Below are 49173 nucleotides of genomic sequence, written 5' to 3' on the forward strand. Positions count from 1 at the left end.
TCGGCCCAGCCGATGATCTGCGGTTCCAGGTTCAGCGCGTGCTGCACGCTGCCGGGCAAGTGACGCAGCGCATCGACGAACTCGGCTTCCTGTTCCGCGTTCAACTTGCCGCCGAGCTTGGCCAAGGTCGCGGTCAGCGTGAACAACGCGACCAGCTGCGTGGTGAACGCCTTGGTCGAGGCCACGCCGATTTCGGCGCCGGCGCGGGTGTAATACACCAGCTTGCTCGCGCGCGGGATCGCGCTCTCGGGCACATTGCAGATCGACAGGGTCTTGTCGTGGCCCAGCGACTTGGCGTACTTCAGCGCCTCCATCGTGTCCAGGGTTTCGCCCGACTGCGAAATCGTCACGATCAGCTGCTTCGGATTCGCCACCGCGGCGCGGTAGCGGTATTCGCTCGCGATCTCGACCTGGCACGGCAGGCCGGCGATGGCTTCGATCCAGTAGCGCGCGGTCAGGCCGGCGTAATAACTGGTGCCGCAGGCCAGGATCTGCACGCCTTCGACCCCGGCGAACACCGACTCGGCCTGCGCACCGAACAACTCCGCCGAGAACCCGCCGTTGTCCATCACCGCTTCGATGGTGTCGGCGATGGCGCGCGGCTGCTCGTGGATTTCCTTCTGCATGAAGTGGCGGTACGGGCCCAGCTCCAGCGAGGCCAGCGACACGTCGGAGACATGCACGTCGCGTTCGATCGCCGCGCCGGTCTGGTCGAACACGCGCACTTGCGCGCGGCTGACTTCGGCGGTATCGCCTTCTTCCAGGAAAATGACGCGGCGCGTGGCCTGCAGGATCGCCGACACGTCGCTGGCGACGAAGTTCTCGCCCTCGCCCAAGCCGATCAGCAGCGGGCAGCCCATGCGCGCGGCGATCAAGCGGCCGGGCTCGTGCTTGCTCACCACCGCGATCGCATAGGCGCCGACCAGTTCGCTGACCGCCGCCTGCACCGCCGCGAGCAGGTCCAATCCCTGCTTCTGGTGGAAGTGCACCAGATGCGCGATGACCTCGGTGTCGGTCTGCGATTCGAAGGTGTAACCGGCCGCGCGCAGACGCTCGCGCTGCTCGTCGTGGTTTTCGATGATGCCGTTATGCACCACCGCCAGTTCGCCGAAGCTGATGTGCGGGTGGGCATTGGCTTCGGTGACGCCGCCGTGCGTAGCCCAACGGGTGTGGCCGATGCCGATCTGAGCGTGGAAGCCTTCCGCCTGCGCGGCGTTCTCCATCTCGCTGACGCGGCCGGTGCGGCGCACGCGGCGCAGTTGCGCGCCGTCGAACACGGCGATGCCGGCCGAGTCGTAGCCGCGGTATTCCAAACGCTTGAGCCCATCGATCAGGACCGGTACTACATCGCGATCCGCAATCGCGCCGACGATTCCGCACATGCTGGGGGCAACTCCTTCGATGGACCGCGCCATTGTATCCGCCGGCCCTCCCGGCCATGTCCGCGCGGACACGGTGTCCGTCCGAACGGACACCCGGACGCCTGTGTCCGCCCTTTAAATTCAATAACTTGCAGTTGGCACGGGTTGTGCTTGGGTTAAGGGCAAAGTCCCTTCACCGAGTTCGAGCCGATGAGCATCCGCGACACCTCCGCGCAAGACCACCGCCTCGCCGATGCCAGCGTGCACGGCCGCCGCCGCCGGCAATGGGCGCTCGGCGCCGGCGCCGGCGTGCTGGCCCTGGGCGCCGGCGCGTGGTTGCTGTCCGGCTGGAGCGCCAGCGGTGTGTCGGTTTCGGCCGAGCGTCTGCGCATCGCCGAGGTCAAGCGCGGCGACCTGATCCGCGACATCGCCGCCGACGGCCGCGTCATCGCCGCCAACAGCCCGGTGCTGTACGCCATCGCCGGCGGCTCGGTCGATCTGAAGGTCGTCGCCGGCGACGTGGTGCGCAAGGGCCAGGTGCTGGCCGAGATCGACAGCCCGGAACTGCGCAGCAAGCTGGCGCAGGAACAGGCCACTCTCGCCAGCCTGGAAGCCGAAGCCAGCCGCGCCGAACTCGACGGCGAACTGGCCCGCTCCACCGCGCAGAAGGAACTGGATCAGGCGCAGATCGACCGCGTCGCCGCGCAGCGCGATCTGGAACGCTATCAGCGCGCCTTCGAAGGCGGCGCAGTGGCCAAGGTCGATGTCGCCAAGGCCCAGGACGATCTGCAGAAGGCCGACATCGGCCTGAGCCACGCGCGCGAGGACATCGGCCGCCAGGGCCGCAGCGCCAACCTGGACGCGCGCAACAAGCGCCTGCTGGCCGATCGCCAGCGCGCGATCGCCACCGAAGCGCAGCGCCAGGTCGAAGCGCTGACCCTGCGCGCGCCGTTCGACGGCCAGGTCGGTCAGGTGCAGGTCGCGCAGCGCGCCAACGTCGCGATCAACGACCCGGTGCTGAGCGTGGTCGATCTGAGCGTGTTCGAAGTCGAGATCAAGGTGCCGGAGAGTTTCGCCCGCGATCTGGCCATCGGCATTCCGGCGCAGATCACCAACGGCAACGGCGAGCCCTTCGCCGCGCAGATCTCGGCGGTGTCGCCGGAAGTGGTCAACGGCGAAGTGGTCAGCCGCCTGCGCTTCAAGGACAAGCAGCCGCCGGGCCTGCGCCAGAGCCAGCGCCTGAGCGCGCGCATCGTGCTCGACACCCGCCGCAACACGCTGATCGTCGAACGCGGACCGTTCCTGGAACAGTCCGGCGGCACCAGCGCTTACGTCGTCAACAACGGCATCGCCACGCGCCGCCCGATCCGCACCGGCGCCAGCAGCCTGAGCAATGTGCAAATCCTCGAAGGCCTGCAGCCGGGAGACCGCATCGTCGTCTCCGGCAGCGACCAGTTCGCCAACGCCCAAACCGCCCGTATCTCTGGAGAATGATCATGAACGCCGCCAACAACGCCTACGACTTCGCCCCGCAGTGGAACGCCCAGCAACTGGCCGACGCGGTCCCGCTGCGCCTGCATCAGCTGATCGATTTCGATCAGGCCCGCGATGCCGGCAACGCCCGCAGCGCCAACGCCGAAACCGCCGCGCGGCGCAATTCGCGCCTGGGCCGTTACCTGACCGCTTGCGCGCTGCCGATGTTCGCGGTTCGCTGAGTGATCGGCGCGACACGCGGGCCCGCTGTCGCCTGAGCTCGTCATTCCCGCGCAAACGGGTTCCGCTTTCGCGGGAATGACGAGCCAGGCGCAGAACTGGCCCCACCCACATTCGAACTGCCCTTATCTACCGAGAACGATCATGAACGCAGCCAACAACGCCTACGACTTCGCCCCGCAGTGCAACGCCCAGCAACTGGCCGACGCGGTCCCGCTGCGCCTGCATCAGCTGATCGATTTCGATCAGGCCCGCGATGCCGGCAACACCCGCAGCGCCAACGCCGAAACCGCCGCGCGGCGCAGCTCGCGCCTGGGCCGTTACCTGACCGCTTGCGCGCTGCCGATGTTTGCGGTTCGCTGAGTGATCCGCGCCGGAATGTTCGCCGACTCGCACACGCTTTCGTTCGTCATCCCCGCGAAGGCGGGATCCAGGGCTTTATCCAGGCATTACGCTGAAGTCTCTGGATCCCCGCCTTCGCGGGGATGACGGCAAAAGCCGGGCAACGAAGCGAACGATCAGAAGTACACATCCAATAACGAATCAAGCAAGGACTACCTCATGCTCGACATGCGCCAGGTCACCAAGGTCTATCGCACCGAACTCGTCGAAACCCATGCACTGCGCTCGCTGGATCTGCACGTGCGCACCGGCGAGTTCGTCGCGGTGACCGGGCCGTCGGGCTCGGGCAAGACCACCTTCCTCAACATCGCCGGCCTGCTGGAAACCTTCAGCGGCGGCGAATACAAGCTCGATGGCGAAGATGTGAGCGGCCTGTCCGACGACGCCCGCTCGCGCCTGCGCAACCAGAAGATCGGCTTCATCTTCCAAAGCTTCAACCTGATTCCCGACCTCAACCTGTTCGACAACTGCGACGTGCCGCTGCGCTACCGGCGCATGCCCGCGGCCGAACGCAAGCAGCGCATCGAACAGGCGCTGACCCAGGTCGGCCTGGGCTCGCGCATGCGCCACTACCCGACCGAGTTGTCCGGCGGCCAACAGCAGCGCGCCGCGATCGCGCGCGCCCTGGCCGGTTCGCCTCGCCTGTTGCTGGCCGACGAACCCACCGGCAACCTCGACTCGCAGATGGCGCGCGGGGTGATGGAACTGCTCGAAGAGATCAACGGCCAGGGCACCACCATCATCATGGTCACCCACGATCCGGAACTGGCCGCGCGCGCGCAGCGCAACGTGCACATCGTCGATGGCATGGCCACCGACTTGAGCGCCGTGCCCAGCCTGATCCGCGCGCCGATGTCGGCCGAGCCCGCGGCCGCCGACACCGGCGCCGACACCACCACCGTCTGAGGTCGCGAGCATGCCCGGCAACAGCCAGTTCGCCTATTACTTCCAGCTCGCCTTGCGCAGCTTCAAGCGCAACATGGTGCTGACCGCGTTGATGGTGCTGGCCATCGCGCTCGGCATCGGCGCGGCGATGACCACCTTGACCGTGTTCCACGTGCTGTCCGGCGATCCTCTGCCGAACAAGAGCGGGCAGATCTTCCATCCGCGCATCGATCCGCGCCCGATGGACGATTACAGCCCCGGCGACGAGCCGCACGACGATTTCACCCGCTTCGACGCCGAAGCCCTGCTGCGCGAGAAGCGCGGCGACCGTCAGGCGCTGATGTCCAGCGGCGCCGTCGCCATCGAGCCGCGCAGCAACGGCATGCCGCCGGTCCGTCAGGACTCGCGTTTCACCTCGGCGGATTTCTTCACCATGTTCGAAGCGCCGTTCGAGTACGGCGCGCCCTGGACCGCGCAAGACGACGCCGGACGCGCACGCGTGGCGGTGATCGGATCGGAGCTCAACAGGAAACTGTTCGGCGGCGGCAACAGCGTGGGCAAGTCGCTGTGGCTGGACAAGCACGAGTTCCGCGTGATCGGCGTGATCAAGCAATGGCATCCGCAGCCCAATTTCTACGACCTCAGCGTCGAACGCGGTTTCGGCGAGCCCGAAGAGTTGTTCCTGCCGTTCAGCACCTCCCGCGATCTGCGCATGGACGCGCAAGGCAATGTCGATTGCTGGGGCGAGAACAATAAGGACGAGGAAGGCAACCGGAGCCTCAGCGCCAAGTGCGCCTGGGTGCAGTACTGGGTCGAGCTGCGCACGCCGCAGAAAGTCGATGAATACCGCCGCTATCTGAGCAACTACGTCGCCCAGCAGCGCAGCGCCGGCCGCTTCGAACGTCCCACCGCGCCCAAGCTGGACAGCATCATGCAATGGCTGGACTTCAAGCGCGTGGTGCCCGGCGACGTGCGCCTGCAGGTGTGGCTGGCGTTCGGCTTCCTGCTGGTGTGCCTGCTCAACACGGTCGGCCTGTTGCTGGCCAAGTTCCTGCGCCGCTCCGGTGAAATCGGCGTGCGTCGCGCGCTAGGCGCGACCCGCCGCGCGATCTTCGCCCAGTGTCTGGTCGAAGCCGGCACCATCGGTCTGGCCGGTGGTCTGCTCGGTCTGCTGCTCGCCCAGCTCGGCCTGTGGGCCGTGCGTCAACAGCCGGTGGCCTACGCCGCACTGGCCCGGCTGGACATGAGCATGTTGTTCACCACCTTCCTGCTGGCCATCGCCGCCAGCGTGCTGGCCGGGCTGCTGCCCGCCTGGCGCGCTTGCCAGGTCACGCCCGCCATCCAGCTCAAGAGCCAGTGAGGCCACGCATGGACATCCGCCCCATCCTGACCACGTTGCGCCGGCACAAGACCGCCGCCGCGCTGATCGTGTTCGAAGTCGCGCTGACCTGCGCGATCATCTGCAACGCCGTGTTCCTGATCGAAAACCGCATCCAGCGCATGCAGCGCCCCAGCGGCATGGTCGAGAACGAACTGGTGCGCGTGGCGATCCGCGGCATCAACGCCAAGGGCGACAAACAGGCGCAGACACATGCGGATCTGGCGCTGCTGCGCTCGCTGCCGGGCGTGAAGGCCGCGACCGTCGTCAATCAGGTGCGCTACGGCGATTCGTCCTGGAACAGCGGCATCAATCTGAGTTCCGATCAGAAGGTTCCGACCACCAGCATCTCGACCTATCTGAGCGACCCGCAGTTCATCGAGACCATGGGCCTGAAGCTGATCGCCGGGCGTAACTTCAACCCGGAAGAAATGATCAACTACGCGAAGGCCCGCGAACCCGGCGCCAACTATCCGGTGCCCTCGGCGATCATCACCCGCGCGCTGGCCGAGAAGCTGTTCCCCGGCCAGGACCCTCTCGGCAAATCGTTCTACTCCTGGGGCGATGCGCCTACCCATGTGGTCGGCGTGGTCGAACACCTGATGCGCCCGAACGATGGCTTCGGCCTGGGCTCGGCGGAGTATTCGGTCATCTTCCCGATCGAGATGAGCTTTGATGACGGCATCTATCTGCTGCGGGTCGACCCTTCGCAACGCCAGCAGATCCTCAAGTCCGCGGGCGAGGCGCTGGCCAAGAACGGGCCGTTGCGCATCCTCAGCGACAAGAACGCTCTCGTCGAAAGCATGGCCGACAAGTACCTGCAGACCGATCGCTCGATGGTCTGGCTGCTCAGCGCGGTGTGCATCGCCCTGCTGATCGTGACCGCGCTGGGCATCGTCGGCCTGGCCAGCTTCTGGGTCCAGCAGCGCACCAAGCAGATCGGCGTGCGGCGCGCGCTCGGCGCGACCCGCGGACAGATCCTGCGCTACTTCCAGACCGAGAACTTCCTGTTGACCAGCATCGGCATCGTCCTGGGCATGGCGCTGGCGTTCGCGATCAATCTGGCGCTGATGAAGTACTACGAACTGCCGCGGCTGCCGGCGGTGTACCTGCCGATGGGCGCGCTGTGCCTGTGGCTGCTGGGCCAGTTCGCGGTGTACGGACCGGCGCGCCGCGCGGCGATGGTGCCGCCGGCGCTGGCGACGCGTTCGGCCTGACCGGTCGCGCTCGCGGCCGGGCTCCGGCCCGGTCGCGGGCGGCGATCGCCGCGGCCGCATCGCGGTTACATCTCACAACGCCGCTCGCGCGCCTGTCCCAAAAGTCAGCTGCTGGCGCCGCGCGGATTCAGGCAAGCTGCGCCACCGATGCCGCCTTCGCCGTATCTGTTTACTTGCCCCCTGTCCGGCCGCCCGGGCGGGATCGGGACGACGCGACCGGCTTCGTCCCCGACCGACACCACGGAGATCACCATGAGCCCTTCGTTCCCGCATCGCGCCTCTGCCCGCATCACCGTCCTGTCCGCGGCGCTGATCGGCGCGGCCTGTTTGTCGGCCGCGCACGCGGCGAAGCCGTCCGCCGCCGCGCCCGCCGCCGTCGCGGTCAGCGCCACCGATGTCGCCTCGCGCCTGAAAGCCTTCAACGCGCTGATGGACGAGCAGTGGGAAGGCATGATGCGCGAGCTGCCCGAGCAGGCCAGCTTCTTCGGCGACTACCGTTACAACGATGCCTGGAGCGATTTCTCGCTGGCCGGCGCGCAGCGCCATAACCAGGCCACGCGCGCGCTGCTGGCGCGCTTCAAGGCCGTGGACACGCGCGGCTTCCCGGAAAGCGATCTGCTCAACCACCGGCTGATGGTGCGCTGGCTGGAGAACGATCTGCAGGGCTACGCGCTCAAGACCCATGAAATGCCGCTGGACCAGTTCAACGGCACGCACCTGATCCTGACCATCATGGTCAAGGCCTTCCCGTTCAACGACACCCAGCAGTACGACGATTACCTCAAGCGTCTGCGCGAGATTCCGCGCATTCTCGACCAGGTCACGCAAGTCGCGCGGCAGGGCGCCAAGGACGGGCTGATGCAGCCGCGCTACCTGCTCGACAAGGTCGCCGCGCAGTGCAACGGCATCGCCGACGCCGCCGGCGAGGACAACGTCTTCGCCGCCTCGCTGAAGAAATTCCCCGACAGCGTGCCGGCGGCCGAACGCGAACGCCTGCGCAAGCAGATCCTGGAAGCGGTCGATCAGCAGGTGCGTCCGGCCTATCGCCAGCTGGCCGAGTTCGTCAGCAAGGAATACGCGCCGCAGGGCCGCGAGCAGTACGGCGTGTGGTCGCTGCCCGGCGGCGACGGCCTGTACCGCTATGCGATCGAGCAGTTCACCACCTCTTCGACCCCGCCCGAAAAGATTCACCAGCTGGGCCTGAGCGAAGTGGCCCGGATCGAGAAAGAGCAGACCCGCATCGCGAAGACGCTGGGCTACGCCGATCTGAAGACCATGCGCGAGGCCGTCGCCGCCGATCCCAAGCGCCATGCCACCTCGCGCGAGCAGATTCTGGATCTGTATCGCGAATATCTGGCGAAGATGGAAACCAAGCTGCCGGAACTGTTCGCCACCCTGCCGACCACCCAGGTGCAGGTGCAGTCGGTGGAAGCCTGGCGCGAGAAGGAAGCCTCGGCCGCGCAGTACATGGCCGGCACGCCGGACGGCAAGCGGCCGGGCCTGATCACGGTCAACACCGGCGAACCGGAAAAGCGCCTGCTTACCACCATCGAAGCGGTCGCCTACCACGAAGGCGTGCCCGGCCATCATCTGCAATTGTCGATGTCGCGCGCGCTGCCGGAGCTGCCGAAGTTCCGCACCCTGCTCGGCCAGACCGCTTTCATCGAAGGCTGGGGCCTGTATTCGGAAGACCTGGGCAAGGAAGTCGGGTTCTACCAGGACCCGTACAGCGACTTCGGCCGGCTCTCGCAGGAACTCATCCGCGCCAATCGCCTGGTGCTCGACACCGGCGTCCACTACAAGCGCTGGACCCGCGAGCAGATGGTGCAGTGGATGCGCGATCACTCGGACATGGAAGAACCCAATATCCAGGCCGAGGCCGATCGCTACATCGCCTGGCCCGGTCAGGCCCTGGCCTACAAGATGGGTCAGCTGAAAATCCGCGAGCTGCGCGCGCGCGCGCAGGCCAAGCTGGGCAAGCGCTTCGACCGCCGCGTCTTCCACGACCAGATCCTCGGCGGCGGCGCTTTGCCGCTGCGCGAGCTGGAAACGCGGATCGATGCGTGGATCGCGGCGACCCAGCGCGGCGCCGCGGTCAAGGCCGCGAAGTAAGCGCATCGTGAGCGCGCGAGGCCTGTTCGCCCACCGCGACAGGCCTCGCCGCCGCGCGGGCGATTCGCCGCCCCGCTTCGCCGCTGGCATACTCGGCACGGCCGAATCGCGGGCATTCGGCTCTTTCATCACAACGGAACTCTGATGCGCACGGTCCTGGTCATCGACGACAACCCGGCGGTCGGCACCGCGCTGGATCTTCTGTTCGGTTTGCGCGAGATCCAGGTGGTCACCGCGCAATCGCCCGAGGAAGGCCTGGAGCGGCTCGCCCGCGAGGATATCGGCCTGGTGCTGCAGGACATGAACTTCACCGCCGACACCACCTCCGGCGAAGAAGGCGTGGCGCTGTTCCGCGCGATCCGCGCGCGCTATCCGGACCTGCCGATCATCTTGCTGACCGCGTGGACGCACCTGGACATCGCGGTGGATCTGGCCAAGGCCGGCGCCGCCGATTACCTGGCCAAGCCCTGGGACGATCAGAAACTGCTCGCCAGCGTCGAGAACCTGCTCGAACTGAGCAACAGCACGCGCGAGGTCTCGCGCCTGCACGAACAACGCCGCCGCGCTCATCGCGAACTGGAAGCGCGCTACGACCTGCGCGGGCTGGTGTTCGGCTCCGAGCCGCTGGCGCGGGTGATCGAGCTGGCCTGCCATGTCGCCCGCGCCGACGTGCCGGTGCTGATCACCGGGCCTAACGGCGCCGGCAAGGAAAAGATCGCCGAGATCGTCCAGGCCAACTCCGCGGTCAAGTCCGGCCCGTTCGTGACCTTGAACTGCGGCGCGCTGCCCACCGAACTGATCGAAGCGGAACTGTTCGGCGCGGATGCCGGCGCCTACACCGGCGCCAACAAGATGCGCGAGGGCAAGTTCGAAGCCGCCGACGGCGGCACCTTGTTCCTGGACGAAATCGGCAACCTGCCGCCGGCCGGGCAGATGAAATTGCTGCGCGTGCTGGAAACCGGCCGTTTCGAGCGCCTGGGCTCCAATCGCGAGCGTCAGGTCAAGGTGCGGGTGATCAGCGCGACCAATGCCGACCTGCCGGCGATGATCCGCGACGGCCGCTTCCGCGAAGACCTTTATTACCGCCTCAACACCATCCAGATCGACCTGCCGCCGCTGGCCGACCGCCGCGACGACGTGTTGCCGCTGGCGCGCTTCTTCCTGCGCGACAACCCGCTGGCCGCCGGCAAACGCCTGGGCGAAGACGCCGAACGCGCACTGCTGGCCCATCACTGGCCCGGCAATGTGCGCGAGTTGCGCAACACCTTGCAGCGCGCGGCGCTGCTGGCGCGCGGCGACAGCATCGGCGCGGCCGATCTCGGCCTGCCGGCGGCGCCGGCGCCGACCGCTGCGGCGGTCAACGGCGGCGACGAACTCGACCGCGCCAGCATCGAAGCCGCGCTCGAACGCGCCGGCGGCGTGCTGGCCCAGGCCGCGAGCGAGTTGGGGCTGTCGCGCCAGGCGCTGTACCGTCGCCTGGAACGGCTCGGCATCAAGCGCGACTGAGGAGCGATCATGCGCCGGCTACCCTTGAGTCTGGTGTTCAGTGCGATCGCGCTGGCCTATCTCGCGGTCGGCGCGGCGGCGACCTTGTGGCTGTCGCAGTATCTGGCGCGGCCGTGGCTGGCGCTGGCGATCGTGCTGGCGGTGCTGACGCCGCTGCTGGTCTATCAGGTGCGGCGCGCGTTCGCGCCGATGAATTCGCTGTTCCGCGCCCTGGCCGGCTCGGTCGCCAGTTACCGCGACGGCGATTATTCGATCAGTTTCAACTGGCCCGGCAAGGGCGATCTGGGCGATCTGGTCGCCAGCCACAACAGTCTGGGCGACGCCCTGCGCGAACAACGTTTGAGTCTGGTGCAGCGCGAACTGCTGCTCGACACGATGGTGCAGAACACGCCGGTGGCGATGATGCTGGTCGATCCGTCGCGGCGCATCGTCCACGGCAATCTGGCCGCGCGCAAGATGCTCGGCGAAGGCCGGCGCCTGGAGGGCCAGGACTTCCAGGAATTGTTGTCGCGCGCGCCGGTGCCGATGCAGGAAGCCATCGAGCGCGGCGGCGACGGCATGTTCAGCGTCGGCGATATCGAGAACGAAGAGATCTACCACCTGTCGCGGCGCATCTTCCGTCTCAACGGCCGCGCTCACGAACTGGTGTTGCTGCGCCAGCTCACCGCGGAACTGCGCCGGCAGGAAGTGCAGACCTGGAAGAAGGTGATCCGGGTGATCAGCCACGAGCTCAACAATTCGCTGGCACCGATCGCCTCGCTCGCCCATTCCGGTGCCGAGCTGGTGCGGCGCGGCCAGTACGAACGGCTGCCGACCGCTCTGAAGACCATCGAAGAACGCGCGCGCCATCTGGAAGGTTTCATCCGCGATTACGCCCGTTTCGCCAAGCTGCCCTCGCCGCGGCTGGAGCCGATCGAATGGTCGCGCTTCGTCGAGCAACTGCGCAGTCAGGTGGATTTCGCCTACGACGGCGTGCAGGGCGACGCGATCGCGCGGGTGGACGTGGCCCAGCTCGAGCAATGCCTGATCAATCTGCTCAAGAACGCGCACGAATCCGGATCGCCGGCCGATGAAGTGCGGCTGCAGTTGCGGCGGGTGCAGGATGCCTGGCGCATCGACATTCTCGATCGCGGCACCGGCATGAACGATGCGGTGCTATCCAACGCGCTGCTGCCGTTCTATTCGACCAAGCGCAACGGCACCGGCCTGGGACTGGCGCTGGCGCGCGAGATCGCCGAGGCGCACGGCGGCCGCATCGCCCTGCTCAATCGCGACGGCGGCGGCCTGTGCGTGTCGATGGTGTTGCCGGATTGATCGCGAGGCGGGGCGGATCGCTCCGCAGCGCTCAACCTGTGGCCTGATCAGCCGGTTTTTTTCGCTGCGGCTTGCCGGCGCTTGGCCGCGCGCACCCGTTCGGCCGATTGCGCCGCGTGCGCCTGCAGGATCGCCGGCAGCAATCCGGGGAAGCGCTGTTCGATATCGGCGCAGCGCGTGGTGTTGTGCATCTCCACGCCGCGGCGCTCGCTGCGGATCAGCCCGGCCTCGCGCAGGGCGCGAAAATGCAGGGACAGCGTGGACTTGGGGATGTCGCGGTCGCTGATCTGCAGGAAGTTCGAGCAGTTCATGGCGCAGGCCGACCCGGCGATCTGGGCATAGATCGCCGCGCGCACGGGGTCGGACAGTGCGTGGAGAACCCCCTCCACGGTGATGTCCTCGATCGAGGGGTGCACCAGCGGTTTCATGGCGCCATCTTATCGGCCCTTGATTTCTAGTTCAATAGTTCATATGTTTTGAACTATTGGAATTTAACCCCGCTTCACCCACCCCCAAAGGAATCAAACCGTCATGAGCAACAAACTCGCAGGCAAGGTCGCCCTGGTCACCGGCGCATCCAAGGGCATCGGCGCGGCCATCGCCAAATCGCTGGCCGCGCAGGGCGCGTCGGTCGCGGTCAACTACGCCTCCAGCAAGGCCGGCGCCGACGCCGTGGTCGCGGCCATCGAAGCGGCCGGCGGCAAGGCCATCGCCGTGCAGGGCGACGTATCCAAGGCCGCCGACGCCAAGGCCATCGTCGATGCCACGATCAAGCAATTCGGCCGTCTCGACACCCTGGTCAACAACTCCGGCGTCTACGCATTCGCGCCGCTGGCGGAGATCACCGAGGAACAGTTCCACCAGCAGTTCAACGTCAACGTGCTCGGCCTGCTGCTGACCACCCAGGCGGCGTCGCCGCATCTGGGCGAAGGCGCCAGCGTCATCAACATCGGCTCGGTCGTCAGCCGCATCACGCCGCCCGACAGCGCGGTCTACACCGGCACCAAGGGCGCGGTGGACGCGATCACCGGCGTGCTTTCGCGCGAACTGGGCCCGCGCAAGATCCGGGTCAATTCGCTCAACCCGGGCATGATCGAAACCGAGGGCACGGTGTCGGCCGGCTTCATCGGTTCGGACTTCGAAACCTGGGCGGTCGGACAGACGCCGCTGGGCCGCATCGGCCAGCCCAACGACATCGCTTCGATCGCGGTGTTCCTGGCCTCGGACGATTCGTACTGGCTCACCGGCGAGCAGTTGCTGGCCGGCGGCGGTACGCGCTGAGGTAAGGCGAACGTCCGCGATCGCGGAGGTTCGATCCATCGCGCTGCGCGCCGCGGTTTCGATCGCGGCGCGCAGCGCGTTTGTTCGTATTGGCGATACAGCGATGTTCGATGCGCGGTCTGTGCGACATCGCAATCGACAAGCGATGGCATCGCGCATTCATAACATCGCAGCCGCGGGCGACGCCGCCCGAATCACCCTCGCCGCAATGGCCGGGTAAGCGATCCTTGGTATCGCGACGAAGTTGCGCACGTCATCGCATCGCGCGCGAAGCATTGAATCTACGATCGTCGATGTAGGGGAGTGGCCTTCGTCTCCGTTTCTAGACAGGAGGGTTATGAACCTCAATCGCGACAGGACGTTCGCGCCCGTCAAATCGAATGTTTTTTCCAAAAAACAGAACAGGAGATTCGCCAATGCTTCGCAAATCTACGCTTTTGGCCGCCGGTCTAATGGCATTCCTTGCAAGTTTCGCGGCTTCGGCGCGCAACGTCGTATTCCTGAACAATCCATCGCCGCAAGACGTGAAAGACGTCGGGCACTATGTCGTCACAAGCACCGGCAAGCCGTTCTTCTCCGACCTGGTGCTGTTCGCCGCCAACATCAACGGCAGCACGCCCAACTCGCCCGTGCTGTACTACAACTCGGAGATGAGCGCGATCCTGAAGGACAACATCGACATCGTCCGGCAGTTGCAGGGGAAGGGCATCAAGGTGCAGATCTCGTACCTGGGCAACCATCAGAACGCGGGCTGGTCGTGCAACATGAGCTCCAGCGCGGCGACCAAGCTCGGCAACGCGATGGTGGCCGAGGTGGTGAAGTACGACCTCAACGGCATCAGCGTCGACGACGAATACTCCTCCTGCTCGGGCAACGCGACCGCGTTCTATAACGTGCTCAAGGCGATCCGCGCCAATACGTATTTTTCCGGCAAGACCTTGAGCAAGGCGCTGTGGTCGGACTCGCAGTATTTCAGCGCGCCCACCAACGCGGCCACCAAGCTCACCGAAGGCTATGAGATGACCTACGGTGGCAGCGTCAGCTATCTCACGCCGTATGTCGGCTACGGCATGCTGAAGAGCAATTTGTTCCTGGGCATCTCGCCGCAGTTCAGTTCGGCCTCGCAAGCCGGGACGATCGCCGGCAGCGTGTCCAGCAACGGCTATCAAGGCGTGATGATCTGGGCACCGAACGCCTTCCTCAACACCACCACGGCCGCCGCGTACTACACGCAGATCATCAAGGCGCAGGTGGGCTCGACCGAGACGGTGACCTACGTTCCCTGATCGCACTCGCCGAAAGGCAACGCATTAATCGATAGCGTTCGACGATGGGCCCCGCCGCGACATCGGCGGGGCGTATCGGAAACCCGGGACGCCGATCGGCGTCCCGAGTCTTCGCAACGAACGGTTTGCTCGGAGCCTCGCGCCCCGCCGCCGTTCAGCCCTGCGGCTTTTTCTTGACCGGCCGCTTCCAGCCTTCCACCGTGGTCTGGTGCGCGCGCGCCACGGTCAGCTGATCCGCCGGCGCCGGTTTGGTGATGACCGAGCCGGCGGCGATGGTCGCGTTGCTGCCGATCGTCACCGGCGCCACCAGCGAGGAATTGGAGCCGATGAAAGCGCCGTCCTCGATCGTGGTCACCGACTTGTTCACGCCGTCGTAGTTGCAGGTGATGGTGCCGGCGCCGACGTTGACGCCAGCGCCTATCACCGCGTCGCCCAGATAGGTCAGATGGTTGGCCTTGCTGCCCACGCCGATCTTCGCGTTCTTGGTCTCGACGAAATTGCCCACGTGCGCGCCGTCGGCGAGCACGGTGCCCGGACGCAGGCGCGAATACGGGCCGATCTGCGCCGCGCCTTCGACCACCACGCCGTCGAGATCGCAATGCGCGCGCACCAAGGTGCCGGCGCCGAGCTTGACGTCCTTGAGCCGGCAGAACGGCCCGATGATCACGCCGTCGCCGAGTTCCACCGTGCCTTCCAGCACGACGTCGACATCGATCTCCACATCCTGGCCGACGCGGACCTCGCCGCGCTGGTCGAAACGCGCCGGATCGGCCAGGCGCGCGCCCTGCACGCACAGCGCGCGCGCGGCGCGGCGTTGGTAAGCGCGTTCCAGTTGGGCCAGCTGCCACGGATCGTTGGCGCCTTCGACTTCGATCGGATCGGCCACGTGGACCATTTCCGCCGGGCTGTATTCGGCGGCGGCGGCGGCGAACACGTCGGTGAGGTAGTACTCGCCCTGCGCGTTGTCGTTGCCCAGCCGGTCCAGCCAGCGCCGCAGCGGTTCGCCGTCGGCGACCAGGATGCCGGTGTTGACGGTGCGGATCTCGCGCTGTTCTTCGTTGGCGTCCTTGTGCTCGACGATGCTGCCGACCCGTCCTTCGGGATCGCGCACGATGCGGCCGTAGCCGCTGGGATCGTCCAGGTCGGCGACCAACACCGCCAGACGTCCCGGCGAGTCCAGCAGCGACTGCAACGTCTGCGCGGTAATCAGCGGCACGTCCCCATACAGCACCAGCACCCGCGCGTCCTGCGGCACGCCCGGCATCGCCTGCTGGACGGCGTGGCCGGTGCCCAGGCGTTCGGCCTGCTCGGCCCAATGCAGATCCGGCTGGCCCTGGAAGGCCTGCCGCACCTGTTCGCCGCCGTGACCGTAGACGACATGGATGCCGGCCGGGCGCAGCGCGCGCGCGGTGTCGATCACCTGGGCCAGCATCGGCCGGCCGGCGATCTTCTGCAGCACCTTGGCCGTCGCCGACTTCATGCGCTTGCCCTCGCCCGCGGCGAGAATGACGATGTGCAACTGGTTCATCGACTCATGAGCCATGTATGAAACCTTCCTTACATTCGGTTGCTTGACGTGGGCCCCCCGTCAGGGCCGAATCTTACCAACTGCCTTACTCAGGACTATGCATGCCCGCTGAGCGCGCTTCCCGGCGGACCGCCGCGCTGGTCGCCCTATTCTTCACCGCGATCGCCACCATCGCGCTGCGCCAGGACGCGAACTGGGATCTGCGTAACTATCACCTGTATACGCCGTTGGCATGGCTGGAGGGCCGGCTGGCGGGCGATATCGCGCCGGCGCAGCTGCAGAGCTGGCACAACCCGATCGTCGATATCCCCTTCGCGCTGATGGTCCGCGCCGGCCTGGGCGGCGTGCCGATCGCGATCTGGCTGGCGGTTCCCAGCCTGCTGGCGCTGTATTTCGGCCTGCGCCTGCTGGATACGCTGATGCCGGCGCAGCGCAGCCGCGCGCGCACCTGGATCGCCGGTTTCGTGGCGATCACCGGCGCGGCGGTGTATCCGGGCACGGCGGCGATCTTCAACGACCATATCGTGGCCGCGTTCATGCTCGGCGCGCTGTTGTGGCTGGCGCAGTCGCAGCAGCGGCGCGGGCCGGTCGCGACCTGGCTGCCGATCGGGCTGATGGCCGGCGCCGCCGCCGGCTTCAAGCTGACCGGCGTGACCTATTGCCTGGGCTTCATCGCCGCGGCCGCGGTTGCCGGGCCGGTGCGGCAGTTGCCGCTGCGCATCGGCGCGCTGGCGGTCGGCGGCAGCGTCGCCGCAGCGCTGTGCTGGGGGCCGTGGGGCTGGTATTTGTGGCAGCACCACGGCAATCCGCTGTTCCCGTATTTCAATCAATGGTTCCTGTCGCCCGACACCATCGCCGATTCCTGGCGCGACAAGCGCTATCTGCCCGAGAGCGCGGTCGAGGTCCTCGACGCGCCGCTGCGCCTGCTGCGCCGCAGCCGCGACTTCTCCGAACCGCTGCTGGCGGACCCGCGCGTGCTGCTGGGCCTGTGCGCGCTCGCCGCGTGGCTGTGGCTGCGCGGCGATCGCCGCATCGACGCGGCGCAAGCCGATCCAGGCCTCATCGCCGCCGAGCAAAACGCCGCCGCGCTGCGCTGGCCGCTGCTGGCTTTCGTCGCGGTCGGCTATTTTTCCTGGTTGACCTTCTACGGCATCTACCGCTATCTGCTGCCGCTGGAGCTGTTGTTCTCGCTGCTGATCGTCGGCGTCGTGTCGATGCTGTTCGCCAAGCGCTGGACGCGCACCGCGATGCTGATCGCGATGGTGCTGGTGATCGCGCCGACCAAGCATCCCAACTGGGGCCGCGACCCGTTCCGCTCGCCGATGATCGAGGTGGCCTTCCCGGCCTTGCCCCAGGGCAGCATCGTGCTGACCAGCACCGAGAATCCGATCGCGCATGCCGTCGCCTTCCTGCCGCGCGAGGTGCCGGCGATGGCGATCCGCAACAACTTCATGGACCCGCAGCGCTGCACGCGCCTGCAAGAACGCGTGGAGCGCACCGTCGCGACCCACCCCGGCCCGTTGTGGCTGCTGCGCCCGGTGCGCGTGGATCACCCCGCCGCTGAGCGCATGGCGTTGTACGGCCTCAGCGTCGGCGGCGCCTGCCTGCCGGTCGCCGACAGCCTGGCCGAGATCGAACTGTGCCCGCTGGCGCGCGCGCCGTTCGCGCCGATTTGCGTGGCGGGGAAATAGAACTCGCCGCCGCTGCATTGATGAGTGCGTGGCCGCCGGCCGTCGTCGCGATTCGATCGCGCGACGGCGGCGCTGCGCGCTGAGCGCGCGAGGCTTACTCCGACTTGCGATGCACCACTTGGTCGGTAATCAGCCGCAGGATTTCGTTCGAGCGCCGATTCACCGTATCCAGAATCAATCCGGTGGCGAGCAGGATGAACGCGGTCAGCGCCAAGGCCGCGGCGAGCACCGCAGTCGAAGGATGGCTGACTTCGCCGGTCAAGCTGAACTCGTGGAACACGAAGGCGCCGAAACCCAGGCTGGCCAATCCGGCCAGCAATGCGGCGCTGCCGAAGAACAGCAGCGGGCGCAGGTCCTTGTAGAGAAAACCGATGGTGCGCAGCACGCGGAAACCGTCGCGGAAGGTGCTGAGCTTGGATTCGCTGCCTTCCGGGCGCACGCCGTAGGGCACGGTGCGCTCGCTCAGCACGAAGGCGTTCGCCATCGCGAACACGGTCATCTCGGTTTCGATTTCGAAGCCGCGCGAGAGCACCGGCATCGATTTGACGAAGCGGCGCGAGAACGCGCGATAACCGGAAAGCACGTCGCGCACCGGCTGGCCGAACAAACGGCCGATGCTCCAGCGCACCAGCTTGTTGCCGAAGCCGTGGAAGCGCCGGAACGAGGCGCTGTCGTGCTGTTCCAGGCGCGTGCCCACCACCATGTCGGCGTGGCCTTCGATGATGTCTTCGAGTAGTTCGCCGGCGTGGTCGGCCGGATAGGTGTCGTCGCCGTCGACCATCAGATAGACGTCGGCCTCGACCTCGCGGAACATCGCCCGCACCACGTTGCCCTTGCCCTTGGCCGGCACCCGGTACACCCGCGCGCCGGCCTGGCGCGCCAGTTCGGCGGTGCCGTCGGTGCTGGCGTTGTCGAACACCCAGATGTCGGCCTGCGGCAGCGCGCGGCGGAAATCGGCGACGACCTTGGCCACCGTGCGCGCTTCGTTGTAGCAGGGGATCAGTACCGCGCTGCGCACTACCGCCACTCTCGATATCCGGATCGCGCGATGGTACAGGGTCTGTCGTGGAGCGTCTGGCTAGAATACGGCCATGACCGAAGCCGCCCCCGCCCTGCCATCGCGCCCGCTTTCGCCATGCCCGCCGCCGCGTCCGGCCGCCGGGGCGCGCGCGTGAGCCTGTCCCGGCAGGGCCGCAATTACCTGATCTTCGGCGCGCTGCAGTACTGCGTGGACTGGAGCGTGATGGTCGGCCTGAGCCACCTGGGCATGCCGGTGGAAGCGGCCAATCTGGCCGGCCGCATCAGCGGCGCGATGCTGGGGTTCTGGCTCAACGGCCGCTTCACCTTCGCCAGCGAGAACACCGCGGTCGGCAAGCGCCAGTTCGGCCGCTTCGTGATGCTGTGGCTCGGCACCACCCTGGTCAGCACCTGCGCGATCAGCCTTATCGACACCTACGCCGGGCTCAAGTGGACCTGGGCGGCGAAGCCGGTGATCGAGGTGATACTGGCCGGCGTCGGGTTCCTGGTGTCGCGGCACTGGGTGTATCGCCGCTAGCCGCGCGAAGCCGCCGCGGCGGCGCGTGCGCCTGAAACGAAAAACGCCGGCGCGAGGCCGGCGTTTTCGTAAGCGGCGATGTATCGCCGGCTCAGTGCTTCATGTTCTTGCGCAGACGCTCCAGCGCCTGCAGCTGCGCCATCGCTTCGGCGAGCTTGGCTTGAGCTTCGGCGACGTCCATCTGCGGGCCGCGGTTGGCCAGCGCGCGTTCGGCTTCTTCCTTGGCGGCGCGCACGGCGGCTTCGTCGATGTCCTGCGCGCGGATCGCGGTGTCGGCCAGCACGGTCACGACCTGCGGCTGCACTTCCAGGATGCCGCCGGACACGGCGAAATCCAGGTGTTCGCCGTTGGGCAGGGTCACCACAACCTTGCCCGGCTTCAGGCGCGTGATCAGCGGCGCGTGGCGCGGCGCGATGCCGAGTTCGCCGATCTCGCCGGTGGCGACGAGCAGCGTCGCCTCGCCGTGGAAGATTTCTTCCTCGGCGCTGACGATGTCGCAACGGAACGTAGTGGCCATGTCTTTCTCGCTTTGCTCGTTCGACGGGAATCGGGAATGGGGAATGGGGAATCGTCTAAAGCCGCGATGGCCGACGCTCCGCTCTTACGATTCCCGACTCTCGACTCCCAATTCCCAAGACGCCGTCAGGCGTCTCAGCCCACGCCCATCTTCTTGGCCTTCTCGACCGCTTCTTCGATGCCGCCGACCATGTAGAACGCCTGCTCCGGCAGGTGATCGTACTCGCCGTCGCAGATGCCCTTGAAGCCGCGGATGGTGTCCTTCAGCGACACGTACTTGCCTTCGGCGCCGGTGAACACTTGCGCGACGAAGAATGGCTGCGAGAAGAAGCGCTCGATCTTGCGCGCGCGCGACACGGCGGTCTTGTCTTCTTCCGACAATTCGTCCATGCCCAGGATCGCGATGATGTCCTTGAGCTCTTTGTACTTCTGCAGCGTCGATTGCACGCGGCGCGCGGTGTCGTAGTGCTCGGCGCCGACCACGTTCGGGTCGAGCTGACGCGAGGTCGAGTCGAGCGGATCCACGGCCGGGTAGATACCCAGCGCGGCGATGTTACGGCTCAACACGACGGTGGCGTCGAGGTGGGCGAAGGTCGTCGCCGGCGACGGGTCGGTCAGGTCGTCCGCGGGCACGTACACGGCCTGGATCGAGGTGATCGAACCGGTCTTGGTCGAGGTGATGCGTTCCTGCAGCACGCCCATTTCTTCCGCCAGCGTGGGCTGGTAACCCACCGCCGACGGCATGCGGCCGAGCAGCGCCGACACTTCGGTGCCGGCCAGGGTGTAGCGGTAGATGTTATCGACGAAGAACAGCACGTCGCGGCCCTTGCCGCTGGCGTCCTTTTCGTCGCGGAAGTACTCGGCCATGGTCAGGCCGGTCAGCGCGACGCGCAGGCGGTTGCCCGGCGGCTCGTTCATCTGGCCGTACACCATCGCGACCTTCGAGTCCTTGAGGTTCTCGAGCTGGATGACGCCGGCTTCGGCCATCTCGTGGTAGAAGTCGTTGCCTTCGCGGGTGCGCTCGCCGACGCCGGCGAACACCGACAGACCCGAGTGCGCGCGGGCGATGTTGTTGATCAGCTCGAGCATGTTGACCGTCTTGCCCACGCCGGCGCCGCCGAACAGGCCGACCTTGCCGCCCTTGGCGAAGGGGCACATCAGGTCGATGACCTTGATGCCGGTTTCCAGCAGATCGTTGCCCGAGGACTGGTCGGCATAGGCCGGAGCCGCGCGGTGGATTTCCCAATGCTCGGTGGCGTCGATCGGACCGGCTTCGTCGATCGGCTCGCCGAGCACGTTCATGATGCGGCCCAGCGTGCCCGCGCCGACCGGCACGGCGACCGGACGGCCGGTGTTGGTGGCGATCAGGTTGCGCTTGAGACCGTCGGTGGAGCCCAGCGCGATCGCGCGGACGATGCCGTCGCCGAGCTGCTGCTGCACTTCGAGGGTGATGGCGGTGTTCTCGACCTTCAACGCGTCGTACACCTTCGGCACCGACTCGCGCGCGAACTCGACGTCAACGACCGCACCGATGATCTGAACGATCTTGCCCTGGCTGCTCATCTTTGATTCCTCAGTAACTTTCAAATGCTGCTCGTGGTCGCAGGCCTCAGGCCGCGCCCACCGGATGGATTAGACCGCCGCGGCGCCGCCGACGATTTCGGAGATTTCCTGCGTGATCGCTGCCTGGCGGGCCTTGTTGTAGACCAGGTTCAAGGTGCCGATCAGCTTGGTCGCGTTGTCGCTGGCCGACTTCATCGCCACCATGCGCGCGGCATGCTCGGACGCCACATTCTCCAGCACCGCCTGGTACACCAGCGACTCGATGTAGCGCGTCAGCACGTGTTCGAGCACGGTCTGCGCATCGGGTTCGTAGATGTAGTCCCAATCGTGCTTGGCGACCTGCGTCTCCGGCGCCGGCAGCGGCAGCAGCTGATCGAACGCCGCGCGCTGGGTCATCGTGTTGACGAAGTCGTTGTAGCTCAGGAACACGCGATCGATGGTGCCGGCGCTGTAGGCGTCGAGCATGACCTTGATCACGCCGACCAGCTGCTCCAGATGCGGCTGGTCGCCCAGATGGGTGACCGAGGCCAGCATGTTGACCTTGATGCGACGGAAGAACACCGAGGCCTTCTGGCCGATGGTGACCACATCGACCTCGACGCCCTGCTCCTGCCACTTGCGGATTTCGCCGAGCAGCTTGCGGAACAGGTTGTTGTTGAGGCCGCCGGCCAGACCGCGGTCGGAGGACACGATCACATAGCCCACGCGCTTGGGATCCTTGCGCTCGACCATGTACGGATGCTGGTAGTCGGTGTTGGCCTGGGCCAGATGACCGATCACCTGCTTGATCACGCGCGCATACGGGCGCGAGGTCTTCATCCGATCCTGCGCCTTGCGGATCTTGGAAGCCGAGACCATTTCGAGCGCGCGCGTCACCTTGCGGGTGTTCTGCACGCTCTTGATCTTGGTTTTGATTTCTCTGCCGCCGGCCATTACTCGCTCCGCTCGTGGGAATAGGGAATCGTGAGTCGGGAATCGCAGGAGCCGGTGCGGGTTTCCCCGATTCCCGACTCCCTATTCCCGATTCCCGGCTTTACCAGGTCCCGGTCTGCTTGAACTCTTCGATGCCCTTCTTGAAGGCGCCTTCGATTTCGTCGTTCCAATCGCCGCTGGCGTTGATCTTGTTGACCAGCTCGCCGGCGGTATTGGTGAAGTGCGCGTGCAGCGCCTCTTCGAACGCGCCGATCTTGTTCACCGGCACATCGTCCATGTGGCCCTTATCGACCGCGTAGATCGACAGCGACTGCAGCGCGATCGACATCGGCGCGTACTGCTTCTGCTTCATCAGCTCGGTGACGCGCTGACCGCGTTCGAGCTGCTTGCGGGTGGCTTCGTCCAGGTCGGAAGCGAACTGCGCGAACGCAGCCAGCTCACGGTACTGGGCGAGCGCGATACGGATGCCGCCGGAGAGCTTCTTGACGATCTTGGTCTGGGCGGCGCCGCCGACGCGCGACACCGAGATACCGGCGTTCACGGCCGGGCGGATGCCGGCGTTGAACAGGTCGGTTTCCAGGAAGATCTGGCCGTCGGTGATCGAGATCACGTTGGTCGGCACGAACGCGGACACGTCGCCGGCCTGGGTTTCGATGATCGGCAGCGCGGTCAGCGAACCGGTCTTGCCCTTCACTTCGCCGTTGGTGAACTTCTCGACGTAGTCGGCGTTCACGCGAGCGGCGCGCTCGAGCAGGCGGCTGTGCAGATAGAACACGTCGCCCGGGTAGGCTTCGCGGCCCGGCGGACGGCGCAGCAGCAGCGAGATCTGACGGTAGGCCACGGCCTGCTTGGACAGATCGTCGTACACGATCAGCGCGTCTTCGCCGCGGTCGAGGAAGAACTCGCCCATGGTGCAGCCCGAGTAGGCGCTGATGTACTGCATCGCGGCCGATTCCGACGCGGTCGCGGCGACCACGATGGTGTGGGCCAGGGCGCCGTTTTCTTCCAGCTTGCGCACCACGTTCGAGATCGAGCTGGCCTTCTGGCCGATCGCGACGTAGATGCACTTAATGCCGGTGCCCTTCTGGTTGATGATCGCGTCGATCGCCATCGCGGTCTTGCCGGTCTGACGGTCGCCGATGATCAGCTCGCGCTGGCCGCGGCCGATCGGGATCATGGCATCGACGGTCTTGTAACCGGTCTGCACCGGCTGATCGACCGACTTGCGCCACAACACGCCCGGAGCGACGCGCTCCACCGGAGCGCTGAGGGTCGCGCCGATCGGACCCTTGCCGTCGATCGGCTCGCCGAGCGCGTTGACCACGCGGCCGAGCAGTTCGCGGCCGACCGGCACTTCCAGGATGCGGCCGGTGGTCTTGGCGACGTCGCCTTCGCCCAGGTGTTCGTAATCGCCCAGCACCACGGCGCCGACCGAGTCGCGCTCCAGGTTCAGCGCGAGTGCGAAGGTGTTGTTCGGCAGTTCGATCATTTCGCCCTGCATCACGTCAGCCAGGCCGTGGATGCGCACAATGCCGTCGGCGACCGAGGTGACGGTGCCTTCGTTGCGCGCTTCGGCGGCCAGCTTGACCTTCTCGATGCGGGTCTTGATCAGTTCACTGATTTCGGACGGGTTGAGCTGGGTGCTTGCCATTGTCGTTTCCTTGGTCCTGCATCGCGATGGGGCGACGCGCGGGTGCTTTCTTTTGGTTCGGGAGTCGGGAATCGAGAGTCGGGAATCGGAAGCGCTTGTGCTTCGACAATTCCCTACTCCCTATTCCCTATTCCCGGCTTAACCGGCCAATGCCGTCTGCAGACGCGCGAGCTTGCCCTTGAGCGAGCCGTCGATCACCACGTCGCCTGCATCGATCACCGCGCCGCCGATCAGCGATGCGTCGACCGCCGTCTCGACTTCGACCTGGCGGCCGAAGCGCTTGATCAGCGCGGCCTTGATCGCATCGAGTTCGGCCGCGGGCAGATCGCTGGCGGAAGTGACCTTGGCCTTGACCACACGGTCGGCTTCGGCGCGCAGTTGTTCGAACATGCCGGAGATTTCCGGCAGCAGCGACAGACGGCGGTTGTCGGCCAGCAGCGCCAAGAAGCGCTGCACGGTCTCGTCCGCGCCATCGATCGCGACCAGGGCAACGGCGTCGCCGGAGGTCAGCTGCGGATGACCGAGCAGCGACTGCACCTGCGGATCGGCCGAAACGCGCGCCGAAAAGGCGAGCGCTTGCGACCAGTCGCCGGGGCGGCCGGCTTCGCGCGCCAGCGCGAATGCAGCGCGGGCGTACGGACGGGCGAGGGTGAGGTTCTGGCTCATCGCGTTGGGCTATCCGATCAGATTTCTGCGGCGAGCTCGTCGAGCAACGCCTTGTGGGCGTTGGCGTCGATTTCGCGCTTGAGCAGCTTTTCGGCGCCGGTCACGGCCAGCGCGGACACCTGCTTGCGCAGATCCTCGCGGGCGCGGTCGGCCGCCGCGGCGATTTCGGCATCGGCCAGCGCCTTCAGACGCGTGCCTTCGACCATCGCATCGGTCTTGGCCTGATCGACGATCTGATTGCCGCGCTGATGAGCCTGGTCGATGACTTCGTTGGCCTTGGTACGAGCCTCGCGCACGATCTCGTCCGCCTGCGCCTTGGCCTGCTGGATGAGAACTTCGGCGCCTTCAGCGTTCGCCAGACCTTCGGCGATCTTCTTCTGGCGCGCTTCGATCGCTGCGTTCAGCGGCGGCCAAATGAACTTCATCGTGAACCATACGAGGATCGCGAAGGAGAGCATCTGACCGAAGAAAGTCATGTTGGGATTCATGACGGGTCCTCGACGTTACTTACGTTGGGCCGGCGAGCGCCGGCCCGGATTGCCGAGTCGCGCCCCGATCGGGGCACGGCTCTGCCTGATCAGCCGGCGACGCCGGCGGCCTTGACGGCTTCGATCAGCGGGTTGGCGAACGCGAAGAACAGGGCAACGGCGAGGCCGATGATGAACGCGGCGTCGATCAGACCGGCGAGCAGGAACATACGGCCCTGCAGCATCGGCACCAGCTCCGGCTGACGCGCGGCGGATTCGAGGAACTTCGAACCCATGATCGCGATGCCGAGGCAAGCGCCCAGCGCGCCCAGACCGATGATGATGCCGATCGCGATCGCGGTCAGACCCTGAACGTTGGCGATGAACTCCATGGTGCTTCTCCTGGTAGAGGTAGTGCTAAACGGTGAAGGGAAAACGAATAAGGGGCGGTGCAGCGGGTGAGGCGGCTTGAATCAATGGCTTTCGCGGGCGCCTGCGATGTAGACGACCGTGAGGATCATGAAGATGAAGGCCTGCAGCAGGATGATCAGGATGTGGAAGATCGCCCATGCCGCGTTGGCCAGCACGCCGGGCAGGAAGGTGTAGACGCTTCCCATCAGGCCGGCGATGAGCATGAACACCAGCTCGCCGCCGTACATGTTGCCGAACAGTCGCATCGCGAGCGAAACCGGCTTCACCAGCCACTCGATGATGTTCATGATCAGGTTGACCGGGACCAGCACGATCTTCATCACGCCGTGCGCGTGGAACGGCGCGGTGACCAGTTCCTTGCCGAAGCCGCCCACGCCCTTGGCCGAAACCGCGTGGCCGATCAGGATGAAGAACACCGAGGCCGAGATCGCGAAGGTGGTGTTGAGGTCGGCGGTCGGCACGGCGCGGAAATACGTGTGGTGCGCCGCTTCCGCGCCGGCGGTGGTGTGCACCAGCCAGCCGAACAGATCCAGCGGCAGCAGGTCCATCGTGTTCATGAACACGACCCACATGAAGATGGTCAGCGCCAGCGGCGTCACCGAACGGCGGTCGCCGTGGAAGGTGTCTTTGACCTGGCCGTCGATGAATTCGAGGATGATCTCGACGAACGCCTGGCCTTTGCTGGGAACGCCCGCCGTCGCCTTGCGCGCGGCCAGGCCGAACCACAGGATGAACACGAGACCGAGCACCAAAGCCACGATCCACGAGTCGAAGTTGAACTTCGACAACGCCTCGCTGCCAAAGACCTCACTGGTGTTGTGGGTCAAATGGTGCTTGATGTATTCGTTCAGGCCGCCCGAACCGGTCTGTTCACTCACGAAAGACACCTTATCGTTTCAGAAGATTGGCCAGTACGAAGGCCAGCGTCGCCGCCAGCAATCCCACCAGCATTGGTAGCGGCGGCAGATGCCACCGGGCCATACCGAGCCCGAGAACCATCAATACCGCCACCCACTTGAATATGACTCCGGCCAACAACCGACCCATCGCCATCCCGGCCGGTTGCACGCCACCCCCCAATGCCATCCTGGCCGCGACGAAGCTGCCAGCTACCGCCGCGCCGCCGCCCACCGCTGCCGCCAGCGCATGCATCGCGCCGAGGGAGAAGAAGGCCAGCGAGGCCAGCGCCGTTGCGCCGGCTTGCCAGGCAATCGCGCGCGACGCCAGCCGGCGGCCTGCGGACATTGGATCGTGCACGCGGGTCTCGTCGGTCTGGGGTTGGCGCTGCAAAGCGCCCGGTAGAGCCGCAAAAGTATAGAACGCGGGCGACTTTGCGGCAACCGGCGGCAGTCACGGGACCGCCATAGGCCGGATGTTGCTTAGTCACCACGGCGATCGCGTCCGGTTTCATGGCCGCAACTATGAGGCGAGCGGCTAGTGCGTTGAATTACCTGGGAGGTAAGCAAGGTGCCGCCGGGCCCGTCCGCCATAGCCGACGGCTATCGAAGCGGTCGTTACATTCGATTTGCTTTTTCCTTGGGTCGGCGTATTTTGAGAATCATTCTCATCTAGGCCGCTCCCATGAGCAAGACCCTCAGCTTCGCCTGCATCCATTTCTGCGTGGCCTTCCTGGTCGGATACGTGATGACCGGCAGTCTCTGGGTCGGCGGCGCGCTGGCCCTGGTCGAACCGGCCTGCAACACGGTGGCCTTCCACCTGCACGAAAAGGTCTGGAAGCGCATCGAACGCCGCCGCGCCGAGAACGCATCGGCCAACGCGTTGGCGACTTGATCGAAATCTTTGACGGATTGCGGAACCTTTCGCCGAAGCACCGGTCAGTATCAGTGAACGCCCGCCGCCACTCTCTCCTCGTCAATGGCAAAAGCTGCGGTGGGCACCCCGAAGCCCCGGCATGACCCGCCGGGGCTTCGCCTTTTGTGAAACAGATCACCCTATTACCGATACGGCTTTGCCGAATCGGCCACCCCGTTTTTTTTCACGACCACTCCACCCCGCGATTGGCATTCATGTACGCACCAGTACACGAATGTGCTGTATTCCCCCGCATATGGAGTGAACTTGTGACTGCCAAACTTCTTCCCCTGTCGCTCGCGCTGGCCGCGTGCGCCGCGTACGCATTGCCCGCGCACGCAGAAGACGACCGCTTCACCGTGCGCCTGGGCGCGATGTCGGTCGATACCAGCGGCGAACTCAGCGCCGGCACCAATTTCCAAGGCCAGCCCTATCGTTTCAGCCAGGACTTCGACTTCGGCAGCAAGGAAACCGTGCCGCGCATCGAAGGCCTGTTCCGCTTCAGCGAACGCAACCGCCTGCTGTTCAATTACTGGGGCTACGACAAGAGCAAGCGCGCCACGTTGAGCGAGAACGTCTCCTTCGACGACACCACCATTCCCGCCGGCAGCTTCGCCAAGGCCAAGGCCAAATTCGAACTGGCCAGCGTGATGTACGACTACTCGGTGATCGAAACCGACACGGTCAGCTGGGGCCTGCAGATCGGCGTGGAGTACGCCAAGCTCGAAGGCAAGCTCGACGCCGCCGCCGGCACCGCCAGCTATCACACCAGTTCCAGCGAAGACGGCTACGCGCCGGTGGTCGGCACGCGCGTGACCTTGTCGCCCAGCGAACACTGGCGCTTCGTCGTGCAGGGCCAGTACCTGGACGCGGGCTGGGGCGATTTCGGCGACTACAAGGGCGACATCAGCCGCGCCAACGCGTTGGCCGAGTACCGCTTCACGGAAGGCTTCGGCGTGTTCGTCGGCTACGACTGGTTCAAGATCGACGCCCGCCGCGGCGGCAACGACGGCGTGGTCGGCCTGGACCAGCGCTTCAAGGGGCCGATGGCGGGCGTGACGTTCTCGTTCTGACCAACGTGACGCAAACGAAAAACGCCGCCGGAAACGGCGGCGTTTTTTTACACACTCGAATGCGCGGCTGCCGGCCTGCGCCACAAGCCATCATGGCTGCGGCGCGCAACGCTCGGTATCACTCCCTGGCGGAGGCGAAATACCCAGCCAGTTGTCGCAGGTGGAAATAACAACGCCTTGGCTTACATACCGGCGTATCGCAAGCACCTGCCGGTCCTGACGCTTGTCCTCGCTTTCATCGAGGCGCCGGGCGAAAGAACAGAAGTCCAACGACGCCAATTCACCCTGTCCTTTCGCGAACACCAGATAGTCGCTCCCGATTGTCACCGGCAAACCGCAACTGCCGTCCGAGGCGCTCAGACCAGAGATATCGGCAGCATCGCCTTTCAGGTTCTCAACCAAGGAAAACTTCGCGCGTACCGCATTACGCCCCGCACCGTGCTCTGGATCAGGAACACGCTCGGCAGACGTAATCCTTACGACAGCCACAATCGGCGAGCGATCCACTAACTCCTGCAGACCGCCCCGGACAATGGCGCAGGAGCACGCCATAGCCAAGCCCGGCACCCATGCGAACAGCAGCGCCAGGACTTGTATGCGCTTCACTTTTTCTTCGGAATGTACAAATCGGTGATGGTGCCGTCGAACACTTCCGCCGCCATGCCGACCGACTCGCTCAAGGTCGGGTGCGGGTGGATGGTGTGGCCGATGTCGGCGACTTCGCAGCCCATTTCGATCGCCAGGCCCACTTCGGAAATCAGATCGCCGGCATGCACGCCGACGATGCCGCCGCCGACGATGCGGTGGGTGGCTTCGTCGAAGATCAGCTTGGTGAAGCCTTCGGTGCGGCCGATGCCGATGGCGCGGCCGCTGGCGGCCCAGGGGAACTTGCCGACGCCGACTTTCAGGCCCTTGGCCTTGGCTTCGGTTTCGGTGACGCCGACCCAGGCGATTTCCGGATCGGTGTAGGCCACCGACGGGATCACCCGCGCGACCCATTCCTTCTTCTCGCCGGCGGCGACTTCGGCGGCGAGCTTGCCTTCGTGCGTGGCCTTGTGCGCGAGCATCGGGTTACCGACCAGATCGCCGATGGCGAAGATGTGCGGCACGTTGGTGCGCATCTGCCGGTCCACCGGGATGAAGCCGCGATCGGTGACGCCGACGCCGGCCTTGTCGGCGTCGATCTTGCCGCCGTTGGGCGAGCGGCCTACCGCGACCAGCACGCGGTCGAACACCTGCGCTTCGGGGGCCTTTTCGCCTTCGAAACTGACCTTGATGCCTTCCTTCAGCGCCTCGGTGCCGGCGGCCTTGGTCTTGAGATACACCGCCACGCCCTGCTTCTTCAGGCGATCGGCGAGCGGCTTGACCAGATCCGGATCGGCGCCGGGCATCAGCTGATCGAGGAACTCGACCACGGTGACTTCGCTGCCCAGCGCGCGGTACACGGTGGCCATTTCCAGGCCGATGATGCCGCCGCCGACGACCAGCAGTTTCTTCGGGATTTCGGCCAGTTCCAGCGCGTCGGTGGAATCCATCACGCGCTTGTCGTCCCACGGGAAGCCGGGCAGCTTCACCGCCTGGGAACCGGCGGCGATGATGCATTGCTCGAAGCGGATCAGCTGGGTGCCGCCCTCGCCCGTCACTTCCAGTTCGTTCGCGGAAACGAACTTGCCGGTGCCGGCGACCACGCGCACCTTGCGCTGCTTGGCCATGCCGGCCAGACCCTTGGTCAGCTGGCCGACGACTTTTTCCTTGTAGCTGCGCAGCGCGTCGAGATCGATCTTCGGCTCGCCGAAGCTGACGCCGTAGTCGCTGGCGTGCTTGGCTTCGTCGATGACCGCGGCGGCGTGCAGCAACGCCTTGGACGGAATGCAGCCGACGTTGAGGCAGACGCCGCCGAGGCTGGCGTAGCGCTCGACCAGCACCGTGTCCAGGCCGATGTCGGCGGCGCGGAACGCGGCGGTGTAGCCACCAGGGCCGGAGCCGAGCACGAGCATGCGGCATTCCACGTCGGCCTTGCGGCCGCTCGCGGCGGCGGCGCTGAGTGCGGGCGTGCCGGCGGCGGCCGGCGGTGCGCTGGCGGCGGGCGCCGGCGCCGGCGCGGCTTTCGGCGCTTCGGCGGCGGCCGGCTTGGGCGCATCGCCCTCGCCCTGCGTTTCCAGGATCGCGATCACCGCGCCCTCGGCCACCTTGTCGCCAATCTTGACGCTGATCGACTTGACCACGCCGTCGGCCGACGACGGCACTTCCATCGTCGCCTTGTCCGATTCCAGCGTGACCAGGCCCTGATCCTTCTTGACCGTATCGCCGACCGCGACCAGCAATTCGATGACCGGGACGCCGTCGTAATCGCCGATGTCGGGAACCTTCACTTCAATGCTGCTGGCCATCGCGCTGCGTCCTCTTCGGTGCGTTGCGGGCGCGCGGTGCGCGTCCGTCGTGGGGGCGCACGGCCAAGCCGTGCGTTCGGCGCCCGCCGCGAAGGCCGGCGCCTGCGATGCTTGCCCGCGAATGCGCTGAGGCAGCGCGGGCCGGCGCGCGGCTTATCGGGCCGGCGCCGCGGTGTCGGTCAATTCCTTGTCGAGCTCGTCCAGCGACTCGCCCAGCGCGCGCCAGCGGCGCTCGCGCTTGGAGGCGCTTTCGTTGGAAGCCTCGGTCAGCAAACTCGCTTGCTTCATGATGATTTCGCCGGCGCCGCAATCCGGGCGCACGCCGCTCACGCGCAGCCCATCGACCACGAACAACAACTGATCCTTGTCCTGGTATTCGGCCGGCTTGTCCTTCGGCGCCATGCTTTCCAGCGCGCGCTTCCAGCCGGCGACCAGGCGCTGGGCGAGCGCGGCCGGAATCGGCGCTTCCTCGTTATCGACTTCCTGATCCACGCGCAGTTGCAGGGCGCCGCTGGCGCGGCCGGTGTTCCACACCGCGACGCGTTCGTTGGGCATGGCGTGGCGCAGCGTCCAGTCGGCGTCGCCGCTGCCGGGGATCAGCAGCAGGCCGCTTTCGGTGCCGCGGGTGGGCAGGTAGGTCAGGGTCAGGCGCGCTTCGGCCTTGGCCGCCAGCAGTTGTTCCACCGCCGAGCCGTGATTCTCGGTCGCCGGCGGCCAGCCGCGGCCGAGCGCGAACTGGCATTGATCGGCGGCCTGCGCGAACGGCGCGGCCAGCGCGGCGGCGAGGCCGAGCCAGGCCAGGCGGCGGGAGGCGGAAGCGGTACGCGAGGAACGAATCATTGCGGCGGGGGATCCTGTTGGGCGACGGCGGTGACGAATCTCGAACACGAGGGCGGCGCGAACTCGGCCGCCGTCGGCGACGGCGCGGGCGGCGATGCGGGGCGAAACCGCCGCGCAGCGACCGCAGACTTAACGTGCGATCGGCGCGTTACAGCAGCACGCGGCGCATGTCGGCCAACAACTGCGCCAGATACGCGGTGAAACGCGCGGCGGCGGCGCCGTCGATGACGCGGTGATCGTAGGACAGCGACAGCGGCAGGATCAGGCGCGGCGCGAACTGCTTGCCGTCCCACACCGGCTTGGTCGCCGACTTCGACACACCGAGGATGGCGACTTCCGGCGCGTTGACGATCGGCGTGAACGCGGTGCCGCCGATGCCGCCGAGCGAGCTGATCGAGAAGCAGCCGCCGCTCATGTCGGCCGGACCGAGCTTGCCGTCGCGCGCCTTGGCGGCGAGTTCGCCGGTTTCCTTCGCGATCTGCAGCACGCCCTTCTTGTCGCAGTCGCGCACCACCGGCACGACCAGGCCGTTGGGCGTGTCGGCGGCGAAGCCGATGTGGAAGTACTTCTTCAAGGTGAGGTTTTCGCCGCTCGCATCCAGCGATGCGTTGAAGTTCGGGAACTTCTGCAGCGCCGACACCGAGGCCTTCATCAGGAAGGCGAGCATGGTCAGCTTCAGGCCGGCCTTCTCGTTCTCTTTGTTGAGCGCCACGCGCAGCGCTTCCAGGTCGGTGATGTCGGCATCGTCGTGCTGGGTGACGTGCGGGATCATCGCCCAGTTGCGCGCCAGGTTGGCGCCGGAGAGCTTCTGGATGCGCGACAGCGGCTTGGTTTCGGTCTCGCCGAACTTGCTGAAATCGACCTTCGGCCACGGCAGCAGATTGAGGCCGCCGCCCAGGCTCGGCGCCGCGCCGGCGCTGGCCGGCGCACCGCCGCCGCCCTGCATGACGCCCTTGACGAAGGACTGCACGTCTTCCTTGCTGATGCGGCCGCCGCGCGCGCTGCCGCTGACCCGCGCCAGGTCCACGCCGAGCTCGCGCGCGAACAGGCGCACGGCCGGGCTCGCGTAGGGCACCTTGTCGGGCATGAGCTCATCGGCGGTGAAGGCGACCGGCGGCGTGCGCGGAGGCAGGGCTTCCGGGTCGGTGCCGGCATTGGCGCCGGCGATGGGCGCGGGGGCGGCTTCGGACTTGGCCGGGGGGGCGGGTTGCGGGGCTTCTTGTTTCGCCGGCGCGGGGGCTTCGGCTTTGGCGGGCGCGGCGGGTTTTGCGGGTTCTTGCGGTTGCGCTGGCGCCGCTTTTGCGTCCCCTTCGGTGGGCTCGATCAACGCCACCACGCTGCCTTCGGCCAGCTGATCGCCGATCTTGACCTTGAGTTCGCGGATGATGCCCGCGAACGGCGCCGGCACTTCCATGGTGGCCTTGTCGGATTCCAGCGTGACCAGTCCCTGGTCCTGGGTCACCGTGTCGCCGACCGCGACCAGCAATTCGATGACGGGTACACCGTCGTAGTCGCCGATGTCGGGGACGCGTGCTTCCTTCAGATCAGCCATGTTCGTGGGGCTCCGCAATGCGCGAAAACCCTATTGTGGCGTGTGCAGGCGGTCACGCCAACCGCACAGGGCACGGTGCAGTACTAAAGGCCTAAGCGGCACAGCCGGCGCGCCGTGGCGGACTTGCGTACGCCACAGTACTGGGACGCGACCGGGGCGCTGCGATGGGTGGCCCGGCTTGCCTCGCCCGGCCTGTCGAGCAGCGGGAAGCACGCTGCCGCCTGGGAATAGCCGACTACTTCGCCTGCTTTTCCTTGGCCTCGACCTTGAGCAGCCCCAGCGGCTCACCGTCGAACCGGTAGCTCAAGGCATTGTCGAGCGCGTCCAGCTCGCGCATGCGCCGGCACAGGCCGTCGGCGCGGCGGCCCAGTGCGTCGGCGCGGGGCTGCACCGCCGCTTCGACCTGCGCGTCCAGCTTGTCCATGCGCTTGAACTTGTCGGTGTCGCCGCTGAGGGCGGCGGTGACGGTGCCGCCGACCAGTTCGCCGATCACGGTCGGCAGGGTCTCGCCGAGCGCGTCGGCGATGCCGTCGCCCAGCGCCTTGCCGCTGAAACGGGTCGGGGTGATGACGTTGCTCAGCCGGTTGTCGAGCTGCTTGCGCGCCCTGTCGAGGTGGGCGCGGGTGCGGTCGGGATGGTTGCCGAGCACCGCAGCGACTTCGCCGAGCGCGGTGAAGGCGATATCGGCGGCCTCGCGGCCGATGTGCTGAGCCTCGGGCATGGCCGCGCGCGTGCCGCGCTCGAACTCGGCGATGCGGACCGTGTCGGCGCTGCTCAGCTGCACCCAGCGGTCATCGACGAACATCCGGCCCTGGCGCATGACGATCGCCTTGGGCGCGCCGTCTTTGCGGGTCAGGATCAGGCTGCGCTCGTTGAGGGTCAGCTCGAACGGGCTGTCGATTTCGCAGTTGGCATCGACGTGGACGTCGGCGAAGGCCGCGCCGCAGGCCAGCGTCATTGCGGCCAGGGCGGTGAGTCGGAGCGGAAGGCGAGCGCGCATCGTCGGATCCTCGACGGTGGAATGGCATTCAGATTGCCTTGAAGGCCTGCGCACTGCCCGTGCCGTTGGATGGCGTGACATTAGTCATGGCCGTTCGCTATGCCGGCTGTGGCGGTTCGCCAGGTGCGGTGCGTGCGAGTTCGGAACGCTTCGAGCGCAGTGAATAGCCGCGAATGTTCCGCGCGTATCCATACGACGGAAAAGTTTCACGCATGGATCTAGCTTCCAATTCGATGCAGAAAAACAGGCGTTTCTACGCCGTTTAGGTACGCGCTGAAGATGTTCCGATCGCCTCCGCCGTGTTGAACGCATCTCCGCCGGATCAGAATTCATGCCACCCACGATTCGTTCATCGAACGCATGAACACACGAAAATCGTTGTTTTAAAGGCTTTTTCGTCGCCATGAGCGAGCATCTGACCGCAAACATCAAACTCTGAACAACACGCGACGATCAAAAATTAAACACCGTTTCCGACCAGTCCGAATATGTTCATTTCGTTCATTTTCCCCTTGAAAACAGGCCTCTAACACGCTTCGTTCGTGAAAAGTTCCTTCACGTCGATTCGCGCGGCAAGTTCGGTTCATGCATGCGTTGTTACCTTGCGCACCGCCTCCCCCAAGGCGTCGTGCAACACACAACACAACAACAGGAGTCCACTCCATGATCCGTTTTCGTCATTTGACCCTTGCCATGATCGGCGCGCTGGCGTTCGCCCCCGCCGCTTTCGCTCAGGATGCGTCCACCGACAGCGCCAGCGGCAAGCGCTTCGCCATCGTCGGCGGCTACGCGCTGACGCAGCCGACCAAGAATCCGCAGATCGCCGGCACCCGCACCAATCTGGATGGCGACGGTGCGCCGACGCTCAGCGCCAGCTACTTCATCAACGACAACATCGCCATCGAGGCGTGGGGTTCGGCGGACAAGTTCGGCCACCGCGTCAACGCCGGCGGCGGCAAGATCGGCAGCGTCGATTCGCAGCCGATCGCGCTGAGCGGCCAGTACCACTTCCGCGGCGCCGACACCATCGTGCGTCCGTTCGTGGGCCTGGGCTACTACGAAGCCAACTACAGCAATGAATCGCTGTCGGGCGGCCAGCGTCTGGGCGTGGAAAACGCCAAGGGCGCCATGGCCACGGCCGGTGTCGATCTCAACATCAACCCGACCTGGTTCGCCCGCGCCGACGTGCGCTACATGCAGGGCAAGCCGGACGTGAAGCTGGACGGCGTCAAGGTCGGCGAAGCCGAACTGAACCCGGTCACCGTCGGCGTCGGCATCGGCGCGCGCTTCTGATCAACCGAACCGGTTGAAACAGCAAGTGCGGTAACGCAGTGGCGGCAAACGCCGCAGCGGTAGTTAGAAGTAACAGGAACGGGCTCCTTCGGGGCCCGTTCTTTTTTATGGTGATGCGAGCGGACTAGCGCCCGGCTTCGTCGACGAAATGGATCACGTAGAACCCCGCGCCGGTCGGATCGTTGAGGCGGGCGATGCGGGCCACGCCGGTGGCGTCGAACGGCGCGAACGCGAGCTGCCCGCCCAGCGCCAGCGCGCGCTCCACGTACAGGTCCACGTCCGGCACCTGCACATAGATCGACCAGTGCGGCGGCAGATCGCCCCAGTCCGGCTGCATCTGCAACAGGCCGCCGAGCATGCGTTGTTCATCGACGAACACGCGGTAACCGGTCGGCGCATGCGGATGCGCCTGCATGCGCCAGCCGAACAAGCGCTGGTAGTAGGCCTCGGCGCGGGCGATGTCGCGGGTGGCCAGTTCCGCCCAGCACACCGCGTTGTCCACGCCGATCGCGTCCACGCCCGGATGCGCGCGCTGCTGCGCCAGCGAGAACACCACGCCTTCCGGATCGGCGCATACGGCCATGCGCACGTGCTCCATCAATTCGAACGGCGCGGCGATCATCTGCCCGCCCAGCGCCACCGCGCGCGCGGCGATGGCGTCGCAGTCGGCGGCGCGGAAATACACGCCCCAGTGCGAAGCAGTGTTGCCGTCGGGCCCGGGCAAGGCGCCGGGCACCAGACTGTAGGTGCCGGCCACATCCAGGCCGTTGAGTTTGAAAATCGTATACGCGCTGGCGTCGGGCATCGGCGTGCGTTCGACCGTCCAGCCGAACAGCGCGCAATAGAACGCCTCCACGGCGGGTTGATCGTCGCTCGCCAACTCGAACCAGCACGGTGCCCCGGGAGCGTGGACGAGCGCGGTCATGTTGCTTCTCCCCCTGACTACGCTTCGACACTACGCCGTGGCGAAGCAATCGTCATGGCGCGCTGCGGCGAAGCGCGCACGCATGTTCACTCTCGTTCACCCACAGTCGCGCGCGCGAGGTTGCGGGACAACTGTATAGACGCGTGATCGGGCGTTTACCGATCCGCCTGCGCGAGAGCGCGCTTAAGGATGTTCAGCTTCCGCGTGAACGCGCTCGCGGCGCAGCAGGTACAGGCCGCTGGCGACGATGATCGCCGCGCCCACCCAGGTGATCGAATCGGGCAGCACGCCCCACAGGCTGAGGTCGAGGATCACGCCCCAGATCAGCGCGGTGTATTCCAGCGGCGCGATCAGCGAGGCCTCGCCGAGACGGAACGCCTCGGTGACCGCGTACTGGCCGAGCGAACCGGCCACGCCCAGGCCGAGGATCAGCCACCAGTCCTCGCCGCGCACCGGCACCCAGCCCGACCAGGCCAGGGCGCCGGCGCCCAGGCTGATCATCACCATCAACCACACCATCATCGACTGGGTGCTGTCGGTGCGCGACAGCACGCGCACGGTGATCGCGGTGACCGCATACGCCAGCGACGCGGCCGCCACCGCCAGCGCGGCGGTGCTGAGCATGCCTTCGCCGCTGGGGCGCAGCAGCACCATTACGCCGAGCAGGCCGACGCCGATCGCGATCCAGCGCCGCGGCCCGACCCGTTCGCCCAGGATCGGCCCGGACAGCGCGGTGATCAGCAGCGGCGCGATGAAGAAGACCGAGTACGTGGTGGACAACGGCAGCCGGTTCACGCCGTAGACGAAGGCGGCCATCATGCCCACGCCCAGCACGCCGCGCAGCAGATGCAGCGGCCAGCGCACCCGCAACAGCGAGCGCAGGCCGACGCTGGCGAGCGCCCAGGTCAGCACGAACGGCAACGACGACAGGCCGCGCAGAGTCGCGACCTGGAACGGCGGGTAGTGCTCCGACAGCAGCTTGAGCAGCGCGTCCATCATCGAAAACATCAGCACCGCGATCAGCATGCTCGCGATCGCACGGCGCTGCCGCGACGCGATCGCGGTCATGGCCTGCGCCCGCGAGCGCTGCGCGGATGGATGCGGGGATAAAGCAGGACAGTCATGGCGGCCGGCACGAACGGGACTGGTCATCATGCCGCGCTCGCGGCGCGCGCGTCACCTGGGCAGTGTCACCTCATCGCGCCACGCCGAACGCGCGCGCATGCCGGCGCAGGCGCCGCCGCAGTCCCAGGGTGTAGATCTGGTAGTAACCCAGCAGCAGGCCGCCGACCGCGAGCAGGCTGCCTTGCCGCGGCAGCCAGCCTTCGTGCATGTCGCTCCAGGCGTGCGCGGCCTGCCACAGGCCGTAGACGATGCGCGCGGCGACGATCAAGGTCAGGCCCAGCACCAGCCAGCGATTGGGGGTGTAGTACAGGCCCCGGGCTTCGTCTTCGAAGCGGGTCAGCGTCAGGCCCAGTGCGCCGAGCGCGCAGCCCGCCGCCAGCCCGGCCGCGGCGTATACGGGCGCGTCGTCGATCCAGTGCCCGATCACCCAGACGCTGGCGAAGAACAGCAGCAGCGAGATCAGCGACAGCGCCGTCGCCAGAGCGACCGCCCACGGCAGCGCGCGGCGCCGCGCTTTGCCGTAGCGGTAGCGCTGGATCAGGCCGATCGGAATCAGCAGCGCCCACAGCGCCAGCAGGACCAACAGCAGCAGGGGAATCAGCAGCAGTAGCGGCATGGCCTCAGCTTACCCGGCTGCGCCGCGATGGGGCGTGGCGAGCGGTCTGCTGAGCCTCGCCTTCGCGGGAACGACGGCTTGCGACGAAGCCGCGCCGTCCCCGCCTTCACGGGGACAGCGACTGCGAAACCGGCAACCGCCGCGCCGCCTCAGGCCGCCTTGTCGAAGCTGGCGATATCGATCACGAAGCGATAGCGCACATCGCCCTTGAGCATGCGCTCGTAGGCCTGATTGATCTGATCGATGTCGATCAGCTCGATATCCGAGGCCACGCCGTGCTCGGCGCAGAAGTCGAGCATTTCCTGGGTTTCGCGGATACCGCCGATCATCGAGCCGACCAGCTTGCGGCGCTTGCTGATCAACAGCCCCGCCGCGACCGGCGCCGGGGTTTCGGGAATGCCCAGCAGCACCATCGTGCCATCGACCTTGAGCAGGCCCAGGTAAGCGTTGTAGTCGTGCTCGCCGGAGACCGAGTCGATGATGAAATTGAACTTGCGCGCCAGTTGCTTGAACGTGGCCGGATCGCGGGTCGCGGCGAAGGCGTGCGCGCCCAGCGCCAGCGCGTCGGCGCGCTTGGACTCCGACGTGCTCAGCACGGTCACGTGCGCGCCCATCGCCACCGCCAGCTTGACCGCCATATGGCCCAGCCCGCCCAGGCCGACCACCGCGACCTCGTCGCCGGCCTGCACGCCGTAGTACTTCAACGGCGAATAGGTGGTGATGCCCGCGCACAGCAGCGGCGCGGCGCGATCGAGCGGAATCGACTCGGGGATGCGCAGCACATAGGCCTGATCGACGGTGATGCGGGTCGAGTAGCCGCCGTAGGTCGGCGCGCCGGTGGCGCGTTCGCGCGAGTTGTAGGTGCCGGTCATGCCCTGGTCGCAATATTGCTCATCGCCGGCCTTGCACTGCGGACATTGCCGGCACGAATCGACGAAACAGCCGACGCCGACCGCGTCGCCGGGCTTGAACTGGGTAACGTTGGCGCCGGCCTGGGCGATTCGGCCGACGATTTCGTGGCCCGGCACCATCGGGAACACCGATCCGCCCCATTCGTCGCGGGCCTGGTGGATGTCCGAGTGGCAAACGCCGCAATAGAGGATGTCGATCAGCACCTCGTCAGGGCCGGGCTCGCGGCGGTCGATCGAAAACGGGGCCAGGGGCGAAAGCGCGTTCTGCGCGGCGTAGGCAGCGGTCTTGTGCATGGCGGTTCCAGGTGAAGTGGAGACGGGCGCGGCGGCGTGGGGTCGGTGCGGTCGCGGGGACCGCGGGGACCGGGCGGGCGGCGGATGCGCCGGCGCCGAAGCCGAAACGGTGCCCGACCATTCTAGGCGGGCGATGTGCCGGCGGCGTCAAACCGGCCGATAGTTGACCGCATCGCGGCTGCAACGCTGCGTATCGCCGCCGCGCTTGCGTTACCCTTTGCGGCGTTTCCCTTCATTACCTGCGAGTGCGCCATGCCTTCTTTCGACGTCGTGTCCGAAGTGGACACCCACGAATTGACCAACGCGGTCGATCAGGCCAATCGCGAACTGTCCACCCGCTTCGATTTCAAGGGCGTGGACGCCAAGTTCGTGCTCGACGACAAGCACATCACCCAATCGGCTCCGAGCGAGTTCCAGCTCGAACAGATGACCTTGATCCTGCGCCAGCGCCTGGCGGCGCGGCAGATCGACGCGCGCTGCCTGGAATTCGGCGAGGTCGAGAGCAATCTGGCCGGCGCGCGGCAGAAAGTCACCGTGCAGCAGGGCATCGAGCAGAAGCTGGCGAAGAAGATCGCCGCGGCGATCAAGGACGCCAAGCTGAAGGTCGAGACCCAGATCAACGGCGACAAGCTGCGCATCACCGGCAAGAAGCGCGACGACCTGCAGACCGCGATCGCGCTGCTGAAGTCCAGCACCTTCGAGCGGCCCTTGCAGTACGACAACTTCCGCGACTGAGTTCGCCATGAGCCAGGCCCCCGCCGCCGATCCAATCGAAGCGACCCGCCGCTGGCTGGAGCGCGCGGTGATCGGCCTGAACCTGTGTCCGTTCGCCAAGGCGGTGCTGGCCAAGGGCCAGGTGCGCTTCGTGCTGAGTCAGGCGCTCACGCCGGAGGATTTGCTCGAAGAGCTGGCCTCGGAGCTGGTGCTGCTGGAGCAGAGCGATCCGGACAAGATCGACACGACCTTGTTGATTCATCCGCGGGTGTTGACCGACTTCCTGGACTTCAACGATTTCCTCGACCTCGCCGACGGCGCGGTCGCGGCCCTGGACCTGGAGGGCGAGATTCAGGTCGCCAGTTTCCATCCCGACTACCAGTTCGCCGGCACCGATTTCGACGATGTCGGCAATTGCACCAACCGCTCGCCCTATCCGACCTTGCATCTGCTGCGCGAGCTCAGCGTCGAGCGCGCGGTGGCGGCGTTTCCGGATCCGGAGGTGATCGTGGAGCGGAATCTGGAGACGTTGGAGAAGTTGGGGTTTGAGGGGTGGCGGCGGTTGATGGGTTAGAGGGGGTTATCGCTTAAGAGCAAAAGCGAATCCCCCCTGCCCCCCTTTTTCAAAGGGGGGAACAGCAAGAGCTTGCTCGCAACGAAGCTTCGTCGTCTGAGCCCCTTCGCCTCCCCAAGAACGCTTCCCCCCTTTGAAAAAGGGGGCCAGGGGGGATTTGCTCTTAGCTACGAACCCCACCCGCAACCCGCCCATCCCCACCCCGCAGCACCGCATCGAGCAATTCATGCGCCCGCCCCAGCGAAGCGACGATGCGATGGCCGAAGCCGCGCAGCTCATCCCCGGGCGCGACCAGATCCGGCACCTGGATCGGCGTCGCCCCCGCCGCGAGCGCCGCGCGCACGCCCGGTTCGGAGTCTTCCAGCACCACGCACCGGCGCGGGTCCACGCCGAGTTCGCGCGCGGCCAGCAGATAGATGTCCGGCGCCGGCTTGGGATGCTCGACATCGCTGCCGGTCACGATCACGCCGAAGCGATCGATCAGACCGCTGGCGGCGAGCTTGCTCAGCGCGCGCTCGCGCCGGGTCGAGGTCGCCACCGCCTTGGCGATGCCGTGCGCTTCCAGCAGATCCAGCAATTCCAACAGACCGCTCTTGCGCGGCAAGCCGGCGACCACGCGCTCGTCGTACAAGCGATAACTGGTGTCGCGCAGCCGCGTCGCCGCGTCTTCGCCCAGATGCCCGGCCAGCATCGCGAAGCTGGCGCGATCGTGCATGCCGACCATCGCCAGCCATAGGCGGTCGTCGGCGTCGATCGATTCGGTCAGCGCCGCTTCGCGCCAGGTTTCCAGCATCGCCCGTTCGCTGTCGAGCATCAGCCCGTCCATGTCGAACAACACCGCGGCGGGGACGAAATCGAGCGGACGCACGGCGAACTCAGCCACGGAACAAGGTCTCAAGGTCGGTGGAATCGAGCGTGCGCCATTGCCCGCTCGGCAAATCCTGCAGCGACAAACCGCCGATGCGCGCGCGATGCAGCGCGTCCACGTGGTTGCCGACCGCGGCGAACATGCGCCGCACCTGGTGGTAACGGCCTTCGGTGAGGATCAGCCGCGCGCGGCGCGGTTCCAGCACTTCCAGTGCGGCCGGCGCCAGCGGCGTCTTCTCCGCTTCCAGCATCAGCTCGCCGCTGGCGAAGATCGCGCCTTCCTCGCCGCGCAGGTCCGAGGCCAGCGTGGCCTCGTAGACCTTGGCCAGATTGGCCTTGGGCGAAACGATCCGGTGCAGCAGGCCGCCGTCGTCGGTCAGCAGCAGCATGCCGCTGGTGTCGCGATCCAGCCGCCCGACCGTGGACAGCAGCGGCGAACGCAGGCGATAACGCGGCGGCAGCAGGTCGTAGACGATGCGGCCGGGGTCCTTGGTCGAACAGGTGTAGCCGACCGGCTTGTGCAGCAGAATCGTCAAGCCCAGCGGCGGATCGAGCGCTTCGCCGTCGATGCGGATAGCGTCGTGCTCGACTTTGTCGTCGGCGTACAACACCTCGCCGCCGGCATCGGTGATGCGGCCCTGGCGGAACATCGCGGTCACGTCCTTGCGGCTGCCGTAACCCAGGTTGGCGATCAGCTTGACCAGTTTCATGCGCGGCCCCGCGCCTTGATCGCCTCGACCACCTTGAAGCCGCCTTGCTGGGCGACCGTGCGCACCTGGCCGAAACGTTCGTCGAGCACCACCTCATAGGGCAGATGGCGATTGGCGACCAGCCACAGACGGCCGCCGGGATTGAGCGCCTCGGCGGCCACGGCGATGAAGCGGCGGCCGATGTCGGGACGCTCTTCGCGGCCCTGGGCGTGGAACGGCGGATTGCTGACGATCACGTCGTAGCGCTGGGACAGGCCGGCGGTGACGTCGTGCCAGAAGAATTCCATCGGCACCGCGCTTTGGAGGCGCTGCATGTTGATCCGCGCCAGTTGCACGGCGCGCCCCTGCGCTTCGTACAGATCCAGCGCGGTGATGCGCGGGCAGCGCGCCAGCAGTTCCGCCGACAGATAGCCGTAACCGGCGCCCAGGTCGGCGGCGCGGCCGGCCAGATCGGCCGGCAGGTGTTCGGCCAGCAGCGCCGAGGCCGGATCGACCCGGTCCCAGGCGAACAGGCCCGGACGGCTGCGGAAACGGCCGCCGAGGATCTCGCGCGGCGCGTCCAGCGCGGCCCATTGCCGCGCCAGTTGCGGATCGGGCGCGCCGTCCAGCGGTGGGGTCCAGAACACCCGGCATTTGCGCTTGGACAGGCTGGCGACCTTGCCGGCGATGCGGGCCAGATCGTCCTCGCCCGAACGCGCGCCCTCGTCGTTGCGCAGGCAGGCGACCACCCGCCCGCCCGGCGCGGTGTGCGCGATCGCCTGCGCGAACAGCGCGCGCGCTTCCTCGCGCTGGCGCGGCGGCAGCACCAGCACCAGCGGATAACGCTTGGCCGCCGGTTGCGCGGGATCGGCCGATTCGAGCTCGATCGTATCCAGGCCGCCGCGATGCAGGGCGTCGAGCGCGGGCTTGTAATCCTGCTCGCAGACCAGCCCCGGACGCGGCCGCTGGCGCAGGCCGACGCCGTCGCGCGCGCGCAGGAACAGCACGCCGCCGTGTTCAGGCCAGCTCAGTACGCCGTCGGCGAAAGGCTGGAACAGGGTATCGAGCGCGTCGTCGGAGGGATCAATGCGCATGGCAATTGCGGAGGGATTCGATCATCGCGCCGATTTTACGCGGCTGCGCGCTAGGGTGTGGCATTGGATCTCAAGGAGGATGCCGTGCGCCTGCCCGTCCTGATCGCGGCTGCGCTGATGCCGGCGGTGGCCTGGTTCGCGCAGCAGGGCTATTTCGGCCCCGACACCGGCGAAATCTCCGATCGCTACCCCACTTTGCTGGTCGCGGCCGGTTACGCGTTCTCGATCTGGGGCCTGATTTTCCTGCTCGATCTGGCCTTCGCGCTGTGGCAGTTGCGCGGACGCTGGCGCGAGCACGAGACCCTGCTGCGGCTGCGCCCGGCGGTGGCGGCCGGTTTCACCCTGACCGCGCTGTGGATGCCGATCTTCTCGCAGCAGTGGTTCTGGCTGGCCCTGGCGGCGATCTGGCTGGCGCTGGCGTGCATGGCCTGGGCCGCGGTGGTGCTGGCCCGCGACCTCTCGCCCCTGCCTGGGCAGACGATCTGGGCCAAGTTCGCGATATCCCTGCACGCCGGCTGGCTGTCGCTGGCGGCATTCCTGAACACCGCGCAGGTGATCGTGGCCTATCGGCTGCTGCCGACCGACCGCATGCTGGTGTGGAGCCTGGCGTTGCTGGCGCTGGCGGCGGTGTTGCTGCTGGCGCTGAACGCGCGCATGCGCGGCAGCACCGGTTACACCCTCGCCGCGCTCTGGGGTTTGGCCGCGGTTTATGTGAAGCAGGCCGATTCGGCGCTGAGCGGCGCCGCTATCGCCGCGTGGGCCGCGCTCGCGGTCGCGGCGTTGTTGCTGGCGCAGACCTTATGGCTGCGGTTGCATCCGCGCCATCGGGTGTTTTCCGGACATCTGTCGCCGGGCGAATGAGCGCGCGTCACGCCTATCGCAAATCTCGCTGCGATTTCGCGCCGGCGCAACGCCGGCTTCATCGCATCGCAACGCCGCGATGGGGACGATGCCAGACGATCCCCTGAATCAGGAGCGATAGCAGATGCGAGCCCTATTCGTCGGCGGCACCGTCGACAACAGCGAACTCGACTTCGACAGCGGCGAGCCGCCGCTGCATTACCCGCCCGATACCGGCAGCGGCACTCAGCGTTATCGATTGCATCATGTCGGCTTGCGCGAAGGGTCGATGGTGTACGTCGTGTACGCGGCGGCGGATCTGGCCGATACCGAGGTCGAGCGCGTGGCGGAAGAGCGCGGATATGCGCGCAGGTTTCAAGCGCAGCCGCAGTTGCAGGTTTAAAAGCGTTCCCTCGCCCCAACCCCTCTCCCGCAAGCGGGAGAGGGCTTCAAGTCCGAGTCGCAAGTGCTCCCTCTCCCGCTTGCGGGAGAGGGCCGGGGTGAGGGCCGCGCCTCAGCCCTGCAACTCGCGCAAGGTCACCGAAGGCGGCGCATCCAGCACCCGCCGCGTCGCGAACATGCCGGCCGCCAACGCCGCCAGCACACCCAGGCCGCCGCCGGTCGCGGCCATGCGCCAATCGAATTCCCACGGCAGATCGAACACCTGCACCGCGACCACGCCGGCCAGCACCGAAGCGGCGATGGCCGCGGTCAGGCCCGACAACAAACCGATCGCGGCGAACTCCGAGGCCTGCGCCAGGCGCAACTGCCTGCGGCTGCCGCCGAGCACGCGCATCACCCCGCCTTCGAGCAGGCGTTCGTCCTGGCTCGCACTCACCGCCGCCATCAGCACCAGCAAACCGGCGATCAGCGAGAAATAGAACACCACCTCGACCACGGTCGACACCTGATCGGCGGTGCTGCGCACTTGCTTGAGCACAGCTTCCACATCGATCACGGACAGGTTCGGAAACTGCTCGACCAACTGCGACGTGAAGCGCGTCTGCGCCGGCGGCACGCTGATCGCGGTGATGTAGCTGGCGGCATAGCCGTCCATCGATCCGGGCGAGGCGATCACGAAGAAGTTCGGGCGGAAGCTCTCCCAATCGACCTTGCGCAGGCTGGTGATCCTGGCGCTGAAGGCTTGCCCGGCGATATCGAAACCGACCGTGTCGCCGACCTTCCAGCCCAACGTCTCGGCGAAGCTTTCTTCCACCGAAACCTCCGGCTGAGCGAGCTTGCGCGGCGCCCAGAACTTGCCGTCGACCAGCTTGTTGTCGGCGCGCAGCGTTTGCGCCACCGACAGGTTGAACTCGCGCTCGGCCAGTTGCTTGGCGCGATCGCCGCGTTCGGCGTAGCTGTCGCCGGTCACCGGCTTGCCGTTGTACGACACCAGCCGCGCACGGATCATCGGGAACAAGGTCGGCGCGGCCAGCCCTTGCGCGCCGATGAACTTGCGCACATCGACCAGCTGATCCTGCTGCACGTTGATGATGAAACGATTGGGCGCATCGCTGGCCAAGGCCAGCTGCCAGCGATCGAGCAGATCGGTGCGCACGAAGGTCAGCAGCAACAACGCCATCAACCCCAATCCCAACGCCGAGACCTGGGCGATGCTGGTGCCGGCGCGGCGGCTGACATTGGCCAGGCCGTAGCGCAGGCTGCCGCGCAGGCGCGAACGCAGCCGGCGCACCAGCACGATCATGCCCCAGGCCAGCAGCGCCAATACCGCCAAGGTCGCGGCGATGCCGGCGAGCATGTACGCACCCAAGGCCACCGAGCCGGCCTTCCACCACAGCAACGCGCCCAGCCCGATCAGGCCGGCGACACCGATCAGCCATGCGCTGGGCTCGGTCGGGTCCAGGTCGCGGCGCAGCACGCGCAGCGCCGGCACCCGGCGCAGCGCCAGCACCGGCGGCGCGCCGAACGCGAGCAGCACCACCAGACCGACGCCGAAACCCTGCAGCGCCGGCATCGCGCTCGCGGCCGGGATCGACATCTTCAAGGATTGTTCGAGCCAGCCGCCGATCGCCCATTGCAGGCCGAACGCGAGGGCGACGCCGATGGCGCTGGCGATCAAGCCCAGCAACACCATCTCGCCGACGTGGATGCCGACCAGGGTGCGCTGGCTCGCGCCCAGGCAACGCATGACCGCGGTGCCGGACAAATGGCGCTCGCTGTGCCGGCGCGCGGCCATCGCCACCGCGACCGCGGCCAGCACCACCGACACCAGCGCGGCCAGACCGAGGAAACGTCCGGCGCGATCGAGCGCCGAGCGCACTTCCGGGCGCGCATCGGAAATGGTTTCAAGACGCTGGCCGCGGCCGAGCGCGGGCTTTGCCGCGGCGACGAAGCGTTCGACCGCGTTGGGCGCGCCGGCCACGACCATTCGATAACGGATGCGGCTGCCGGGTTGGATCAGACCGGTCGCGGGCAGATCGGCGAGGCTGAGAAAAACCTTCGGCGCGATGTTGAAGTAATCCAGCGACGCATCGGGTTCCTGCGTGACCAGCGCGGCCAGACGCAGGCGCGAATCGCCGATGGCGATGTCCTGGCCGATCTTCGCCCCGAGCGTGTCGGCGCCGGCCTGGCTCATCCACACCGTGCCCGGCGCGGGCACGCCGCTCGCATCGCGTTCGGCGCCGCCGGCGCGATCGGCGATGCGGAAGCTGCCGCGCAGCGGAAAGCCCTGCCCCAGCGCGCGCAAATCGCCCAATTGCAGGCGCTCGCCGACGCGGATCATGGTCTGCAGTTCGGTGGCTTCGGCGCGACGCAGCTGCGGCACCGAAGCGGCTTCGCGCAACTTCCCCTGGATCGGCTGATCGGCGCGGATCACCGCGTCGCCGCCGAGCAGACGATTGGCTTCGATCGCCAGCGCGCGCTCGGCGCGATCGGTGACGAAACCGACCGCGGTCACCGCCAGCACCGCCAACACCAGCGAGGCGAGCAGGATGCGCACGTCGCCGGCTTTCAGGTCGCGGCGCAATTGCCGCCACGCCATCGCGATGATCCGGCCCACGGTCAGCCCTGCACCAGTCGGCCGCTGTCCAGGCGGATGCGGCGATGGCAGCGTTCGGCCAGATGCTCATCGTGGGTCACCAGCACCAGCGTGGTGCCGGCGTCGGCGTTGAGCTGGAACAGCAATTCGATGATCGCTTGCCCGGTGTGAGTGTCGAGATTGCCCGTGGGTTCGTCGGCGAACAGCAGCGACGGCCGGGTCACGAACGCGCGCGCCAGCGCCACGCGCTGTTGCTCGCCGCCGGACAACTGGCGCGGATAGTGCTCCAGGCGCCGGCCCAATCCGACCTTGTCCAAGATCGCCTGCGCCGGCGTGCGCGCATCGCGATCGCCGCGCAGCTCCAGCGGCAGCATCACGTTTTCCAACGCGGTCAGCGACGGCAGCAGTTGGAAGCTTTGGAACACGAAGCCGACCTTCTCGCCGCGCACGCGCGCGCGGCCGTCTTCGTCCAATGCCGAGATGTTTTCGCCGTCGAGCTTGACCGTGCCGGTGCTGGGCGAATCCAGGCCCGCCAGCAGCGACAGCAAGGTGCTCTTGCCTGAGCCCGACGCGCCGACGATGGCGACGGTGTCGCCCTTGGCGATCGAGAAACCGACCCCATCGAGGATGGTGAGTTCGCCCGACGGCAACGGTACGTGCTTGCCCAGGCCATCGACTTCCAGCGTCGCCACGCCGCGCGCCGCCGGTTGCCGCGCTTCAGCCTGCGGTTCGTCACCGTCTTTCACGATGCGGTCGGCCATGATCGAATCAGCGAGATTGGAAACTGCCATGATCGTCCTTCTGCTTGCCTCGCCGCATCATCGGGAGACGTTATTAAATGATCTTTAAGAACCTTGGCGCCCGGCATGCCGCCGCGGGCCTGCACTGCGGCGGCGCCGATACCGCCGGCTTCAGTCGCGCGAATGAAGGATATGCGGCACGGCGCGGCCCGGTTCAATGGGCCATCGGCCATGCCCGCGGGGTCGGCACGGCCGGCGCACGGGCCGCATTGTTGGCCGCGGCCGTGCTGCTGAGCGCCTGGGCGCCGCTTTCGGCCCAGCCCGCGCCGGCCGCCAAACCGCCGGCGGCGGCCCCCGCGGCCAAGGCCGCGCGCACGGTGCTGTTCATGGGCGATTCGCTTTCGGCCGGTTACGGCCTGGCCGCCTCGCAGGGCTGGGTGTCGTTGACCGCCGATCGCATCGCCAAGACCCAGCCGGGCTGGCGCGTGGTCAACGCCAGCATCAGCGGCGAAACCACCGCCGGCGGCGCGGCGCGTATCGCCGGCGAATTGCAGCGCAATAAGCCTGCGGTGGTGGTGATCGAACTGGGCGCCAACGATGGCTTGCGTGGTCTGCAACTGGCGCAGAGCCGGGCGAATCTGGAGCGCATGATCCAGGCCGCGCAGGGCGCCAAGGCACAGGTGCTGCTGATCGGCATGCGCATGCCGCCGAACCAGGGCAAGGAATACACGGAAGGCTTCGAGCGCAATTATCGCGAGCTGTCGCAGAAGTACCGCACTCAGTTGCTGCCGTTCCTGCTCGAACCGGTGGCGATGGATCGCGCCGCGTTCCAGGCCGACAACCTGCATCCGATCGCCAGCGCGCAACCGAAGCTGCGCGATCATGTGTGGACGAAGCTCGGGCCGATGTTGAAGTGAGGTCGCTTCGCTGCGGCGGTTGCTGTTGCCCCCTTTGACAAAGGGGGCGAACGGCCGCGAAGCGGACGTGGGGGATTTGCTTTTGCGGTTGCTCTTCGGGCCGTGTGGCTAAAAGCAAATCCCCCCTAGCCCCCCTTTTTCAAAGGGGGAATCCGGCACTACCGATCAGGTTCGTCGCGTGTCGTTCGCCGCGGCCTTTGCTGTTGCCCCCTTTGACAAAGGGGGCGAACGGCCGCGAAGCGGACGTGGGGGATTTGCTTTTGCGGTTGCTCTTCGGGCCATGCGGCTAAAAGCCCCTCCCTAACCCCCCTTTTTCAAGGGTCTTAGGAAGCAAACGCCCCTCAGAGGGGGTTGGATCGTAGCAACTTAAGGGTCGCCCGATAGAGGTCGTCGTGGCGATGGTTGAAGCGAAACTCGCACTCCTTGAGGTGCAGGTAGAAGGTGGTCTTGGC

The 49173-nt window shown here is 66.6% G+C and carries 48 protein-coding genes and 1 pseudogene; 21 read left to right on the top strand and 28 right to left on the bottom strand.

Annotated elements, in window-relative coordinates:
* On the bottom strand, positions 1 to 1382 hold a 1382-nt coding region (glmS, locus tag AB4Y92_RS23705), incomplete at its 3' end, for a glutamine--fructose-6-phosphate transaminase (isomerizing) (protein ID WP_441821862.1).
* 189 nt (positions 1383 to 1571) lie between these two features.
* On the opposite strand from glmS, the gene AB4Y92_RS23710 reads away from it, so the two are divergent.
* The 9 genes from AB4Y92_RS23710 to AB4Y92_RS23750 all read left to right on the top strand — a co-directional run bounded on the left by AB4Y92_RS23710 (position 1572) and on the right by AB4Y92_RS23750 (position 11888).
* Complete coding sequence (locus tag AB4Y92_RS23710) at positions 1572 to 2855, top strand: efflux RND transporter periplasmic adaptor subunit (RefSeq protein ID WP_441821863.1); 1284 nt, start codon at positions 1572 to 1574, stop codon at positions 2853 to 2855.
* A 2-nt stretch (positions 2856 to 2857) separates the two neighbouring features.
* Positions 2858 to 3076: a hypothetical protein gene (locus AB4Y92_RS23715; RefSeq protein ID WP_386792026.1), complete on the top strand. Its 219-nt coding sequence runs from the start codon at positions 2858 to 2860 to the stop codon at positions 3074 to 3076.
* 142 nt (positions 3077 to 3218) lie between these two features.
* The gene (locus AB4Y92_RS23720; protein WP_441821864.1) at positions 3219 to 3437 is read left to right on the top strand and encodes a hypothetical protein; all 219 of its coding nucleotides are present in this window, start codon (positions 3219 to 3221) and stop codon (positions 3435 to 3437) included.
* Between the two features lie 198 nt (positions 3438 to 3635).
* On the top strand, positions 3636 to 4382 hold the full coding sequence (locus tag AB4Y92_RS23725; protein WP_441821865.1) for an ABC transporter ATP-binding protein: 747 nt from the start codon (positions 3636 to 3638) through the stop codon (positions 4380 to 4382).
* 10 nt (positions 4383 to 4392) lie between these two features.
* Positions 4393 to 5721: an ABC transporter permease gene (locus AB4Y92_RS23730; RefSeq protein WP_441821866.1), complete on the top strand. Its 1329-nt coding sequence runs from the start codon at positions 4393 to 4395 to the stop codon at positions 5719 to 5721.
* 8 nt (positions 5722 to 5729) lie between these two features.
* The gene (locus AB4Y92_RS23735; RefSeq protein WP_441821867.1) at positions 5730 to 6956 is read left to right on the top strand and encodes an ABC transporter permease; all 1227 of its coding nucleotides are present in this window, start codon (positions 5730 to 5732) and stop codon (positions 6954 to 6956) included.
* Positions 6957 to 7208: 252 nt separating this feature from the next.
* Complete coding sequence (locus AB4Y92_RS23740; RefSeq protein WP_441821868.1) at positions 7209 to 9068, top strand: DUF885 domain-containing protein; 1860 nt, start codon at positions 7209 to 7211, stop codon at positions 9066 to 9068.
* 144 nt (positions 9069 to 9212) lie between these two features.
* Positions 9213 to 10574, top strand: coding sequence for a sigma-54-dependent transcriptional regulator (locus AB4Y92_RS23745; protein WP_441821869.1), 1362 nt, complete (start codon positions 9213 to 9215; stop codon positions 10572 to 10574).
* A gap of 9 nt (positions 10575 to 10583) precedes the next feature.
* Positions 10584 to 11888, top strand: coding sequence for a sensor histidine kinase (locus AB4Y92_RS23750; protein WP_441821870.1), 1305 nt, complete (start codon positions 10584 to 10586; stop codon positions 11886 to 11888).
* 47 nt (positions 11889 to 11935) lie between these two features.
* Here AB4Y92_RS23750 and AB4Y92_RS23755 read toward each other — a convergent pair whose 3' ends face one another.
* A complete protein-coding gene (locus AB4Y92_RS23755) occupies positions 11936 to 12316 on the bottom strand; it encodes an ArsR/SmtB family transcription factor (RefSeq protein ID WP_441821871.1) in 381 nt (126 codons plus the stop codon).
* A 103-nt stretch (positions 12317 to 12419) separates the two neighbouring features.
* Here AB4Y92_RS23755 and AB4Y92_RS23760 point away from each other — a divergent pair, with 103 nt between their 5' ends.
* Together AB4Y92_RS23760 and AB4Y92_RS23765 are read left to right on the top strand one after the other, a co-directional pair.
* Complete coding sequence (locus AB4Y92_RS23760) at positions 12420 to 13169, top strand: glucose 1-dehydrogenase (protein WP_441821872.1); 750 nt, start codon at positions 12420 to 12422, stop codon at positions 13167 to 13169.
* Positions 13170 to 13621: 452 nt separating this feature from the next.
* On the top strand, positions 13622 to 14455 hold the full coding sequence (locus AB4Y92_RS23765) for a hypothetical protein (RefSeq protein WP_441821873.1): 834 nt from the start codon (positions 13622 to 13624) through the stop codon (positions 14453 to 14455).
* A gap of 154 nt (positions 14456 to 14609) precedes the next feature.
* On the opposite strand, the gene glmU is transcribed toward AB4Y92_RS23765, so the two are convergent.
* Positions 14610 to 15983 carry a bifunctional UDP-N-acetylglucosamine diphosphorylase/glucosamine-1-phosphate N-acetyltransferase GlmU gene (glmU, locus tag AB4Y92_RS23770; protein WP_441821902.1) on the bottom strand — a complete coding sequence of 458 codons (1374 nt, stop codon included), beginning with the start codon at positions 15981 to 15983 and terminating at the stop codon, positions 14610 to 14612.
* 101 nt (positions 15984 to 16084) lie between these two features.
* Here glmU and AB4Y92_RS23775 point away from each other — a divergent pair, with 101 nt between their 5' ends.
* Complete coding sequence (locus tag AB4Y92_RS23775; RefSeq protein WP_441821874.1) at positions 16085 to 17674, top strand: hypothetical protein; 1590 nt, start codon at positions 16085 to 16087, stop codon at positions 17672 to 17674.
* A 94-nt stretch (positions 17675 to 17768) separates the two neighbouring features.
* Here the strand turns inward: AB4Y92_RS23775 and AB4Y92_RS23780 are convergent, their stop codons facing one another.
* Positions 17769 to 18701, bottom strand: coding sequence for a glycosyltransferase (locus AB4Y92_RS23780; RefSeq protein ID WP_441821875.1), 933 nt, complete (start codon positions 18699 to 18701; stop codon positions 17769 to 17771).
* 144 nt (positions 18702 to 18845) lie between these two features.
* On the opposite strand from AB4Y92_RS23780, the gene AB4Y92_RS23785 reads away from it, so the two are divergent.
* On the top strand, positions 18846 to 19229 hold the full coding sequence (locus AB4Y92_RS23785) for a GtrA family protein (RefSeq protein ID WP_057945240.1): 384 nt from the start codon (positions 18846 to 18848) through the stop codon (positions 19227 to 19229).
* Between the two features lie 91 nt (positions 19230 to 19320).
* On the opposite strand, the gene AB4Y92_RS23790 is transcribed toward AB4Y92_RS23785, so the two are convergent.
* The 9 genes from AB4Y92_RS23790 to AB4Y92_RS23830 all read right to left on the bottom strand — a co-directional run bounded on the left by AB4Y92_RS23790 (position 19321) and on the right by AB4Y92_RS23830 (position 26702).
* Complete coding sequence (locus AB4Y92_RS23790; RefSeq protein WP_441821876.1) at positions 19321 to 19746, bottom strand: F0F1 ATP synthase subunit epsilon; 426 nt, start codon at positions 19744 to 19746, stop codon at positions 19321 to 19323.
* Between the two features lie 134 nt (positions 19747 to 19880).
* On the bottom strand, positions 19881 to 21308 hold the full coding sequence (atpD, locus tag AB4Y92_RS23795) for a F0F1 ATP synthase subunit beta (RefSeq protein WP_441821877.1): 1428 nt from the start codon (positions 21306 to 21308) through the stop codon (positions 19881 to 19883).
* Between the two features lie 69 nt (positions 21309 to 21377).
* On the bottom strand, positions 21378 to 22241 hold the full coding sequence (gene atpG / locus AB4Y92_RS23800; RefSeq protein ID WP_441821878.1) for a F0F1 ATP synthase subunit gamma: 864 nt from the start codon (positions 22239 to 22241) through the stop codon (positions 21378 to 21380).
* Positions 22242 to 22341: 100 nt separating this feature from the next.
* Positions 22342 to 23892: a F0F1 ATP synthase subunit alpha gene (gene atpA / locus AB4Y92_RS23805; protein ID WP_235111622.1), complete on the bottom strand. Its 1551-nt coding sequence runs from the start codon at positions 23890 to 23892 to the stop codon at positions 22342 to 22344.
* Positions 23893 to 24030: 138 nt separating this feature from the next.
* The gene (locus tag AB4Y92_RS23810; RefSeq protein ID WP_441821879.1) at positions 24031 to 24558 is read right to left on the bottom strand and encodes a F0F1 ATP synthase subunit delta; all 528 of its coding nucleotides are present in this window, start codon (positions 24556 to 24558) and stop codon (positions 24031 to 24033) included.
* 17 nt (positions 24559 to 24575) lie between these two features.
* Positions 24576 to 25046, bottom strand: a complete 471-nt coding sequence (locus tag AB4Y92_RS23815) for a F0F1 ATP synthase subunit B (protein ID WP_057941562.1) — start codon at positions 25044 to 25046, stop codon at positions 24576 to 24578.
* A gap of 89 nt (positions 25047 to 25135) precedes the next feature.
* A complete protein-coding gene (gene atpE, locus AB4Y92_RS23820) occupies positions 25136 to 25417 on the bottom strand; it encodes a F0F1 ATP synthase subunit C (protein ID WP_215056699.1) in 282 nt (93 codons plus the stop codon).
* 81 nt (positions 25418 to 25498) lie between these two features.
* A complete protein-coding gene (atpB, locus tag AB4Y92_RS23825; protein WP_441821880.1) occupies positions 25499 to 26335 on the bottom strand; it encodes a F0F1 ATP synthase subunit A in 837 nt (278 codons plus the stop codon).
* 10 nt (positions 26336 to 26345) lie between these two features.
* Entirely contained in the window at positions 26346 to 26702 is a 357-nt protein-coding gene (locus AB4Y92_RS23830; RefSeq protein ID WP_057941561.1) for a hypothetical protein, read from the bottom strand.
* A 336-nt stretch (positions 26703 to 27038) separates the two neighbouring features.
* On the opposite strand from AB4Y92_RS23830, the gene AB4Y92_RS23835 reads away from it, so the two are divergent.
* Both AB4Y92_RS23835 and AB4Y92_RS23840 read left to right on the top strand, forming a co-directional pair.
* Positions 27039 to 27248, top strand: coding sequence for a DUF2061 domain-containing protein (locus AB4Y92_RS23835; RefSeq protein ID WP_441821881.1), 210 nt, complete (start codon positions 27039 to 27041; stop codon positions 27246 to 27248).
* A gap of 290 nt (positions 27249 to 27538) precedes the next feature.
* Entirely contained in the window at positions 27539 to 28342 is an 804-nt protein-coding gene (locus AB4Y92_RS23840) for a hypothetical protein (RefSeq protein WP_441821882.1), read from the top strand.
* A gap of 90 nt (positions 28343 to 28432) precedes the next feature.
* On the opposite strand, the gene AB4Y92_RS23845 is transcribed toward AB4Y92_RS23840, so the two are convergent.
* The 5 genes from AB4Y92_RS23845 to AB4Y92_RS23865 all read right to left on the bottom strand — a co-directional run bounded on the left by AB4Y92_RS23845 (position 28433) and on the right by AB4Y92_RS23865 (position 34124).
* Positions 28433 to 28948, bottom strand: a complete 516-nt coding sequence (locus AB4Y92_RS23845) for a hypothetical protein (RefSeq protein ID WP_441821883.1) — start codon at positions 28946 to 28948, stop codon at positions 28433 to 28435.
* Positions 28945 to 30732 carry a dihydrolipoyl dehydrogenase gene (lpdA, locus tag AB4Y92_RS23850; RefSeq protein ID WP_441821884.1) on the bottom strand — a complete coding sequence of 596 codons (1788 nt, stop codon included), beginning with the start codon at positions 30730 to 30732 and terminating at the stop codon, positions 28945 to 28947. The genes AB4Y92_RS23845 and lpdA overlap by 4 nt, the downstream gene beginning before the upstream one ends.
* Positions 30733 to 30885: 153 nt before the next feature.
* On the bottom strand, positions 30886 to 31572 hold the full coding sequence (locus tag AB4Y92_RS23855) for a hypothetical protein (RefSeq protein WP_441821885.1): 687 nt from the start codon (positions 31570 to 31572) through the stop codon (positions 30886 to 30888).
* A 148-nt stretch (positions 31573 to 31720) separates the two neighbouring features.
* On the bottom strand, positions 31721 to 33124 hold the full coding sequence (locus AB4Y92_RS23860) for a dihydrolipoyllysine-residue acetyltransferase (protein ID WP_441821886.1): 1404 nt from the start codon (positions 33122 to 33124) through the stop codon (positions 31721 to 31723).
* 235 nt (positions 33125 to 33359) lie between these two features.
* On the bottom strand, positions 33360 to 34124 hold the full coding sequence (locus AB4Y92_RS23865; RefSeq protein ID WP_441821887.1) for a DUF2884 family protein: 765 nt from the start codon (positions 34122 to 34124) through the stop codon (positions 33360 to 33362).
* A gap of 663 nt (positions 34125 to 34787) precedes the next feature.
* Between AB4Y92_RS23865 and AB4Y92_RS23870 the strand changes: the two genes are divergently transcribed.
* Complete coding sequence (locus AB4Y92_RS23870; protein ID WP_441821888.1) at positions 34788 to 35417, top strand: OmpW/AlkL family protein; 630 nt, start codon at positions 34788 to 34790, stop codon at positions 35415 to 35417.
* Positions 35418 to 35541: 124 nt separating this feature from the next.
* On the opposite strand, the gene AB4Y92_RS23875 is transcribed toward AB4Y92_RS23870, so the two are convergent.
* The 4 genes from AB4Y92_RS23875 to AB4Y92_RS23890 form a co-directional block, all read right to left on the bottom strand.
* Entirely contained in the window at positions 35542 to 36342 is an 801-nt protein-coding gene (locus AB4Y92_RS23875; protein WP_441821889.1) for a VOC family protein, read from the bottom strand.
* Between the two features lie 183 nt (positions 36343 to 36525).
* Positions 36526 to 37410, bottom strand: a complete 885-nt coding sequence (locus AB4Y92_RS23880; RefSeq protein ID WP_441821890.1) for a DMT family transporter — start codon at positions 37408 to 37410, stop codon at positions 36526 to 36528.
* Between the two features lie 127 nt (positions 37411 to 37537).
* The gene (locus AB4Y92_RS23885) at positions 37538 to 38083 is read right to left on the bottom strand and encodes a DUF1453 domain-containing protein (RefSeq protein WP_441821891.1); all 546 of its coding nucleotides are present in this window, start codon (positions 38081 to 38083) and stop codon (positions 37538 to 37540) included.
* A 149-nt stretch (positions 38084 to 38232) separates the two neighbouring features.
* Positions 38233 to 39288 carry an NAD(P)-dependent alcohol dehydrogenase gene (locus tag AB4Y92_RS23890; protein ID WP_441821892.1) on the bottom strand — a complete coding sequence of 352 codons (1056 nt, stop codon included), beginning with the start codon at positions 39286 to 39288 and terminating at the stop codon, positions 38233 to 38235.
* A gap of 252 nt (positions 39289 to 39540) precedes the next feature.
* Here AB4Y92_RS23890 and AB4Y92_RS23895 point away from each other — a divergent pair, with 252 nt between their 5' ends.
* A complete protein-coding gene (locus AB4Y92_RS23895) occupies positions 39541 to 40023 on the top strand; it encodes a YajQ family cyclic di-GMP-binding protein (protein WP_057941550.1) in 483 nt (160 codons plus the stop codon).
* A 7-nt stretch (positions 40024 to 40030) separates the two neighbouring features.
* Positions 40031 to 40576: a DUF1415 domain-containing protein gene (locus AB4Y92_RS23900; protein ID WP_441821893.1), complete on the top strand. Its 546-nt coding sequence runs from the start codon at positions 40031 to 40033 to the stop codon at positions 40574 to 40576.
* A 163-nt stretch (positions 40577 to 40739) separates the two neighbouring features.
* On the opposite strand, the gene AB4Y92_RS23905 is transcribed toward AB4Y92_RS23900, so the two are convergent.
* Genes AB4Y92_RS23905 through AB4Y92_RS23915 form a run of 3 tightly spaced genes read right to left on the bottom strand, consistent with a single transcriptional unit; the run spans position 40740 to position 43226 of the window.
* Entirely contained in the window at positions 40740 to 41459 is a 720-nt protein-coding gene (locus AB4Y92_RS23905) for an HAD family hydrolase (protein ID WP_441821894.1), read from the bottom strand.
* Positions 41452 to 42153 carry a pseudouridine synthase gene (locus AB4Y92_RS23910; RefSeq protein ID WP_441821895.1) on the bottom strand — a complete coding sequence of 234 codons (702 nt, stop codon included), beginning with the start codon at positions 42151 to 42153 and terminating at the stop codon, positions 41452 to 41454. Before AB4Y92_RS23910 ends, AB4Y92_RS23905 begins: the two co-directional genes overlap by 8 nt.
* Positions 42150 to 43226, bottom strand: coding sequence for a class I SAM-dependent methyltransferase (locus tag AB4Y92_RS23915; RefSeq protein WP_441821896.1), 1077 nt, complete (start codon positions 43224 to 43226; stop codon positions 42150 to 42152). The genes AB4Y92_RS23910 and AB4Y92_RS23915 overlap by 4 nt, the downstream gene beginning before the upstream one ends.
* Before the next feature lie 84 nt (positions 43227 to 43310).
* Between AB4Y92_RS23915 and AB4Y92_RS23920 the strand changes: the two genes are divergently transcribed.
* On the top strand, positions 43311 to 44087 hold the full coding sequence (locus AB4Y92_RS23920) for a hypothetical protein (protein WP_441821897.1): 777 nt from the start codon (positions 43311 to 43313) through the stop codon (positions 44085 to 44087).
* Positions 44088 to 44211: 124 nt separating this feature from the next.
* The gene (locus AB4Y92_RS23925; RefSeq protein ID WP_441821898.1) at positions 44212 to 44469 is read left to right on the top strand and encodes a hypothetical protein; all 258 of its coding nucleotides are present in this window, start codon (positions 44212 to 44214) and stop codon (positions 44467 to 44469) included.
* Between the two features lie 111 nt (positions 44470 to 44580).
* Here AB4Y92_RS23925 and AB4Y92_RS23930 read toward each other — a convergent pair whose 3' ends face one another.
* Both AB4Y92_RS23930 and AB4Y92_RS23935 read right to left on the bottom strand, forming a co-directional pair.
* Entirely contained in the window at positions 44581 to 47085 is a 2505-nt protein-coding gene (locus AB4Y92_RS23930; protein WP_441821899.1) for an ABC transporter permease, read from the bottom strand.
* A 2-nt stretch (positions 47086 to 47087) separates the two neighbouring features.
* Positions 47088 to 47855 carry an ABC transporter ATP-binding protein gene (locus tag AB4Y92_RS23935; RefSeq protein ID WP_441821900.1) on the bottom strand — a complete coding sequence of 256 codons (768 nt, stop codon included), beginning with the start codon at positions 47853 to 47855 and terminating at the stop codon, positions 47088 to 47090.
* A 47-nt stretch (positions 47856 to 47902) separates the two neighbouring features.
* Here AB4Y92_RS23935 and AB4Y92_RS23940 point away from each other — a divergent pair, with 47 nt between their 5' ends.
* Positions 47903 to 48721: an arylesterase gene (locus AB4Y92_RS23940; RefSeq protein ID WP_441821901.1), complete on the top strand. Its 819-nt coding sequence runs from the start codon at positions 47903 to 47905 to the stop codon at positions 48719 to 48721.
* Between the two features lie 341 nt (positions 48722 to 49062).
* Here the strand turns inward: AB4Y92_RS23940 and AB4Y92_RS23945 are convergent.
* Positions 49063 to 49173 (bottom strand): annotated as a pseudogene (locus AB4Y92_RS23945) (IS1595 family transposase); the annotation flags it as partial.

Source organism: Lysobacter sp. TAB13, assembly GCF_052113885.1.
Lineage (GTDB): Bacteria > Pseudomonadota > Gammaproteobacteria > Xanthomonadales > Xanthomonadaceae > Lysobacter > Lysobacter gummosus.

Excerpts from the sequence above, each read along its gene's own strand:
- AB4Y92_RS23710 (WP_441821863.1), top strand. The coding sequence starts at position 1,572 with ATGAGCATCCGCGACACCTCCGCGCAAGACCACCGCCTCGCCGATGCC.
- AB4Y92_RS23715 (WP_386792026.1), top strand. The coding sequence starts at position 2,858 with ATGAACGCCGCCAACAACGCCTACGACTTCGCCCCGCAGTGGAACGCC.
- AB4Y92_RS23720 (WP_441821864.1), top strand. The coding sequence starts at position 3,219 with ATGAACGCAGCCAACAACGCCTACGACTTCGCCCCGCAGTGCAACGCC.
- AB4Y92_RS23725 (WP_441821865.1), top strand. The coding sequence starts at position 3,636 with ATGCTCGACATGCGCCAGGTCACCAAGGTCTATCGCACCGAACTCGTC.
- AB4Y92_RS23730 (WP_441821866.1), top strand. The coding sequence starts at position 4,393 with ATGCCCGGCAACAGCCAGTTCGCCTATTACTTCCAGCTCGCCTTGCGC.
- AB4Y92_RS23735 (WP_441821867.1), top strand. The coding sequence starts at position 5,730 with ATGGACATCCGCCCCATCCTGACCACGTTGCGCCGGCACAAGACCGCC.
- AB4Y92_RS23740 (WP_441821868.1), top strand. The coding sequence starts at position 7,209 with ATGAGCCCTTCGTTCCCGCATCGCGCCTCTGCCCGCATCACCGTCCTG.
- AB4Y92_RS23745 (WP_441821869.1), top strand. The coding sequence starts at position 9,213 with ATGCGCACGGTCCTGGTCATCGACGACAACCCGGCGGTCGGCACCGCG.
- AB4Y92_RS23750 (WP_441821870.1), top strand. The coding sequence starts at position 10,584 with ATGCGCCGGCTACCCTTGAGTCTGGTGTTCAGTGCGATCGCGCTGGCC.
- AB4Y92_RS23755 (WP_441821871.1), bottom strand. The coding sequence starts at position 12,316 with ATGAAACCGCTGGTGCACCCCTCGATCGAGGACATCACCGTGGAGGGG.
- AB4Y92_RS23760 (WP_441821872.1), top strand. The coding sequence starts at position 12,420 with ATGAGCAACAAACTCGCAGGCAAGGTCGCCCTGGTCACCGGCGCATCC.
- AB4Y92_RS23765 (WP_441821873.1), top strand. The coding sequence starts at position 13,622 with ATGGCATTCCTTGCAAGTTTCGCGGCTTCGGCGCGCAACGTCGTATTC.
- glmU (WP_441821902.1), bottom strand. The coding sequence starts at position 15,983 with ATGAACCAGTTGCACATCGTCATTCTCGCCGCGGGCGAGGGCAAGCGC.
- AB4Y92_RS23775 (WP_441821874.1), top strand. The coding sequence starts at position 16,085 with ATGCCCGCTGAGCGCGCTTCCCGGCGGACCGCCGCGCTGGTCGCCCTA.
- AB4Y92_RS23790 (WP_441821876.1), bottom strand. The coding sequence starts at position 19,746 with ATGGCCACTACGTTCCGTTGCGACATCGTCAGCGCCGAGGAAGAAATC.
- atpD (WP_441821877.1), bottom strand. The coding sequence starts at position 21,308 with ATGAGCAGCCAGGGCAAGATCGTTCAGATCATCGGTGCGGTCGTTGAC.
- atpG (WP_441821878.1), bottom strand. The coding sequence starts at position 22,241 with ATGGCCGGCGGCAGAGAAATCAAAACCAAGATCAAGAGCGTGCAGAAC.
- atpA (WP_235111622.1), bottom strand. The coding sequence starts at position 23,892 with ATGGCAAGCACCCAGCTCAACCCGTCCGAAATCAGTGAACTGATCAAG.
- AB4Y92_RS23810 (WP_441821879.1), bottom strand. The coding sequence starts at position 24,558 with ATGAGCCAGAACCTCACCCTCGCCCGTCCGTACGCCCGCGCTGCATTC.
- AB4Y92_RS23815 (WP_057941562.1), bottom strand. The coding sequence starts at position 25,046 with ATGAATCCCAACATGACTTTCTTCGGTCAGATGCTCTCCTTCGCGATC.
- atpE (WP_215056699.1), bottom strand. The coding sequence starts at position 25,417 with ATGGAGTTCATCGCCAACGTTCAGGGTCTGACCGCGATCGCGATCGGC.
- AB4Y92_RS23830 (WP_057941561.1), bottom strand. The coding sequence starts at position 26,702 with ATGTCCGCAGGCCGCCGGCTGGCGTCGCGCGCGATTGCCTGGCAAGCC.
- AB4Y92_RS23835 (WP_441821881.1), top strand. The coding sequence starts at position 27,039 with ATGAGCAAGACCCTCAGCTTCGCCTGCATCCATTTCTGCGTGGCCTTC.
- lpdA (WP_441821884.1), bottom strand. The coding sequence starts at position 30,732 with ATGGCCAGCAGCATTGAAGTGAAGGTTCCCGACATCGGCGATTACGAC.
- AB4Y92_RS23855 (WP_441821885.1), bottom strand. The coding sequence starts at position 31,572 with ATGATTCGTTCCTCGCGTACCGCTTCCGCCTCCCGCCGCCTGGCCTGG.
- AB4Y92_RS23860 (WP_441821886.1), bottom strand. The coding sequence starts at position 33,124 with ATGGCTGATCTGAAGGAAGCACGCGTCCCCGACATCGGCGACTACGAC.
- AB4Y92_RS23865 (WP_441821887.1), bottom strand. The coding sequence starts at position 34,124 with ATGCGCGCTCGCCTTCCGCTCCGACTCACCGCCCTGGCCGCAATGACG.
- AB4Y92_RS23870 (WP_441821888.1), top strand. The coding sequence starts at position 34,788 with ATGATCCGTTTTCGTCATTTGACCCTTGCCATGATCGGCGCGCTGGCG.
- AB4Y92_RS23875 (WP_441821889.1), bottom strand. The coding sequence starts at position 36,342 with ATGACCGCGCTCGTCCACGCTCCCGGGGCACCGTGCTGGTTCGAGTTG.
- AB4Y92_RS23880 (WP_441821890.1), bottom strand. The coding sequence starts at position 37,410 with ATGACCGCGATCGCGTCGCGGCAGCGCCGTGCGATCGCGAGCATGCTG.
- AB4Y92_RS23885 (WP_441821891.1), bottom strand. The coding sequence starts at position 38,083 with ATGCCGCTACTGCTGCTGATTCCCCTGCTGCTGTTGGTCCTGCTGGCG.
- AB4Y92_RS23890 (WP_441821892.1), bottom strand. The coding sequence starts at position 39,288 with ATGCACAAGACCGCTGCCTACGCCGCGCAGAACGCGCTTTCGCCCCTG.
- AB4Y92_RS23895 (WP_057941550.1), top strand. The coding sequence starts at position 39,541 with ATGCCTTCTTTCGACGTCGTGTCCGAAGTGGACACCCACGAATTGACC.
- AB4Y92_RS23900 (WP_441821893.1), top strand. The coding sequence starts at position 40,031 with ATGAGCCAGGCCCCCGCCGCCGATCCAATCGAAGCGACCCGCCGCTGG.
- AB4Y92_RS23910 (WP_441821895.1), bottom strand. The coding sequence starts at position 42,153 with ATGAAACTGGTCAAGCTGATCGCCAACCTGGGTTACGGCAGCCGCAAG.
- AB4Y92_RS23915 (WP_441821896.1), bottom strand. The coding sequence starts at position 43,226 with ATGCGCATTGATCCCTCCGACGACGCGCTCGATACCCTGTTCCAGCCT.
- AB4Y92_RS23925 (WP_441821898.1), top strand. The coding sequence starts at position 44,212 with ATGCGAGCCCTATTCGTCGGCGGCACCGTCGACAACAGCGAACTCGAC.
- AB4Y92_RS23935 (WP_441821900.1), bottom strand. The coding sequence starts at position 47,855 with ATGGCAGTTTCCAATCTCGCTGATTCGATCATGGCCGACCGCATCGTG.
- AB4Y92_RS23940 (WP_441821901.1), top strand. The coding sequence starts at position 47,903 with ATGATCTTTAAGAACCTTGGCGCCCGGCATGCCGCCGCGGGCCTGCAC.